Below are 44989 nucleotides of genomic sequence, written 5' to 3' on the forward strand. Positions count from 1 at the left end.
AGCGAGTACCGGCCCGAGACCACCGAAGGCCAGCGCCTGATCGCCCACGAGGCGGTGCACACCGTCCAACAACAGGGCGGGACGGCGAGGGCGCGGCGCGCCGACGGCGAGGACCAACTCACGCGTCTCGAGCAGAATGGCGAAAGCGGCTGGGCCGTGGACGTGGCGCCGGCGGAGGGCGGCGATCCGGAACTGACCCTGCCGAGCCTCGGCCTGCCGAGGATCGGCGGTGCGCTCAAGGGCGCCGCGGGCGGCGCGGCCGAGCCGGTCGCGGACACCGGACGAACCCTGCCGGTCGAAGAGCGTCCGTTCCGGCTGGGCAAGGTCGGACCGCGGCCCGAAGGCCAAGCCTACGCCACCTGGGTGGCGCATGCCCGCGAGCATCTGGCGGAGGACGTCGAAACCGCGTTGACCGCTCGGATCAACGAGCAGGGTAACGCGGCATCGGTGGTGCGCAGCGGTGCCCCCGTCTACGTCCTAAGGCGCACCGGCGCGACGGCCGCCAGCTCCAGCAATCTGCTCGTCGGCACCGTGCCGGAATTGGCGAACCACGATGGCGTGCTCCGGCCGATGCTCGGCCCCCAGGGCGGCGATGCCCGCCTGGACGCCGACCATATTCTGGAGCTTCAGCTCGGCGGCAAGGATGCCGGCGACAACATGTGGCTGCTCGACAGCGGGCTGAACCGCGCGTCCGGCTCCGGGATCAACAACAACATCAACACCTCCATACGGCAAGCGTTGCAGGGTGCGCGTACCGCAGGCACGGCGGCGGGCGCGCGAGCGACGACGCTGCTCGAACGACTGCCGTCCGATCCCTTGCTCGTCCGGCGCAACTGGACACTACGGTTCCGCACTGTGGAGGCCGGCTCGTTCGGCACCACCAACACGTTCTGGACCGCGGACCAGATCGCCGAAGGCGCGCACCTCCGCCACTTCACCGCCCTGACCGAGCCCGAACTCGTGCAGCAGGGGTTCCGCTTCGCCGAAGGGGAGACGCCGACCCACATCAATGTCTTTCCGGGCTCCGACGGCGGCCGGGCGATCCGCTTCGCCGTCAGCCGCAACGGCGAAACACTCGAAATTCCGCGCTTTTTCTTCCGTGGCATCGACGTCACGAGCGTCGCCGAGTTCGCCCCGCCGACGACCGAGGGGCAAGGAGGAGTGATCGCCCGCCTGATGGCGCGCAAAACGCGCCGCCGCCGGGGGACCGACATCTTCGAAGTGTCGGAACAGGACCAGGAACTCGCCGTACGTCACGACCCGCGGCTGGGTTTCGGGGGCTACGTCACGCGGGACAGTCTGTCGGCCGCGTTCCGCAACGCCACGTTTCGGCCACTGAGTTCGGTAACCTTTCCCGACGTGCGCATCACCGACGACGGGGAGCTCGCGGCCGAGGGTTCGATCGTCACCCTCAAGGCACTCTTTCCTCAACTCTCCATCCCGATCCTGCTCCGCGGCGACGAAGTCGTCATCCAATTCCCGATCCCCACCGAACGGCTGCGTCTCGGACCGGCTCGGGTCACGGAAGCCGCGCTGGAGATGGGAGTCGGCGAGGCCGGCTTCTTCATCCAGGGCGTGGCCGCCTTCGTCGTCGATCACGTCGGTGACGGCAGCCTCACGGCACGCGCCGATGGGACCGATACCATCCTGGAGGGTGTCTTCCGCCCGGAGATGGATTTCCTGGACCCGGCCGAAGTCCGCGTCCGCTATTCGCTGGGCAGCGATACGCTCTCCGGCTCCGCCACCTTGGGGGTGCCCTCCGGCCGGCTGCCGGGGGTCGAGTCCGGCACCGTCACCATCGGAATCTCCCGTGAGGCGTTGACGGTCGACGGCAGCCTGAATCTCGGCGGCGTGCTCGCCGGCTGCACCATCACCGTCGCCTACGACCGCACCCGCGGATTGCGACTCGCCGCCGAAGACATCTCTCTCCCGGTGGCTCGGCTGCCAGGTGTCCAGAATGCGACCCTGACTGTGCGCGCGGTGCGCAACCCGGACGACGGCACCTGGGCCATCTCCGGCGAGGGCTCGGCGACGCTCGCCGCCGCCGGCGCCACCGGCACCCTCACCATCGCCTACGACGGCGGGGCCGTCACCGCCACCGGCCGCGCCGAGGTGGCGCGCGGGCCGGCGTCGGGCTGGCTCCAGGTCACGGCCACCAACCGGCAGCTCGACGACGAGGGCAACCCGGTCGAGGACGGGACCATCGGCGAGCTCACGATCTTCGGCCGGGGCGAGGCGACCATCGCCTTCGGCCGCTTCCTCAAGGGCACCGCCGGCCTCGAATATACCCCCGACGGCCGGACCATCATCACCGGCACCATTCGCGTGCAGCCGCAGCCCCTGTTCCCCGAACGGGTCTACCAGCGCGACCTGTTGCGCGTCGCCCCGCCCGAGTTCCCCATCTGGGGCGTGTCGGTCGCGGGCATCGGCATCGGCATCTTCGCCTTCGTCGACGCCGTCGTCCGTTTCGAGGCGCGGGTCGGCCCCGGCGAGCTGCGCGAGACCTTCGTCACCGCCACGATCGACCTCGACCAGCCGCAGGAGGCGACGGTCGAGGGCAACGCCCAGTTCTATGTGCCGGCCTATACCGGCCTCACCCTCGATCTCGGCGGCGGGCTGCGGGCTCGCCTCGCGGTGGCCTACGTCCAGGGCCGGGTCGGGCTCGACGGCACGCTCGGCATCGAAGCCGACGCCTCGGCCGCGGTCAACGTCCGCTGGAGCCCGACCGACGGCTTTGCGCTCCGGACCACCGTCGAGGCCAATGCCAGGCCCAAGTTCCGCGTCGGCGTCAATGCCTCGGTCAGTGCCGGGGTCGACGTCTGGATCGGCCGCATCGAGAAGACCTGGGGGCCCTGGCGCCGCACGCTCGGCGAGTTCGGCCCGGACATGGAGCTGGGCGTCACCTTCCCGGTCGCTTGGTCGGAGCGCGACGGGCTGGATCTCAGCCTCGACAACATGACCGTCCGCCGGCCGCAGCTCGATGCCGCCGGCATTATGGGCGACGCCTTCGATCGGCTGGTCTGAGGGGCGACCGAGATGGGCAAGCTGGTCGTGAGCGGGGCGAGCCTGAGCTGCAGCCAGGGGCTCTCACCGGGCAGCCTGATCACGACTGGCCAGGCCAGCTCCAAGGCCCGCGACAAGCTGGTCGCGACCATCATGGACTTCGCGCCGCTCACGAATATCACGAGCTTTGGGATGTGCAACACCCAGAGCAACCCGGCGGTCGCGGCGGCCACCACCGCCGCGAACGGTGCGCATACGCCAGCGCCCTGCATCCCGGCGGTTGCGAGCCCCTGGACCTCTGGCTCGTCCCGCGTCAGCTTGAACGGTATGCCCGCACTGACCGACGACAGCACCTGCCAGTGCAGCTACGGGGGTCAGGTATCGATTGACGATCCGGGACAGACAGGGGCCGAGGGTGACTAAAGGCCACCTTTGGGCCCTTCCAGCCAGCGGAAAGGCATCAGCCAAGTCAGTTAGCGCTGGTCATGGTCGCTTGCCGCTTATCCTCCCTTGCGCCGTTGGATTTCCCAGGCCCTATCACTACCCTAATCTTGCCCCTCCTCAAGAAGGTCGATAAGGGCGGGGCGGTCGATTTCAGGCTTGATCCGCCGCACGGGAGACGACGATGGGCCAGACGATCGGCGCCAGTGAGTTCAGCGCCGCCGACTTCGCGGAATTCTCTAGGCGCTTGGCTGCGGAGACGGCCCTTCTCCGTCGCTGGTTCGACGAGCAGCGTTTCTGCACCGGGCCGCGTACCGGCGGCTTCGAGCTCGAGGCCTGGCTCGTGGACCGGCAGATGGCGCCGGCCCCGCTCATCGACGAGCTGCTCGTGCGCGTCGATGACCCGCTGGTCGTGCCGGAACTGGCCCGCTTCAACCTGGAGCTGAACGGTACACCACAGCCGCTTACCGGCCGGGCCTTGTCGCACCTGCACGCGGAACTGGTGCGCACGCTGGCCCATTGCGAGGCGGCCGCGGTGCCGTTGGGGGCGCGGATTCTGCGCATCGGCATCCTGCCGACGATCCGCCCCGAACACCTGGTCCTGGCCCAGATGACGCCACGCGATCGCTACCGGGCGCTGAATGAGCAGATCTTGCGGCTGCGCGGCGGGACACCGATCCAGCTCGAGATCCGGGGTCAGCAGTCGATCGCGATCGAACAGCCGGATGTGATGCTGGAGGCGGCCGCCACGTCGTTTCAGATCCACATCCGGATGCAGTCGGGGGAGTCGGCGTTGATGTTCAACCTGGGCAAGATCCTGGCCGCGCCGATGGTGGCCCTTGGCGCGAATGCGGCCTACCTGTTCGGGCGCGAGCTCTGGGCCGAGACCCGCGTGCCGCTGTTCGAGCAGGCGGTGGCGGTCGGCGGACCGCGGCTGCGTCAACGGGTCGGCTTCGGGATCCGCTACGCGAAGCGGTCGGTGCTGGAGGTCTTCGAGTCTAACCTATCGCGTTACGAGGTCTTGTTGCCGCATCTGCACGACACGCCACCGGAGGCCCTTGCGCATCTGCGCCTGCATAATGGCACCATCTGGCGGTGGAACCGGCCGCTGATCGGCTTCGACGGCCCGGATTGGGAGCGGCCGCACTTGCGCCTGGAGCACCGGGTCGTCGCATCCGGGCCGTCGGCGGCGGACGATGTGGCCAACGCGGCCTTCCTGTTCGGGTGCCTGCACGCGCTCGCAGCCGAACACTCGCCGCTGCCGGCGCTGATCCCGTTCGTGCAGGCGCGGGCGAACTTCTATCGGGCCGCGCGCTTTGGACTGAGCGCAGCGGTGCGCTGGACCGACGGGACGCGCATCCCGCTGTGGCGGCTGATCCTCGAGGACCTGCTACCGCGCGCCGACGCCGGCCTCGCGGCCCTGGGCATCGACGCCGACGAGCGCGACCGCTGGCTCGGCATCGTGCGCGAGCGCGCGCGTACCCAGCGCACCGGCAGTGCCTGGGCGCGCGCCTGGGTTGCCCGCCACGGCAACCAGATGGAGGCGCTGACCGCGGCCTACCTGGCCCAGCAGACGACCGGGCGGCCGGTGCACGAGTGGCCGCTCGATTGACCGCCGCGGGCGGCTGGGCCCCGAGCCGTTTCACCGGTGCTGCGCCGGTTTCGGTTATCGTACCGGCACCGCTCCTTGTTATCGTCGGGACCTCGCCTCCGCGGCGCCGGCGCAGACCGAACACGCACACGCACACGCATACGCATACGCATACGCATGTCCGATACACCTGTTGAACTCACGATACTCGAGGCCCTGCCCGAGGGGCTGCTGGATTGCCCGCCGACGGATCTGCACCGCGTGCTGCCGGGGCCGACGCTGATCCACCTGCCGGGGGAGCGCGAGCCGCCGCTGTTCGTGTCGGTGCTTATGCACGGCAACGAGCCGGTCGGCTGGGACGCGGTGCGCCTGTCGCTGCGTGATGGTCTCGAACGTCACGGGCGATTCGGGTTGCCGCGGGCGCTGAGCCTGTTCATCGGCAACGTGGCCGCGGCAGCCCATGGCCAGCGCCGGCTGCCGGGGCAGCCGGACTACAACCGAGTCTGGCCCGGCAGTGAGCTGCCAGCGACGCCCGAGCATGCGCTGATGGCCTCGGTGGTCGAGGCGATGCGTGCGCGCGGTCTGTTCGCGAGCATCGACTTGCACAACAACACCGGTGCCAACCCCCATTACGCCTGCGTCAATGTCATCGACAATCGGTTCCTGCATCTGGCGACGCTCTTCTCGCGCACCGTCGTCTATTTCCTCAGGCCGCGAGGCGTGCAATCCCAGGCGATGGCCGCGCTCGGCCCGGCGGTGACGCTCGAATGCGGCAAGGCCGGCGAGGCCTATGGTGTCGCCCAGGCCCGGGAATTCATCAACGCCTGCCTGCACCTTTCGGAACTCCCGGAGTATCCGGTACCGGCGCAGGACATCGACCTGTTCCACACGGTCGCGCAGATGCGCGTGCCCGCCGATATCCGGTTCGGCTTCCCACCGGCGCAGCCGACGCTGATCCTGTCGCCGGAACTCGAACGGCTCAACTTCCGCGAACTCCCCGCTGGGACCGCCTTCGCACGCGTCCGTGCCGAGGCCGGCGCGGCGGTGCCAGCCCTGCTCGACGTGCGCGATGAACGCGGACGCGACGTGGCCAACCGATTCTTCGTGCTCGAAGATGGCGAACTGCGCCTCAAGGTGTCGGCGATGCCCTCGATGCTGACCGCGGACCTCACCGTGATCCGGCAGGACTGTTTGGGCTATCTGATGGAACGCTACGACCAATGCCTGCCGCGGCGCGGCGACTGAGGCGAGGGCGCCTGCCCATCCATCCGGGCAGGCGGTAGATGCCTGTCAGCTGTGTCTTGCGCTGCCCACCGACCAAGGACAACCCGGTTGATGCCGCCTGATCGCGAACGTCGAGGGAAGAGGTTGCCGGCGGCGCGCTGACGGGCGGACAAGACGAAGTACTAATCCGGAAGCCAGGACTCGGCTAACACCTCGGCCTCGGTCCACGGGCATTGTTCGGGGAATTCGGCCAATCCTGTCTCCTGAGCCGCCTGTGCGATGGCGTCATCCCAGACCGCCGCCCACCAGGTCGGCTCTCGGAGATGGCCGCGCAGACTCGGCGTCTCCTCGAGCCGACGCAGGATGCCGCGCCGTTGATTGCGGATGGTGACCTGCCAACTTGCCCCGCGACGCTCGGGTTGATACCGCCACTTGAGCAGATGGGCCAACAAAGGGGGCCATTCTGTTGGCCCACTCGCGCTGCTCGCTCTTGCCCACGTCTTCGATCTCCTCGGCGATGTGCTCGATATCGAGTTCCTCGAACCGACGGGCGCGCAGCAGACGGGCCTGCTCGTTCGCCCAGGCGACGATATCGGTTTCATAAGCGTGCATCTTGGCCCTCCATTTCGTCCGGCGCTGCCCCGGACGGATCCGCCGCGGGGCTGTGGTCCTGTGCCGAGATTCGATACCCAGCGGTAAAGAGCCCTGTAGGTGCAGCTTCAGCTGCAACTCGGCGTAGGTGCGGCTTCAGCCGCAACGCAATCCGGTCGCGGCGGCCATTGGCCGTCGCCTTGATGTGGCTGAAGCCGCAAACTGGCGGATCGGCCGGACGTTGCTCCTTCGCGACAATCCAATCCAGGATTCGTCCAGCGGGTCTTGATCCGGATCAAGTACTTGTGCGGATAAAAGGTGTAACCCTCGTGAGAACAGACAAGTGGCTGCGTTTCGGCCACCCGCGAGAGGAGGACCGCCATGACCGATCGATCCGACGAGTTCTCGACGTCCCGTCGACGCTTTCTAAGGATGGCGGGGGTGGCTGGATTCGGGGCGCTGGCGGCCCCGGACCAGCTGCTCGCCCAGTTCCGCTACCTGGCGCCCGTGAGGGTCGACAACCCTTTGGCCGCTTATCCGAACCGGGGCTGGGAGCAGATCTACCGGGATATCTACCGTAGCGACGGTTCCTTCGTCTTCACCTGTGCGCCGAACGACACCCATAACTGCCTGCTGCGTGCGTTCCACAAAAACAAGATCCTCACGCGGATCGAGCCCACCTACGGGTATAGCAAGGCGACGGACCTCGCCGGCAACCGTGCTTCGTCCCGCTGGGACCCGCGTTGCTGCCAGAAGGGTTTGGTACTGACGCGTCGTCTGTACAGCGACCGCCGCGTCAAGGGTGCCTTGGTTCGCCGGGGGTTCAAGGACTGGGTCGACAGCGGGTTCCCGAGGGATGCGCATACCGGGATGCCGCCGCGTGAGTTTTTCCATCGAGGTCGCGATAGCTGGGTGAAGATCCCCCACGCCGAGGCGGCGAAATACCATGCCCGAGCATTGCGGAATATCGCCGAGACCTACTCGGGCGAGGAGGGCCGCCGCCGACTCGAGGCGCAGGGCTATCACCCATTCATGATCGAGGCGATGGAGGGAGCTGGCACGCGGACGTTCAAGATGCGCGGTGGCATGGCCAAGCTGGGAGCCACCCGCATCCTGGGTGCATTCCGCGTCGGCAATGGCATGGCATTGCTCGACCATCACGTGCGTGGCGTGGCACCGGAGCAGGCCAAGGGCTCGGGAGCGTGGGATTCCTACTCGTTCCATACCGACCTGCCGCCGGGGCACACGATGGTGTGCGGCGACCAGACCAACGACTTCGAGCTCCACGACGCCGAGCATGCCGAGCTGATCATCGTCTGGGGCATGAACTGGATCTGCACAAAGATGCCGGATAGCCACTGGCTGACCGAGGCACGACTCAAGGGCGCGAAGACGGTGGCGGTCACCGTCGAGTATTCGGCGACGGCCAACAAATGCGACGAGGTGCTGGTGATCCGACCCGGTACGGACCCGGCGTTGGCCCTCGGCATGGCCGGAGTCATCATGCGCGAAGGCGTCTACGATGCCGATTTCGTGCGCCGCTACACGGATCTGCCCGCACTGGTGCGTATGGACACACTCGATCGTCTGTCGGCACGAGATCTGTTCGCAGGCCATCTCGATCGGAAGCCGGACAACGCGACCCACCTGCTGGGCGCGGACGAGGTTGCGCCGCCTGTGCATCAGCAGCAGGGACGTTACATCCCCCACGACCTGAAGGATGCGTTCGCGGATTTCGTGGTCTGGGACAAGAAATCCGGTGGCCCCGTGGCGGTGGGTACCGACCAATTGGGCGATCACTTCGACGCGCTCGGCATCGATGTGGCCCTCGAGGGTTCCTTCCAGGTCAGCACGGTGGACGGCAAGACCCTCGAGGTGCGCCCGGTCTTCGATCTGACCCGGCGTTATATCGACGACAATCTGATGCCCGCGCAGGTGGAGGCTGTCACCTGGGCGCCCCGGGAGGCGGTCGAGAACCTGGCCCGCGACGTGGCGAGCCATGCGGGCAAGACGCTGATCCCGTGCGGCATGGGGCCGAATCAGTTCTGGAACAACGACAACAAGGATCGCGCCATCTTCCTGCTGCTCGCACTGACCGGCAGCATCGGCCGGCACGGTGGCAACATCGGAAGCTATGCAGGCAACTACCGCGTGACCCTGTTCTCCGGCGCGGGTCAGTGGACCTCCGAGGACCCCTTCGCTGTCCAGCTGGATCCCGACGGCGAGGTCTCGACGCGCAGCACCATCCGTTACGAGTCCATGCATTACTGGGCCAACGGTGAGCGCATCATGGAAGCGGGGGACAAGACCATCACCAGTGGCGGCCACGTCCCGACGCCCACGAAGGCGATCTGGCAGATCAACTCCAATTCGAGTCTGGGAAACCAGAAGGGCCACTACGACCTGGTCAACAACACGCTTCCTCGCTGCGACCTGGTGGTCTACAACGACTGGTGGTGGACGGGTTCGTGCGAGTACAGCGACATCGTCTATGGCGTGGACTCCTGGATGGAGTTCAAGTACCCGGACATGACCGCGTCCAATACGAATCCCTTCTTGCAGGTCTTCCCGGCCACGCCGCTCCGGCGCACCCACGACACCGTGCACGACATGGAGACCTACATGCTGGTGGGGCGGGCGCTGGCCGAGGAGACCGGTGATCGGCGCTTCCGCGACCTGTGGCACTTCGTGGAACGCAACCGGGTGGATGTCTATCTGCAGCGAATCCTCGATCACTCGGCCAATCTGCGGGGTTACCGCTTCCACAACCTGAACGGACTGGCCCGGGAAGGCATCCCCGCGTTGGTGAACAACCGCACCTATCCGCGCGTCTTCAGCTATGAACAGGTGCATGAGTCGAAACCCTGGTACACGCGGACCGGACGCCTGGAATTCTACCGGCCGGAGCCCGAGTTCATCGAGGCGGGCGAGAATCTGGTCGTTTACCGTGAACCGTCCGACTCCACCTTCTACGAGCCCTGCGCGATCCTGGCGCGGGCCCATCCGGCGATCCGGCCGAGACGTCCTGCCGACTGGGGGATCGCCGTGGATGACCGCGGTCACCAGACGCGTCAGATGCGCAATATCCTGCTGGACGGCGAGACCCTTCTGCAGACTAGGCATCCACTGCTCGATCAGGGTTTCCGGTACGTCTTCCATACCCCCAAGTATCGCCACGGCGCTCACACCACGCCCATCGATACCGATTACATGATGATGTTGTTCGGGCCGTTCGGCGACATCTACCGGCGTGACAAGCGCACACCGGGGGCCAGCGAGCTCTATCTGGATATCAATCCCACGGACGCCAAGGAGTTGGGCGTCGCCGATGGCGACTACGTGTGGATCGATGGCGATCCGCAGGAACTGCCGTTCCGCGGCTGGCAGCAGGCAGGGCGCGAGGGCGATTACAAGGTGGCGCGACTGATGGCTCGCGCGCGGTACTACCCCGGCACCCCGCGGGGCATCACGCGCATGTGGTTCAACGGCTACATGGCGACGCCCGGCTCCGTGATGGGCCACGAGACGCGCGAGGATGGCCTCGCCAAGAACCCGGAGACCAACTACCAGTCGATGTTCCGCTACGGCGGACACCAGAGCCTGACGCGCACCTGGCTCAAGCCGACGCACCAGACCAACACGCTGGTTTGGCGACGCCTCTTCTCGCACGTCCAGGGCCAGGGATTCGCGGCCGATGTGCATTGTGTCACCGGCGCACCCCGGGAAGCGATGGCGAAGATCACGTTGGCCGAGCCCGGCGGCATCGGCGGCGAGGGCGTCTGGCGACCGGTCACCCTCGGGCTGCGTCCCTCCGCGGAGAGCGATGCGCTGAAACGTTACCTGCGCGGAGACTATCTGACGACAGCCGACAAGACACCGTCTTGAGGAGTTCAGACATGCCCAATGTTTACAACTGGCAGATCGGTCGGGAGATGCCCTATCCCTTCGAGGGCGCGCGTCCGACGAAGCAGTTCGCGATGATCTTCGATACCAACAAGTGCATTGCCTGCCAGACGTGCACCGTGGCCTGCAAGACGACCTGGACCTCGGGGCGCGGCCAGGAGTACATGCTCTGGAACAATGTCGAAACCAAGCCCTATGGCTATTACCCGCTGGGCTGGGATGTGACCATCCTGGATCAGCTCGGTGTGCAGCGGATGAACGGGCCTGTCTACAGCGGCAAGACGCTGTTCGAGGCGGCCCCCGCCGGTGAGATTGTCCTCGGCTACCAGCCGACCGACGAGGATTATGCCAACCCGAACATCGGCGAGGATGACTCTACCAGCGAGATGGCTCAGGGCGTCTGGATGCGCATGCCGCACATGCAATGGATGTATTACCTGCCGCGCATCTGCAATCACTGCACCTATCCAGCCTGTCTCTCGGCGTGCCCGCGCCAGGTGATCTACAAGCGTCCCGAGGATGGCATCGTGCTGCTGGATCAGCATCGCTGCCGCGGCTACCGGGAGTGCGTAAAGGGCTGCCCGTACAAGAAGGTATTCTTCAATCCGATGACGCGGGTCTCGGAGAAATGCATCGGCTGTTATCCGGCCATCGAGAACAACCGACAGACCCAGTGCACCATCACCTGCATCGGCAAGATCCGTTTGCAGGGATTCCTCGCCACGCCGGAGGCGGCGCGCGAAGACAACCCCATGGACTACATCATCCATGGTGCGAAGATCGCCAAGCCGCTATATCCCCAGTTTGGGTTGGAACCCAATACCTATTACATCCCTCCGGTGCATGTGCCGCCGCCCTACCTGCGCCAGATGTTCGGCCACGGGGTCGAGGAGGCGATCGCCATCTACCGGCGCGCCAGCGACGACCGGAAGCTGCTGGCGGCCATGCTGCTATTCGGCGCAACGAACGAGATCATTCATCACTTCAGCATCGAGGGGAACAGGGTGATCGGTTACGACGAAAAGCGTGCGGAGCTGGTACGGGTGCCGATGACGGAGCCCACTTACATCCGCGAGGCCTACGACGCGAGATTCGACGCGTACCGGACCAACGTTACCTGAGCCGGAGGAACGACGATGTTGCGGATACCGACCCGATGGTTTCCTCTGGCGCTGATGGCGGCTGTGTTTCTCGCTGGGGCCTCCGCCAACGACAGTATCGACGTCATTGCCGTGGAGGCAGCGGGGCCGCTCAAGGATCCCGACGCCGACTTCTGGGTCGACGCGCCCGTGACCCGTGTCGGGATGCAGCCCCAGGTGGTGACCCTGCCGCATCATGCGGACATTGCTGTCACGGAGGTGCGGGTTCGCGCGGCCCACAACGGACGCTGGATCGGGGTGTTGCTGGAGTGGCGCGACGCAAATCCGCGGGACCTTCTGGTTCCGGATACCTTTGGCGATCAGGCGGCCATTCAATTCCCGGTTCAGTCGCCGGCCAGCCCGATGATGGGCAATTCGGGCGGGCTCGTGAACATCATGCAGTGGCGGGCCGCCTTTCAGCGGGACCTCGAGAAGGGCAGCCCCGGCATCCGCGATCTCTATCCCTTCGCGCTGGTGGACCTGTACCCGGACGAGGTACTGAATCTGACCGACGCGCGCGCCTTCACCGGGGCCCTGGGTGTGGACAATCCGGTCTCGCGGCCCTTCGATAGCCCGGTACTCGACCAGGTGGCCGAAGGTTGGGGAACCGTGACAGTGAAACCCGTGCAGAAGGCCGATGGTTGGGGTGTCTGGCGGGATGGAACTTGGCGTGTGGCCTTCACGCGCCCGATGATCCCGCTGACAGCGGACGATCCGGAGTTGCTGCCCGGTAGCGAGAGCATGGTTGCGTTGGCCGTGTGGGACGGCCACAACCAAGAAGTCGGTGCGCGCAAGTCGTGGTCCGTCTGGATTCCGCTGCGCATCGAGGAGTGAGTCGTGAACGGGCCGATCACGGATCAGGAGGAGGCGAGGGCGCAGGATCTGCTGAACCGAGCTCGGCGCCTTCAGGTGCTTGCGGCGGCACTCACCTACCCGGAACCCGGAAGCGGACACGTCAAAGCCATCGGGCAGGATCTGGCGTGGCTCGTCGCCGCGACCGACGATGCGCCGGTCGCCCTGACCGGGCTTCTCGCGGCCTGGATGGCCTGTGACGAGGAGCGGCTGCGGGCCGAACATGGGCGGCTTTTTCTCGGGCAAACGCTCTGTCCGCTGCATGCGGCCGCCTATGGCAGCGCCCGGAACCTGGCTGGCCCGGCCGCCGACCTCGCCGACATCAGCGGCTTCTACCAGGCCTTCGGCATGGATCTGCGCATCGATATGCCGGAGCGTCCGGACCTGCTCATCGTGCAGCTCGAATTCTACGCCTCCCTGCTCATTCGGGAGGCCTACGCGCGGGTCCAGGGTTGGCAAGACGCGCTCGAGATCGCCACCGATGCGGCTCGGGCCTTTCTACAGGACCACCTCGGCCGCTGGCGCGGCGTGCTGGGCGAAGGCCTAACGCGCTGCGAAGCTCGAGCGCCGCTGCCCGAATTGGCCGCCTGGCTCGATCTGTTGCTGGAGGCCGAGTGCGAGGATCGCGCGGTCGCGCCCGAGCCCTTCGGTGGGCCGGCGCGCGAGGCCGTGTCGGCCGATGCCTTCACCTGTCCCCACGCGGGCGGCGCCTGATATCGAGGGTTGCAAAAGTCATCGCAGACGGCTCGCTGCGACACGCTGCAAGGACGTCCGTGTCAGCTCGACGGCGGGATCCCTCCCGCCGACGGTCGCCGCGAGCCGCCTCCGATTACTTTCGGGACGATTGATAGACAGGGCGTCGCCTTCGAGGTCCCCGGTCGCGGGACCTTGGGACACATTGAACCAGCCCTCCGAGCGCGGCGGGACAATCTGTCGCGTTGACCGGTTCGATGCGGCGGCGTTGGCTCCCGCGCCGACACCCTCGTCACGGTCATTCAGCCCTATTCGAACCCTCATCTGGCACGCCATCTGGCAATAGCGTCCGAGTCTGGTTGCCTGGTCATCCCTGGTCGCTTCTGCGTGGCATGGTCATTGCTCAATGGAATGCGCAGACGTCGCATGACGGCGAGCGTTCGAATCGCTCGGATGTCTCGTCGCATCGGCGGCTTCTGGATCATCCATGCATAGGGCTGGGGGTCACAGCGACATGACGAACGCGGATTCAGATCAGGTACGTGAGTTATTGCGCCAGGTCGCCTATCCCGGCTTCTCGCGCGATATCGTCGCCGCCGGTTTCGTCGGCGAGATCCTCGCCGTCGGACCCATGGTCGAGGTCGAATTCAAGCCGAATACACGCGACGAGTCGAAGGTCGCGGCGATGGAACGGGAGATACGCGAGACGCTGCAAGGAGCCGCCTTTGCCGACATCCAGATTCGCCGGGTAGCGCCGTTCATCGCCGAGGTCCCATTGCGCAGTTCGGCAGAGCTGGCCAAGGATCGGGTCCTGGCGAGCGACATCGGTCTGGCGAAGGACCTCGGCGGTCATCTGGATGGCGGGAGCGCGATGCTTGGCGGCGGGCGTCCGATGACGCCGTTGCAGGCCGAGTTGCTCGAGGACGGCGAGCTGCCGGAGGCCGATCTGCTGGCCGTTGCGCTTGGTCGTGTCGATGTCGCCGCAAAGGCCGGCTACGGCCCGGGCGGGCCAAGCCCCTTATCTGGCCCGCGCGAGGCGCTGGCCTACGACACCGGGGTCGATGTCCTGCAATGGGAGATCGATCCCCAGGATCCCGACGCGCAGACCTTTCAGACCGAAATCCGGCTCGCGGATTGGGACTATCGGATCTGGTGGCAGGTGCACCCGAATGGCGACCTGCTTTACGTCTCGCTGCAAGCGATGCGCGAGGACTGGGTCGATCATGACAACAATGCGGTTCCGCATCCGATCGGGCGGTCCGAGGCCGTCAATCTGGTCTTCGATGAGACGCGCCATGCGGTGGTGGCGATCTACGGCACCGTGCGTGATTTTCGTCCCTTCGTGAAGGCATTCTCGATCGCGTATTCGGAGCAGTCCGATTCAACAGACGGACCGACAACCAAAGAGGCACACGAGCAATGAAAGACGGCAATGGCAAGCAGGCATCGCGCTGGTTCCGTGAATTGGACGAATCGCGCAGTTGGGAGGACTTCTACCGGCGCCGTTGGCAGTATGACAAATCGGTTCGTACGAGCCACAGTGTCAATTGCTCCGGTTCCTGTTCTTGGGAGGTCTTCGTCAAGAATGGCATGATCACCTGGGAGTTGCAGAAGACCGATTGGCCGCAGATCAACGACCATACTCCGAATTACGAGCCGCGCGGCTGTCAACGCGGGATCTCGTCGTCCTGGTATCCCTATAGTCCGGTGCGGCCGAAGTATCCCTATGTGCGAGGCGTGCTGCTCGACTATTGGCGCGCCGAGCGCTCGGCCGGCAAGGATCCGGTGGCTGCCTGGGCGGCGATCGTCGAGAACCCGGACCGTGCCAAGGCCTACCGGTCCGCGCGCGGCAAGGCCGGCTGGCGGCGCACCTCGTGGGACGAAGCGACCGAGATCATCGCCGCGGCCAAGGTCTATACGATCAAGGAGTTCGGTCCCGACCATCTGGCGTCCTTCTCGCCGATCCCGGCGATGAGCATGGTCAGTTTCCTATCCGGCCACCGGCTGTCGAATCTGCTCGGCGGGGCGATGCTGAGCTTCTACGAGTGGTACCACGATCTGCCGCACATCATGCCGATGATCTGGGGCGATCAGACCGACGTCGCCGAGTCGGCGGATTGGTACCAGGCATCCTATTGGATCGTCATGGGCTCGAACCTGCCGATGACCCGGACGGCCGACGCCCACTTCGCGTCGGAACACAAGTACAACGGCGGCAAGCTGGTCAATCTGTCGCCGGACTACTCGGATGTCACCAAATTCGCGGATCTGTGGATCCCGGCCCGCCCCGGGACCGACGCAGCCTTCATCCTGGCGTGCATCCACGTGATCCTGCAAGAGTTTCACGTCAACCGGCGCTCCGAGTATTTCCACGATTATGTCGCGCAGTACACGAATCTGCCGTTCCTGGTGATCCTCGACGAGGAGGGCGACCACTATATCAGCGGCCGTTTCCTGCGTGCTGCCGATGTCGCCGAGTATGCGAACGAGGAGCTGGCCGACTGGAAGCTGCCGCTGTTCGATCGCAATGGTGAGCTGCGTCTGCCCGGTGGCTCGGTCGGCTTCCGCTGGGAGGAGCAGACCACCGGACGCTGGAATCTCAAGAAAGAGGACGCGATCACGCGCCAGAACTTCGAACCGATGCTCACGCTGGTCGATGGGCCTTACGAGGAGGCGATCGTCGAGTACGCCGATTTCACGGACACCTTCAACGTCGAGTTCGGGACCACGGCGATCCGCGGCGAGAAGGCGCGCAAGACGCTGCGTGGCGTGCCGAGCCGGGTCCTGACCAAGGCCGACGGCACCAAGGTGCGGGTTGCCACCGCCTACGACCTGCTGCTCGCCCATTTCGGCGTCAATCGCGGCTTCTCCGGCGACGGCTATCCGAAGGACTACGACGACGCCTCGCAGGCCTACACGCCGGCCTGGCAGGAGCAGGAGACCGGGGTCGATCGCAACCTGGTGATCCGCGTCGCGCGCGAGTGGGCCGATACCGCGGAGAAGACTCAGGGCGGGTGCCTGTTCATCACCGGCTCCGGCATCCTGCACTGGTACCACGGTGGCTCGCTGACCTACCGTTCCGAGGCCGTGATGGGCATCCTGACCGGGTGTCAGGGCAAGCAGGGCGGCGGCTTCGCGCACTACGTCGGGACCGAGAAGATCCGCAATGTCGCGGCTATCGGGACGCTCGGCAACGCCGTGGATTGGGGCAACGTCGGCCGCCAGCAGAACTCGACCTCCTACTTCTATTTCCACACGGACCAGTGGCGCTACGACGGCATGACGCTGGATCCCCTGTGGGCGCCAAGCGCGAAGAGGATGCCGGAAAAGGCCAACCATGCGGCGGACATGAACGCGATTGCGGTGCGCAACGGCTGGCTGCCCTTCTTCCCGCAGTTCGATCAGACGAACCCCTTGCAGGTCGTCAAGGACGCGCGTGCGGCCGGCTGCGAGACCATCGACCAGGTCCGCCAATGGATCGCCAATCAGTTTAAGGAACGCAAGCTCAAGTTCGCGCTGCCGAACGTCGATGCGCCGAAGAACCATCCGAAGGTTCTGTGGATCTACCGCGGCAACCTGATCGGCACCAGCATGCGTGGGCACGAACTGAATCTCAAGCACATGCTCGGCACCCACAACAATGTGCTGGGTGGCGAGGGTCGCGCGAAGGATTTCGTCCATGAGATCGACTGGGGGGAGGACGAGGCGCCGCTCGGCAAGCTGGACCTGATCTACAACGTCAATCTGCGCATGGATTCGTCGGCCAATTACTCGGACATCGTCCTGCCCACCGCGCATTGGTACGAGAAGCACGACGTGACCTGCACGGACCTGCACTCGTTCCTGCACCCGTTCACGCCGGCCCATGACCCGGCTTGGGAGACCAAGCACGATTGGGACGCCTTCAAGCTGGTCGCGCAGAAGATCAGTGAGCTGGCGCGGACCCATCTGCCCGATCCCGTCGAAGACTTGGTAATGACGGCCCTCAACACCGACACGCCGGACGAGTTGGCACAGCCGCTCGGCGAACTGCGCGACTGGTGGACCGGCGAGAGCGAGCCGGTGCCGGGCAAGACCTTCCCGAACGTCTCCATCGTCAAGCGGGATTACACCAAGATCCATGATATGTACACGACGCTCGGGCCGGCCGTGACCAAGCCGAACGGCTATGGCGCGAAAGGCATCAAGGGCGATCTGGCCGAGGCCTACGAGCAGATGAAGGAGAGCTATCTGATCGGCGAGAAGGATGGCCGTCCGTCGCTGGAAAGGGCCGCGCAGGTCTGCGAGGTGATCCTGCGGATGTCGCCGGAGAGCGATGGCGAACTCTCGTATCAGATGTTCAAGAAGCTCGAGGAGCGCACCGGCGTGCCGCTGTCGCACTTGGTCGAGCACGAACGCGAGGTCGCCTATCACTTCCCGGATCTGATCTCGCAGCCCAGGCGCAGCCTGACGTCACCGCACTGGTCGGCGATCGAGACCCACGGGCGGACCTATTGTCCCTGGACCCTGAACATCGAGACGCTGAAGCCCTTCCACACCCTGACCGGGCGACAGGAGATCTATTACGACCATCGGATGTTCCGCGATCTCGGCGAGAACTTCCCGGTCTACAAGCCGCCTGTCGACATGGTCGCGATCGGCGATGTCGCGCCGGCCGACCTGAAGATGAAGGGGGCCAAACTGTTCCGCTTCATCACGCCGCACCAGAAATGGGGCATCCACAGCATGTTCGGCGACTCGTGGCAGATGCTGAACATGTTCCGCGGTGGCCCGACGGTCTGGATCAATGACGATGATGCGCGCGATATCGGGGTCGCAGACAACGACTGGGTCGAGATCTTCAACGAGAACGGCATTCAGGTCGCGCGCGCGGTCGTCAGCCATACGGTCCCGCGCGACATGTCGATCGTCTATCACCAGTGCGAACGCCATGTGAACGTGCCCTTCTCGTCGTTGGCGAGGGAGCGCGGCGTCAGCGATCTGCGCGGCGGCAACAACAACGCGACCACGCGGATCATGATGAACCCGGCGACCATGGTCGGTGGCTATGCCAACTGGACCTACTGGCTCAATTACCAGGGTACCAGCCCCTCGGAGCGTGATTGCGTGGTGCTGATTCGCAAGAAACCGCTCGAGAAGCGCGGCCGCAAGGTCATCTACCAAGAGTCTCAACTCAGCATCGGGGCCTAGCCATGCGTATCAAGCAACAGATGGGAATCGTGTTCAACCTGGACAAGTGTCTGGGTTGCCAGACCTGCACCATCGCGTGCAAGAACGTCTGGACCAACCGCGAAGGCGCGGAATACATGTTCTGGAACAACGTGGAGACCAAGCCGGGTGCCGGCTATCCACGGGAATGGGAAAACCAGGCCAAGTACCGCGGCGGTTGGAAAGAGAATCCGGAGGCCGATCACCCCAAGCTGAACCAGGCGTCGCGGTTCTGGGAGATGATCAGTCTCTTCTACAACCCGGTCCTGCCACAGATGGACGACTACTATGGCAAGGGGCCCTTCACCTTCACCTACGAGGATCTGCACTCGGAGCAACCGACCAAGTTCTCGCAGCCGGTGGCCCGGCCCAAATCGCAGATCACCGGCGAAGAGGACATCGATCTGACCTACGGCGTCAACTGGGAGGACAACGGCGCCGGGACCCATGAAGAGGGTACCGGGAAGCTCGATTACAACTTCAGCGACATGACGCCGGCGGCGCGGCAGGCGCTGCTGAAGTTCCAAGACTCCTTCATGATGTACCTGCCGCGCATCTGCAATCATTGCCTGAACCCGGCCTGCGTCGGTTCCTGCCCGTCGGGCGCGAACTACAAGCGCGAGGAGGACGGCGTGGTCCTGATCGACCAGGACCGCTGCCGCGGCTGGCGCTATTGCGTGTCGGGCTGCCCGTACAAGAAAACCTACTACAACTGGCGGACCGGCAAATCCGAGAAGTGCATCCTGTGCTTCCCGCGTCTCGAGACCGGGCAGCCGCCGATGTGCTTCCAGGCCTGCGTTGGGCGGATCCGCTACCTCGGGCCGCTGCTCTACGACCTCGATCGGGTCGCCGAGGCGGCGAACGCGCCGGATATGGAGTTGGTCGACCGGCACCGCGGCATCATCCTGAACCCGTTCGATCCGGAGATCATCGCCGAGGCCAAGCGCCAGGGGATCTCGGACAACTGGCTGGATGCATGCCGCCGCTCGCCGGTCTACAAGATGGTCAAGGAATGGGAGATCGCGCTGCCGCTGCATCCGGAGTTCCGCACGCTGCCGAGCCTCTTCTACATCCCGCCGGAGAGCCCGGTGGCGACGGCCACGGCCAATGGGCGCGGCACGCTCGACATGGTCGATGGCGGCACCGTGCTGCCGGATCTCAAAGAGTTCCGGATCCCGATCGTCTATCTGGCGCGCCTGCTGGCCGCGGGCAACACCAAGCAGGTCGAGAAGGCCTTGCTGCGCCAGCTCGCGCTGCGCGAGTTCCGCCGGCTCGAGCGGGTCGAGGGGCGCGTCGACGAGAGCGTGCTTCAACGGGTAGGCCTGACCGTGCAACAGGCCCGGCACATGCATCGCCTGCTCGCGCTCGCGCATTTCCACGAGCGTTTCGTGATCGCGACGGCCCGCACCGAGGACACGCTGAACGCGCCGTACCTGGAACGTGGCTTCACCGGTTACGACCTCTTGAGCCCAGATGCCAGCCCGCGGCGGCGGACCGAGTTCCACGGCAACAAGATGGGCGTGGGGAGCTGACCATGGCAGCACAACGACCGATATCCGGAGCAGCCGGCGCGGCCGGCTGGGATCTCACGGCCATCTACGGGGCCATCGCCGAGTTGCTGCTCAACCCGGCGGTTCGCGACACCGGGCGGGTGGAACGGAGTCTCGGGGCCGTGCCCCCGAGCTCGGTGCGCGAGTGCATCGAGCGCTTCCTGGCGCAGCCGGCCGCGCACGACGTGGACGAGTACACCCAGACCCTCGAGCTGACACCGCCCTGTCCGCTGTACCTTGGCGCGCACATGTACGAAGAGCCCAATTCGTGCCGGGGTGCCGGCGCGTGCGGGCGAAATCAGTACATGATCGAGCTCACGGCCATCTACGAGCACTTCGGGTTCAGTCTCGGCGGACGCGAGCTGCCCGATTTCGTGCCGGCGATGGTCGAGTTTCTCGCGGTGAGCTTAGGACACCCCGAGCGGGATGGGATTGGCCTGCGGCGGCGGTTCGTGGAGGTCTATCTGCAGCCCGGTCTGGCGGCGTTGCGCAAGGGTCTGCAGAAGTACGAGAGTGTCTACGATTCGTTGATCGAGGCGCTCGAGGTCGCGGTGGCGGAGGACCTCGAGCGTCTGCTCGACGACCCGGTCTGGCTCGCGCCCGAGGTGAAGAGGACGATACCCGTGCGAATCGGGACCACCGTGTCTCACGACATGTCACTGACTGGGATGGAACGCCGATGAACACACTCCTGACGACCAATTATCTGATCTGGGGGGTCTTCCCCTACGTCGCGCTGACGCTCTTCTTCGTCGTGCCTTTCCTGCGGATGATCTACCGGCCGTTCGGCCTGACGACGCGTCCGAGCGGCATCTTCGAGGGGCGTGGGATCCTGGGTATGGCGTCCCACATGCTGCACTGGGGGATCTTCCTGGTCTTCTTCGGCCATCTCGTGGGCCTGATCGGCGGTATCCTCGGATGGGGTAGTTGGGTCGCGGCCTTCTTCTGGATGGGCACCATCGGCGGGGTGGTCGCGATGCTCGGTTCGGCCATCGCGCTGGTGCGGCGATCGCTGGTCCCCGAGGTCCGCGCGATGAGTCAGCCGGACGACTACATCGTGCACCTGTTCCTGCTCCTGATCCTGGGTGTCGCCGTCTATCAAGCCGTTGTCCAGCAGATCTGGGGCGCCTCCTACACGGCCGCGCCCTGGTTTGCGAGCTTGTGGCGGCTCCAGCCGCAGCCCGAGCTGATGGCCTCGGCGCCGCTCCTGACGCAGATCCATGTGCTGGCGGCCTTCGCCTTCGCCGCCTACTTCCCGTTCACCAAGCTGATCCACGCTTGGACCCTACCGGTCAATTATTTCGTTCGGCCCTATCAGGTGATGCGCACGGCCGCGCGGAAGTTTCAGAATCGCTGGGAGTACCGGCTGGTCAGCGACAAGTCCTACATGACCTATCTGACGGTCGCCGTCATTGGCTTGATGGTCGTGATCGGTGTGGGTCTGTCCGGGCCAACCGGCCAGGGCGTGGTGCAGGAGGCGCGCGCCGCGTTGGGCCAGGATGACCCATCCGGGGATGGGGCCGATGCCACCAATGGGCGGATCTTCGCGCAAACCGGCTACGCGCTCTATGTGAGCCAGTGCGCGCGCTGTCACGGACTCGAAGGCGATGGCGAGGGACCCGGGGCCAGGTCGCCGACCTTCGCGACCCATCCCCGTGACCTGACGGCCGGGGCCTATCGGTTCGTGTCGACCGAGGAAGGTGTGGCGAGCGATCGAGATTTGCGGCGGACGATCGTCGAGGGCTTGCACGGATCCGGCATGATCGGATTCCCGGCCTTGTCCAACGAGCAGGTCGATTCGTTGGTCCGGGTCCTCGACCAGCTGTGGGTCGATCGCCCGCATCAGGCCACGCCGATCCAGGTTCCCGCGCGGCCGGCGTCGAGCCGGGAGAGCATTGCCGAGGGCCGGACGCTGTTCGCGGCGAATTGCTCGACCTGCCACGGTACGAGCGGCGCGGGCGACGGCCCGTTGGCCCCGCATGTCCGGGACGATGCGGGCCGTCACATCCCGCCGACGAACCTGGCGGCGGGCCGGCTGAAGGCCGGCGAGGGTCCAGCCCAGCTCTACCAACGCATTGCGGTTGGCATCCCCGGCGGGTCTGGGCAGTGGTTGATGCCGCAGTTCAGCCATTTGGATCCGGAGCAGATCTGGGCGATCGTCGCCTATCTCGAGCAGGAGGTCCTGCCGCAACGGCGGCTCGCGGATCGCGGGGCTACCCGGTGACGCAAAGGCGCGTCGCGCCGCGGTGGAGGGGCGGCGCCAGGGTTCCTGGTGCAGCAGTGCAGATGTTCTGAGACTGTCTCCGATCGTTGTCGTCATCGTCGGCTTGCGAGTCTTGACGGCAACGAACGGCCTTGGGATTTCTAAGATGCTGCACTGGCGGCCCTGGGCCGCCCCGAGCCTCGCGCACCTCGGACCGACCCTCGACCGATCGCCGCGGCCCGGTGGCGCCGAACCCCGTCCGATCACCCACCACGATGGATTCGAGCGATGCGGTCACCAACAAGGTCCGAGAACCTCAGGCATCTCGTCCGGGGATGGGTCGAGCGCCTTCCGCCGTCCTATTTTTCGCTGGTCATGGCGACCGGTATCGTATCGATCGCCAGCGGCCTGCTCGGCCTGCATTGGATCGCCTGGCCGCTGCTCCTCGTCAACAGCCTCGCGTTCGCGGTCCTGTGGATCATGACCGGCCTGCGCCTGTGGCTGGCCCCGCACCGGTTCGTGGAAGACCTGCGAAGCCATATTCTGGGTCCGGGCTATTTCACGATGGTGGCCGGGTCCGGCGTGCTGGGCGCGCAGGTCGCGACCCTGACCGGTCAGATCGGGCTCGCGACCGGCTTGTGGATCCTGTCCGGAGTGCTCTGGATCCTGATCACCTATGGCTTCTTTACGGCGATCATCACGCACCCAGGCAAGCCGGCCTTGATCGAAGGCTTAAGCGGCGTCTGGTTGATTGCCTCGGTCGCGACCCAATCGATCGCCGTGCTCGGCACCCTGATCGCGCACCAGATCCCGAACTACGAACAGATCATCCTGTTCGTCGCGCTCGCCTTCTACTCGATGGGCTGCATGCTCTATCTGAACATCATCGCGCTGGTCTTCTACCGGTTGACCTTCCTGGCGTTGGAGCCGGCCGGGTTCACGCCCCCGTACTGGATCGCGATGGGCGCCACCGCGATCGCCACGCAGGCTGGGGCCCTGCTGATCCTGCATAGCGATCAATCGCCGCTGTTGCTCGAACTGGTCCCCTATCTGAAAGGCCTGACCCTGTTCTTCTGGGCCGCCGGTAGCTGGTGGATACCCTTGCTGATCACGCTGAGTCTGTGGGTTCATTGGCGGCGATCGATCCCCATCGCCTACACGCCGCTCTTCTGGGGGGGCGTCTTCCCGCTCGGAATGTACACCGCCAGCACCTATCTGTTGGCCAGGGCGCTCGAGTTCGAGTCGCTGCTGGTGATACCCGAGATCACCCTCTACGTGGCGCTTCTGGCCTGGGCGCTGACCTTCGTCGGGCTGTTGCGCCATCTTGCCGGCGAGATGCGGGCCGCCGTCCGGATCGTTCGGTCGGCCTAGCCCTGGCCCGATCCGCCGGACCTCGCGCGTGTTTCGCGAACGATTCGAGAACAAGCGGTACAACTCGGTCTTCGATGTCGGATCAGGCTACGCTAACCCGACCTCGTATGTTATCTCACGGGAGCTACCCGACAGATTGCCTGTAGGTGCGGCTTCAGCCGCACGAAGGCCCAGGCCATTTGGCCGAATCGTGTTGCGGCTGAAGCCGCTAAAGGAGGCTGCGTCATGAATCCGCTCCATTCGATCAAGGGTGTCTGGATTGCCGGCATCCTCTTGTCGGTCCTCCTCGCGGTGGTCGTGAACCTGATGACCGGGTTCGGCGTCTTCAATCTGCAGGAGTTGCCCCTGTTACGCTGGATGCACATCGTCGCCGGCATCATCTGGGTCGGCCTTTTGTACTACTTCAATTTCGTGCAGATGCCGGCGATGGCCGCCGCGACCGCCGATGCCGAGGGGCCCGGACCCGCGGCGATCGCTCGGTACATCGCCCCGCGCGCCCTGCTGTGGTTTCGCTGGGCCGCGGTCGTCACCTGGCTCTCCGGGGCCCTGTACCTGTTCCGGACCGATCAGTTCATCAATGCCTTCAGCCTCGGTCTGATCGGCTCGGGACCCTCGTATTACGGGTTGACGATGGGCCTCGGCGCCTGGCTCGGGACCATCCTGTTGATCAACGTCTGGTTCGTGATCTGGCCGAACCAGAAGAAGATCCTCGGCTTGGCCAAGTCGGCGGCTCCGGTCGACGTCGCGAAGGCCAAGCGGCACGTGATGATCGCCTCCCGCGTCAACGCGATCCTGTCGCTTCCGATGCTGATGTTCATGGTCGCCGCCAAGCACGGCGTGGCCTTCTGAGCCCATGGTGTTCGGCTCGGGTGGATCCCCGTGCTCGATCGGCAACTCGATGCGATACGTCTCGATCTGGCGCGGCCGGACGCGCTTTTGTGGCCGGCGCTGCTGGGTTTGGTGACCGGCATCCTGGGTGGGGGCCTGATCGTCGTCTTCCGCTTGGTCGTCGAGGGTACCCAGGCCGCGATGCTGCCGGAGCACGGGGAGAACTTCGAGGGCCTGCCGGCGGCCCTGCGGCTGATCCTGCCGCTGATCGGGGCCGCCGCGATTGGACTGTTGTTCGTCCGTTTCGCGCAGGGGCAGTACGTGCTGGGCGTCGTTCGCGTCATGGAACGTCTCGAGTACCATCAGGGGTATCTGACCGCGCGCGGTCTGGTCCTGCAGTTCCTCGGCGCGGCGATCGCGATCATCAGCGGCCATTCGGTCGGCCGCGAAGGCCCGCACGTCCATCTCGGGGCCGCCAGCGGCAGCCTGCTCGCGCAGCGCCTGCGGTTGCCGAACAACAGCATTCGTCAGCTCGTCGCCTGCGGGACCGCGGCCGGGATCGCGGCCTCGTTCAACACGCCGCTGGCCGCAGTGATCTTCGCGCTCGAGGTCCTGGCCCTCGAGTATCGGATCGCGAGCTTCATCCCGATCATGTTGGCCGCCGTCAGCGCCAACGCCGTATCGGTCGCGGTCTTCGGCAGCATCCCGCTGTTCGGGGTCCCACCATTCTCGCTGCACGCCGCGTCCGACCTCGTGCCGGTGGTGACCCTGGGGCTGGTGGTCGGGGTCTTGTCCGCGACCTACATCGGGGCGATCCAACGGATCGCCGCCTTCGGGCGGGGACGGGATTTCCTGGTGCGGGTCGGCCTCGCCGGGATCGTCGCCGGCGTCTGCGGGGCCCTGGTGCCCGAGGTGATGGGGCTTGGCTTCGACACGTTGCGTGATCTGCTGACCGGTCCGCTCCCCTGGACCTTCCTGATCCTGCTGCTGCTGTTCAAGCTCCTGGCCACGGCGGCCAGTGCCGGGCTTGGGATCCCCGGTGGCACCATCGGTCCGGCCCTGTTCCTCGGTGCCGTCCTCGGAAACCTGACCGGGGTGCTGGCGGCCAACCTGATCGCGACCGACGCTGACCTGGCCGGCTTCTATGCGCTGCTCGGCATGGGGGCCATGATGGGTGCGAGTTTCCAGGCACCGCTGGCCGCCTTGACGGCGATCGTCGAGCTGACCCACAGCCCAGCCGCGATCGGCCCCGGCCTGCTCGCGATCATCCTGGCCGCGCTGGTCAGCAAGGAGCTGTTCGGTCAGGACTCGCTGTTCGTGACCCTGCTGCGGGCCAATGGCCTCGATTATCGCGCCCATCCGATGATCCAGCTGCTGCGGCGCAGCGCGGTCCGCAGCCTGATGAACCGCAGCCTCGTCTGCCACGAGTCGGTCGTGACGCGGGCTCAGGCCGAAGAGCTGGTCGCCGGCGGGGTCCAATGGGTGGTCGTGCGCGAGGTCGGTCGACCGCCCTACCTGATGTCGGGACTCGCGGTCGCCAGCGCCTTGTCCTCGCAGCCAGCCGCCCGGCGGTTCGATCTGCGCGCGATCCCCGGCGAGCGGCTCGACCTAGCGCCCATCACGATGCAGGCCACGCTGCACGAGGCGCTGGAACTGATGCGATCGCGCGGCATTGCGGCGCTGTACGTCACGCCGACGCTGGCCCCGGATGCCCCGATCCTGGGTGTCCTGACCGCGGGGCAGATCGAAGCCGCCTCCCGCTGCTGAGCGACCAGTGCGTTTCATGACCGACCCCGGTATCCGTATCCCCGTGCTTCGAGTGGCTGTGCAGGCAACATATCCGCTGAACGAGGGTCGCCTCAAATCGTTTCGCCGGCGCGAATATCGATGGGCGTCAGATCCATATCCTCCGGAGGTGGCAATCGCGGCATCGGCAGGCCTTCGAAGAAGAGCTCGATCTGCCGTTCGCGGCGCGTCTTCAGACCGGCCAATTCCCGACCCCCGGCATAGACCCAACGCCGGAACTGAAAGGGCACCTTGTCGAATTCCTCGGCATTGATGACCTTGAGCAGGGTCGAGCGGCGGAAGTTGCCACTGCCGACATTGAACACGAAATCGCACAAGGCCGCGAATTGACCGTCGCTCAATTCGGGTTGGACGGCCACCATCACAGCGATCTGCGCCGTGCGCATATCGCTGACGAGCAGTTGTTCGCCCTCGGGCTCGGTCACGCCACGAAGGAACTGGGCGGGTTCGCTGCCATCGCATCGGGCGAGCTTTACCAGGTGGCCATACGCGATTGTGCAATAGCCTGCCGCATCATTGTAAAGGCGGCTGCGAAAACCCTCCGACAGCTTGGTCAGATCGATTCCTCGCTGGTAGACAGGCCTTAATTCAACGCCAGCGGGTAATACCGCACGTTCTTCGGTGTCAAGAAAGATCCCTGGGGTCAGGGCATCGGTGGTGGGAAAAGGCTCCTGCCCGGGCTGGTCACAGCTGGCCAGCAGGCCAGCGGCCAAGGCCGTGGCGATGGTCAGACGCTGCATCGTCGTCCAGCTCATCTCAGTCTCCCGGTCATGGTGGGCGTAACGGAAGCATAGCAGGCGGGCAGCGCTTTGGAAGTCTGGAGCGAGCTGGTAGGGAAATGGGGATGATTTCTTGCCTGCCGGCGGATAAGAGACTGTGTTGGGGGCGTTTCGGATGTCCCGTTCTCGATCCTTTTTGCGCGAGAAGATGGTGGCGCCCATCCGATGTGGGGCTCGATCCATTTGCTGAACCATTGCTCGATGGCAACGGTAATAGAGAACGACTGGCAATCAGGCTGCGATCGCTAGGGAAACACCGAACGATTCGGCGTTTCCGGTGTGGGGCCAGAGGCTGCTGTGTTCGGTCGCGATCAGCGACGGAACACCCTCTCTGGTGCTTTGTGCTATGTTCATTCAATGGATGTGAGATCCATAAGGCCAGTGGACGTCGATACTGCCACCAATGCCGTCTCTCCGCATGAAGGGGCCAATCATGTTACGGTCATACGTTCAGCAGACTCTCGTCATCGGTTGTGGTGTGCTCTGGCTCCTAATGGCAGGCTGCCAGGATGAAGGTGGGTCGTCGCTTTCGTCGCCGGCGATAGGGTGCGATCCGGATCGGTTCGTCGAGACCGATGGTCAGCGTCGCGTCGCGCTGCTCGTCGGCGTCGGCCAGTATCGCAACGAATTGATTCCCGATCTGAAGGGGCCGTCCAAGGATGCCCGCCTGATCTATGACCTGCTCACCGGACCGAACGGTTATGGTTTCCCAGAGGAGAATGTCTGTGTGTTGCTCGATGACGCGGCGACCACCGACGCCTTCCGCAAGGCCTTTGATCGCGTGTTGGTCGAGCCAGCCCGCGAACAGGACGTCGCGGTGCTTTTCTTCGCCGGGCATGGTTCGCAGACCCGTGACCTCGATGGTGACGAACCGGATGGGTGGGATGAGACGCTGATGTTCCACGATTCGAGGGTCGGGACCGTTCGCGACCTGAGCGACGATGAACTCAATGCGATGCTGGCCCGGCTTCACGCGAAGACGCGGAACCTGACCATGATCGTCGATTCCTGCAATTCGGGGACCGTGACGCGGGCGCCGGAGGCGGGCACCACGATCGCCCGCTTCTTCACGCCGATGGAGGACGATGCCGGTGGCTCGGTCGCGACGGTCATCGCAAGCGGTGACGCCAGTCCGTCCTGGATACCGACTTCGTTACCGGGACTGGTGGCCTTGACCGCGGCCAGCGACGGCAATCCGGCCTTGGAAAAGGACGGCCGGGGGCTCTTCACGAGCGCTTTGACCCAGGTCCTTTCGCAGGTCGGCGAACATCCGCTCACCTATGCGCAGGTCGCGCGTCAGGTGCCGCCCCTGCTGGCGGCCGAGAGTCCGCAGATCCCCTATTTTCAGGGCGACCTCCGCGGCGCCGTGTTCGGGGGGGCGATGCGCGCGCGGCCCGTCGGCTGGGAGGTTCGCGCTGTCGGCGAACGGCTGGAACTCGCTGGACCGCCGTTGCCCGGGATTGGCCTCGGTGCCGAGTTTCGGATCTATGGCGGCGAGGTCGCCGGTGCCGAGGCCCACGACCCAGGACGGGCCAAGGGCACGGCCGTCGTTGTCGAGACGCGGGGCGTCAACGCCTGGGCTCGGGTCACGGCGGTCGATGTCGCGCAGGGCCCTATGGTGCCCGGGGACCTGGCGGTGCTGGTGCGTCCGCAGGACGACTTCACCCAAATACGGGTCCGCTTGCGCCCGGCCGCCGAACCCGGTGGCCTGCCGGCCGCACGGGCAGCGGCGTTGGTGCGTTCGATCGAGGCCGATCCGGATGCGCGGTTGCTGGTCACGCTGACCGCCGGGGCAGGCGACTTCGAGCTCAGCGTCGATGCGGCTGATCAGCTCCTGTTGCGCGGTCCGGAGAACCGGGTCCGCACCCGGTACGAGCGAGACGAGGCCGTCCCGCGCAATCTTTGGCAACACGCGCGCATTCGCGCCCTGGCGCACCTGAGCGGCGAGGGTGGCGCGGACTTTGTCGACCAGGACACGCTGCAGGCACGCCTGGTGCCGGCCCCAGCCGCCCGGCAGAGCGCCTGTGCCCGTGGGGTCTGGACCCAGGCCGAGCCCAATCAGGAGCAGGTCGTGCCCCTGTGCCACGCCTGGAACCTCGAGGTCACCCTCGACGCGTCGGCTCCGGTCCCTCTGTTGATCGGGGCGTTGGTCCTGTCGAGCGATGGCGGCCTGTTCGCGCTGCCGGTGGACCGCCAGACGATCCGGCTGGGACCGGGTGAACGCCACCTGTTCGCGGCGCGCGGCGAGACCTTCCAGGGTGTCCCGCCGTTGGATGTCGTGGAACGAATCCTGGTTTTTGGGACGCAGGAGACGAACCCCGTACCCTGGCACCTGTTCGCCGAGGAGGCGTCGGTGCGGCAAGGGGTCGCGTTGACGGGCCTGTACCGGGCACTCGATCGGTATCTGACGCCGGGCACGCGCGGTGCGGTGCCCGTGGCGGACGGGCCGATCGAAGACACGACCTGGACGCTCAGCGCTCTTCCGATGCGGGTCGAGGCCAACTCCCGGTTTCTCGCCCCAGGGGGCCTGGGCACGGGCGCGATCGATCGGCGTGAGTACACGATCGCGAACTTCGATGTGCGCCCCTACTTGCCGGACAAGCGCGACAGCGCCCTTCATCAGGTCCTCGCGGTGGCGGACTGGCTCGCCGGTACGTCCGCCGAGGACGGCTTCTCCTATAAGCAGCATGCGTGGAACAAGGGCAGCGACCGCGAGAATCTCGCCCTCGGGATCGACTGCTCCCGAGCGATCTGGTTTGCGTTCACCCGAGCCGGTTGGTCCTACAATCGCGACGACCGGTACCTGACGACGGCCCAGATGGTCGGGGACGGCAGTCCGATGGCAGACCGCTTCGACAGTTGCTTGCGCGACCCGACCCTGCGCATCGGCGATGTCCTCGTCTACCGCGACCCAGGGCGGGGGGATGGTCACGTGGTCATGGTCATCGATCCCGACAAGCGTATCGCCTGGGGTTCCCACGGTTGGGATGGAACGCCGCGCGACCTTCCGGTGGAGCCGGACACCGGGGTCGAGTACCAGAAGATCAAGTACAAGCCCGATTGGGAGCGGTGGGATCGCGCGAACATGCGGCTCGCCGCCTGCTGGCGCTACCGGCCGTTCGCCGAGGAGTACCTGACCGGACGCGGGTTGCCCGGAGCCGATGCCCTGAGCTTCGCGTGCGACCCGAACCGTCGCTGCGGAAACCTCTGAGTCGCGGGCCGGATCCATGGGGCCGAAACCGACGAGTCGCTCCATGACGCGTGGCTCTTCGGGCGCCTGGATCGGGATCGTCAGGCCCGCTACCGCACCGATTCCGTTCGGAGCAGCCCTTGCCTGGCCCCGTGTCTGGCTTGCGATCGTCGCCCTGGTCTGGTTGCTGGCCGGTTGTGTCCATGGTCCCGAGCCGGTGACCGGCGACCCTTGGGCACGCCACGAGGAAGCCGGCCAGATCGCCTTCGATGCGGGCCGTTACAGGGACGCCGAGCGCTTCTGGCGGTCCGGCCTGGATCTCGCGAGTGGCGAGATGGTGCACGAGACGCGCCTGCTCGTGAGCCTCGCGCGCGTCGCCGAAAGCATGGGCCAGTATGACCAGGCGCGGCGCTATGCGGCGCAGGCCCTGGAAGAGGCGCACGCGATCGCGGATCCGGTTCTGGAGGCGGCGGCTCTCCGGGTGCTGGGCCTGGTTGCGCGCCGCCTCGGCGAACCTTCGGCGGCATTCGACTATCTGCGGCGATCGCGCGCGCTGGTGCAGCGGCTCGGCCGCCTGGCCGAGGAGGCCGAAACGGTTCGTTATCTGGCCCTGGTTCATCAGGATCTCGGTGAAGACGCCGAGGCCGAGCGGCTCTACCGTCAGGCGCTTGCCTTGTCGCGCGACGCGGGCGATCCGTCGGGCGAGGCGCGCGTCCTCAATGCCCTCGGCGGGCTCCATCGTCTGCGCGCCGAGTATGCCGACGCGCTGACGCGTTATCGGGAGTCGCTGGCACGGCGCGAGGATCTCGGCGATCGGGCCGGTCAGGCGCTGGTCCTCGGTAACCTGTGCCTTCTGTATCAGAATCTCCAGGATCACACGACGGCCATCGATCATTGCGAGCGATCCCTGGCCCTGGCGCGTGCGTCCGGCAGCCGCTCTGTCGAGGCCAATGCCCACAACAACCTCGGCATCATCTATCAGGCGCGCGGCGAGTATCGTCGCGCCTTGGCCGCCTACCGTCGCTCGCTGCGCATCAAGGAGGGTCTTCCAGACCCCCCGGGTGCGGCCCGGACCCTGAACAACATCGGCGAACTCGAGCGGCGGCTCGGGCGAACGGAACGCGCCCTCGCGGCCCATCAGCGCGCGCTGCAACTCAGAGAGGAGATCGCGGATCGCCCTGGGCAGATCAGCAGCCATCAGAATCTCGGTGTCCTGTCGTTGCAACTCGGGCAGTACGATGAGGCCCGCGATCATTTCCTGCGTGCCTTGACCCTCGCCGGCGGCGATGGCCGTGCCGAAGCGGTCTGGCGCGCGCTCGACGGTCTGGCCCAGGTCCACGCCGCGACTGGTGCGCAGCCGAGCGCGATCTTCTTCGGCAAGCTGGCCGTCAACCGCTTGCAGGGCATTCGTCGCGGCCTCAGCGCACTGGATCCCTCTCTGCGGGCTGGATTCCTAGCCGACAAGGAAGGGGTCTACCGGCGGTTGGCCGGGCTTCTGATCGACGCGGGGCGCTTCGCGGAGGCCCAGCAGGTGTTGGCGATGCTCAAGGAGGACGAGTACTTCGAGTTCCTGCGTGGCGTGCCGGACGCGGATCCACGCTCGACGCGCGCCAGCCTGACCCTCGCCGAGGCCCCGTCGTGGGAGCGTTATCAGGCCATTCAGTCGCAGGTGGTCGCACTTGGCCGCGAGTTCAGCGAGTTGATCCGCGAGGAACCGCTGACGCCAGCCGACGAGGCCCGATTGGAACGGCTCGAAGGGGAGCTAGATCTCGCGGCACGAGGCTTTCGCGTGCTCGTCGAGGATCTCAGGGCCGCGTTGGCCAGTGAAGGTCGCAGCGAGTTCAGCGACGCCGATTGGCGCTTCCTGCCTGGGTTCTCCGGGACGCTGGCCCAACTCGGACACGGGGCCGTTCTGCTCCATTACTTCGTGACCGAGGATCGACTGCGCCTGCTTCTGACCGGGCCAGATGCCAATACGCCCGTCCTGCACCGGGAGAGCCCGGTTGCCCGTGCGGAGCTGAATCGCCTGATCTGGAGTTACCGTGCCAAGCTCGTCGATCCGTGCCAGGATCCGGCGCCCGAGGCACAAGCCCTCCATCGCCACCTGATCGGACCCGTCGCCGAGGATCTGCGTGCTTACGGGGCCAAGACCCTGATGGTCTATCTCGATCAGTCGCTGCGCTATGTGCCGCTGGCGGCCCTTCAGGATGACGATGGCTTCCTCATCGATGACTATGCGGTCGTGATCTACACCGCGGCCGGAAAGGTCAACCTGCTGTCGCCACCTGTGCTGGGCTGGCGTGTCGCCGGCCTCGGCACCAGTGCCGCCGTCGGGGGCTTCTCGCCGCTACCCGCGGTGCGCGACGAACTCGATGCGATCGTCAAACTGGATCCGACGGATCCACGCGGGGTATGGCCAGGGGTGATCTTCGTCGACGAGGCCTTCACGGCGCAGCGGCTGCAAAGGGTGCTGAACAGTGACTACCAGGTCGTCCATCTGGCCAGTCACTTTCATTTCGGACCGGGTAGCGCCGCGGAGTCCTATCTGCTCACCGGGGATGGGGAACGACTCGATCTGCAGCGCATGAAGCTCGGGCGTTACCCGTTCACGGGTCTGGAGTTGCTGGCGCTGTCGGCTTGCGAGACGGGGCTGGGCGGGGCCGCCGGCGACGGCCGCGAGATCGAGAGTTTCGGGGCGATCGCGCAGGACAAGGGCGCGAAGGCGGTCATCGCGACGCTCTGGAAGGTCCCGGATCGCAGCACGGCCGACTTCATGGAACAGTTTCACGTCAATCGTCACGCCGGTCTGACCAAGGCCGAGGCCTTGCGTCGAACGCAGCTCGCGTTTCTCAGGCCCGACCAGCACGGGCCGCTGGACTCTGTGGACAGGGGGGTTGCCCGATTAGAGGACGACCGTTGTCCATCGCAAGCGAGCGGGTACGCCCACCCCTATCACTGGGCACCCTTCATCCTGATGGGCAATTGGCTGTAGCGGGGCCGCTCAACGCAAGACCGGTTCGGTGTTCGGCGTCGTCGGTATCCGTACCCGCATACCTGGGTCCAGCCTCGACGGTACTTGGGTCGCCGGGACGTCGGGATTCGTGGAGTCGGGATCCGGGCGCTCGGGTGCGGAGCCGTCTTGCGACGCGGAGCCGGTGTCCGTCTCCGTCGCGCGGCCGCCGGCCGAGGACTCGCCGCTCCGCCTCAGCAGCTCCGAAACGATCCCCTGAAGGATCGGACCGACGATCCCCTCCCACTGGCCGGTGCCCTGGCCTTGGGCGCGACATTCGCGCAAGGCCTGTTCGCGTGCCGCCGTCCTTGCTTCGAGAGACTTTGGCTCGCCCTCGGCTAGGCACCATTTCAGGTGGGTCGCATGGTCCGGTGCCCATAGGGGGCCGTCGAAGCCGCATCGGTAGCGCAGGTTCTGTCGATATTGACTGACCGCTTCGGTGGCGTATCGCTCGCACAGGCCGGGGTCGATGTCTATCCCGCTCCCGAGGCCCCTTTCGAGGGATGTCCGCCACGCGGTGCGCTCCTGCACCTGTCTGCGCGTGACGCCCGTTGGTCCGGCGACGGCACCTGGCTCGATCCTTGCTTCCTGCATGGGTCCGACACGAACCGGTCGCGACGGGTCCCCGCTGGCCCAGACCACTGCGGTGCCCTCGATCACCGTGATCACCAACGAGCGTCCCTGGGCGCCCAGATGGTAACGGGTCGGCACGCGCTCGGCCCGAACCGTCCCCGGCTCTCCGGTGACCTCGTGGGGACAGGCCTTGCTCTCGCCATACAGGTTGCCCTGACGGAAGCCTTGGACCAGGGTGCGGCAACCTGTCTCGATGGCTGGGTCGAATTCGACCCGCACCCAACTCCGCGGCCCAGTGCGGACGGAGGCATTGTTTGCCAGCCGTTGACCCCGTTCCAGGCGCCGATCGTCGACGAAGACGTTCTGCCCGACGATCCGAAGCTGACCGATGGTCCCGCGTTTGTCGGTGCGCACGAACCGCGGGTCGGTATTCTCGTCGCCGTCGGCAATTCCCCCATCGGGGCCAGGCATCGTAGGCATCGTATTGCAGTTGGCCAGCAAGGCCGCCATTGACAGAAGGGCCAGCGACCAGCCGGCTCGGGTGTGTGGCGATCGCATGCGAACCTCCAAGCGTCATTGGGGCCATCTGGCTCGGGCCAGCTGTTCGCGATCCATGCCCTCCGTGTGGAGAATGAGACGATCGGGCGTCGGCTCTCTCAGTATAGTCGATGACCGCGGTGGGTCTTGCCGATGTCGAATCCGCAGGCGGTGCTACACTTGTCGGCAGCGGCCCAACCGCGTCCACATGAGTGCGTTGCCGATGGACGAGTATCTCCGGGCGAAACCGATGGTGACACCCGCCATTGCTGGCATGGCCACGATGACCATGACCAGCACGCTGGTCGTGCAGTTCGGTCTGCCCCCGGCCCTGACGGCCCTGGCCTTCGCCTTCCTGTTCGGGACCCTGGCCTTTGGTGATCGCAGTCTTTCGCGCCTTCAGCGCGGCGTGCTCTACCTGATCAACTCGGTCACCATCTTCTCGGTCGCGGTCGGAATCAACGAGACGGCCGTGGGCATGATGAAGCCCCCGGAGGTCGCAGCCTATGAGCAGCGTCTGGCCCCGGATGACGAAAGATCCCCGGCGTTGCTGCGGAGCTGGTTCTAGATGCGCCTTCAGGCCCCTGCTTCGGTTCGGAGGCCGGGTTGATGGAGCGACTGCGCACACCCCTTATGATCCTCGCGTTGGTGTTGGCCGCGCTGATCCTGATGATCCAACTCGGCGCGGCGGCGCTCCCGGCGCTCCTGGCGGTCGCGACGCCGGGACTCGGGATCCCGTACCTGGCGCTCTATGATGCGATCCTGCTCTACTCGCTGGCCCTGATGGCCTCGGCCCTGGTCGCGCCGGCGCGGCTGCAGGGTCGCCTCCAGGGCATCCTGAGCCTCCTCTTCTTCCTCGTGTTGCTGGTGGCTGGCGTACTCCTGGTGCTGGTCGCGTTGGCCAAGCTGATACTGATGATCTCCTTGTTCGTCGCAGTGCCCTTCGGGACCATCGCCTATCTGGCGGTCTACGCGGATTTCCCGGTCGGCGTGGCACGGGCGACGCTGGGTATCCTGATGACGCTAAAGCTCGCCATGGTCGTGAGCCTGCTACTGGCCCATCAACGTTTCCTGGAGAATAAGGGTCTGGTCATCCTGATTGCGATCTCGCTGGTGCTGAACCTGCTCGTGGCCTTTCTGCACGCCCTGGTGCCCGGCTTGCTCGTCTCGATCCTCGACGCCGCCGCGGCGATCCTGGTCGGGCTGGTCGCCGCGATCTGGGCCTTGCTGGCGTTGGTCGGCAGCCTGATGGCGATCGTCAAGGCGCTGAAGGTACGCCTGGCCTAGCCACCGCTGCGGCCTGCGTTATTTCATCCGCATGAGCGCCGTATTCGGCTGACCCTCGCGGCATGGACAAGCGACATTGGGCGGGCAGGGCTGGCATCGCAGCGTCAGTGTGAGGCTCGCATGGTCGATTTTTCTCTCGCTGCGCTGCACCGTGATCGCGAGGGTCTCGCCGGGCTCGATCTGGCGCAGACAGGGTGGCCAAGCGTCATTGGTAGAGGCGTCCGCGGGTCGATAACTCACCTCGACCCGGAGCAGGTCCGGCGGGGCCGGGTGGCCCCCGGCCTCCGCTGCGTAGCAGGGCACTCGTCCGGACTCGGCGCGGCGCGGGTCGGTCGGAAAATGCTCCTTCGGCAGGCTCGCCAGGACATAGAGTGGCGGTTGTCCACGATCCGTGCCAAGCTCGGCGCGGCGCATGTCGCCTGTGAATCCGGTTGGGATCCGGATGTCGCAGCTCGCCGCGCCGGGACCCTGGACCGCGAGCCGAACGCCGTCGGCCACCGGTTGCTCCGCGCCCTCGCCGTCACAGACGAGTCCATCCAGGTCGAGCTTGGGGGCCAGGTGCTGCAGCCATCCCAGGCCACTCGCGAGCCAACCGGCGGTCGCCTTATCCAGGTCGACGCCGCTGCTGTTGACCCGCAGGCCGACTCCCAAGCCGACCAGATAGAGGGCGGCGATGATGGCCAACCCGAACAGGACCAGGGCCGCCCGTTTATCCATGGTCTTGGCTCGGGTCTCGAGTCGGCGCACGCGCCGGCTGACTCGTTGACCGCTTCATTGGCCGTCGTCCGGCGGAACCGCGCGCAAGGTACCGCCTATGAACTGAGTTCGCGGATTCTGGATCTGCTCGAGCAGGTGGCTGTTCGGGAGCATGATGGCCGGATCTGGGCGAACCACGGGACGCCGTCGTTCGACGTCGAGATCGATGCTCGAACCGACTGCGATCTCGGACCCCGGCGCGGGCCGCTGGGCCAGCACCGAACCGGCCGGCTTGCCTTGCGTCAAATGCGTGACGGTGCCGACCCTCAACCCGAGCTGCGTCAGGGTGGCCGTGGCATCGGTTTGCGGGGTGCCGAGGAAATTGGGTACCCGTACCATCTGGTCTTCGACGACCAGCGCGACGGCCGTGCCGGCCGAGACGCGCGCACCGGCCGCCGGGGTATGGCTCAAGACGACCCCCGGCGTGCCGCCGGTGCGCCGCTGTGTGACCGAGCCCTGTCGCAGGCCTTGGGCGACCAGGCTCTGGCCGGCCTCGGTCACCGTCTGGCCGACCAGGCTGTTGACCGTGACCAGTTCCTTGGCGACCACGACGGCGATCGAGGTGCCGGGCAAGACCCGCTCGTTGGCCGCCGGGGTGTGCCGCAGCACGGCACCACCTTGGGCGCTGGTGCTTTCTTCCTCGCTGACCGCGCCGAGCGCTAGGCCTTCGGCAATCAGTCGCTGCTCGGCTTGTGGGATCGACAGGTCTACGAGGCTCGGGGTCGCGACCGAGATGATCTCGACATGCAGGGTCGCGAAGTCCCCCGACTCCATCGGGGTGCCCGGCGCGGGTTCCTGGCGGATGACCTGGCCACTGTCGACCGTGCCGGTAAACTCCTCGTAGATTTGAAAACCGATCTTGTCTTTGTTCAACAGCGCGACCGCCTCCTTGACCGACTTGCCTGCCAGCTCCGGCATCGTCGGCTTGCCGTCGATGATCAGCAGCGCGGCGATGATTCCGCCGATCACGAGGATCGTGCCGATGCCGCCGGCGACTGCCCACCAGGGGACCTTGCCCCCTTTGCTCGGTGTGGGCTGTGGGGTGTTCGCCGCGGGGACCTGAAGGACGAGTTCCGGACTCTCGATCGTTCGTTCGCGGTCATCCGTCAGGTAGCCGCGCAGTCGAAAGGCGTATCGCCCCGGCGGCGTTGCCGGCGGAAGCGTGACCTTGACGGTCAGGTTCTCGGTCTGGCCCGTCTCGAGATCCCGTTCCACGGCCCCCTGGATCTCGAACCAGCCGGTCTCGGCCGGGGCCTGGGGACGCACCTCGATGCTCAGCCTAAGGGCACCGCCGCTGGTGTTGGTCAGGAGAAAACCATAGTCGAGAGTCCGCCCGGGCGTGCCTGTCAGCGTTTCGGTCCCGGCGACATGGGTGATGGTCGCAATGGCCATGGTCGTGTCCTCTGGTTGTGGGTAGACCGCGTTCGATCGGCACCGCCTCTGGGGTCCAAGCCGATAGCCCGTCGTCTCGTCTAAGGCCCGCCCGTCCCTTCGACGTCCGGGCGCTTCGGTGCCGGTTCATCGTCGCGCGCAGCCGGCGAGGGTCCTGCCGGTGATGCAGGATCCTCGGTGAAAACCAGCTCGTGGGTCAGATACGCCGGCTTCTCCTGAACGAGGATGCGCTCGATCAGGCGCTGTTGGGCACGTGCCGAAGCCGGCGCCTTGACGAGCAGATGGAACGGGCGTGGCGTCCCGTCGCCGCCGGCTCCGGACTCGTCTAACAAGAAGCCCGAGGTGCCCGTCGCGATTTCGAGAAATCGTTTGAGACCGTGCCCGGTGCCGCGCCATTGCGAGAGCTCGGCGGCGGCCAGGATCAGCTCGCGCAAACGACCAGGGTCGAGTGGCCAGTCGCGCCCCGGGTCCCGCGTCCCGGTGCCACCGACGAGGCGAGCCAGATCCACCCAGGCGGCGAGCATCGGCAGGAATGACTCGGGTGCGATCCGCGGATTGAAATAGGTCTCGATCCGTTCGATGGCCGTCTCGGCCGGCGTTTGGAACCGAGCCATGACCTCGAGCAGCTCGGCCAGTGGTTCCCCGGGTACCGCGGCGCGCCGAAAAACCTCGGGAAGCAGTTGTTCAATCTCGATCCGGTTCATCATCGTGCTCGACGTCGATCTCGTGCTGACCGGAGCAGAACAGCCAGGTCATCGGGATCTTGACGCGGTCGAGATACCGATCGCGGGAGGATGGCTCGAAGCTCAGCTCGGCATCGCCTGGACCGAGGCGGCTCCGGTAGACCCCTCTGGGACCGGCGGCCATCAGCGTGAGTGACCTGGTGTCCGGTTTGGCGCGCTCGACCGCGACCGCCTCGAGTCGCTCCATGTGGGGGCCGTTCGCACGCAGTGGCAGGCCGCAGCCGAGCGTCGGTTCCCGCCAGCGGGGCTGAGCGGCCTCCGGGTCGATGGCCAAGACGCCGCGCCGTGTCGAGGCGGCCAGCACCCGGGTGTCGACGAAAGCCAGGTCCTCGCAGCCGCCCGCGACCCAGCCGTCCCGCAGCCTCAACCAATCGCCCGGCCCGCCTGCGGCACCGGACAGGTCGAGCCGCGAACAACCCTCGCCGGGATCGTCTCCGACCGCGGTATGACAGGCCCAGAGGTAGCGTCGCGGACCCATGTGCTGGACAAGCAGGCGGCGGATCTTTTCGTCCTTGAGGCCGGCGAATCGGTAGGTCCCCGGAAGGCCGTCTTCATCGGAGAGGTAGATGCCACCGCGACCGCGCGCCGCGACGGCAACGCTGGTCCGCTGCCCGAGTGCGTCGATCGAGGCGGCGACACCATAGAAGCCGAGTTGCTGGTCGGCCGGATCCACCAGGATTTGGGTCGGCGTCTCGCCTTCCTTCAGCCGCAGGTCGAGCAGGCCGATCTCCGTGGCGAGGATCAGGCGCAGGTGTCCGTCGCGCTCGAGCCAGGCCACGTCCTCGATCCGGAACTGGGTCCCGTGTGCTGGCGACCAGTGTTCCCCGCAATCATCGGAGATGTGGATCCGCGACCGCTTCTGATCGCCGACCCGAGTGACGGCGGCCAGCAGACCGGGGCGGCCTGGGCCGACCGCGATCTCGCGAGGATAGGGCTTGATCGACTCGATCGTCTCGCCGGGAAAGTCGGCGATCGGTTCCCAGCCATCCCCATCGTTCAGTGAGCGGTACAGTGTAGAACCGGTGGCGGCATACCAGGTCGCCGGTTGGAAGGCGTCGATGGCGAGCGTCTGAACGTTGCGGCTCGGCGTGCCCGTGACCAGCAGGCACACCGGATCCACGTCCTTGACGCCCGGTTCGGACCCCAGCATTCGGTTCACGTGAAAGGTGCTGAGCGGTTGCCCAAAGGGCCAGCCAGCCTGATCCGCGGACTCGGCAAAGGGCGTGATGGTCGCGTAGAGCCGCTCGAGCAGCCGCGCCTTGACGGCCCCTGGATCTTCCCCGCGATGGACGGTGACCCGGGTCCGCACCTTGACCTCTTTGTAGTGGGCCCAGACGACCCGACAGCCGATCCCCAGCGGTCGACGCTGCTCGAGTTCCGCCTGGACCCGGGCGAGGGCCTCCGCGGTCTCGTGCTGGCGAATCTGGTCGGCGGTGACCGGTTGGCCCGAACGCGACCCGGACGGGAGTTCCGGTACGCAGACGACCTCGACGGTCCCAGGCCGGGCGAAGGTCCAGAACTCGGCCTGCGTGTAGGCATGAGCCCGGTTCAGGTTGCCGGGACTCGCGAGCGCCACGGCTTCGAAGTCGCGAGCGGTCACGACCCGATGTAGAGAATGGATCTGTTGGGGCCCCCGGAGCAAGGCATTGTCGAGCGTCTCGCCGGCGCGACCACCGGTCGCCGGTTCCGGATTGACGACATCCAGGTGGACACCGGCGATCGGATCCTTCAACGACGTGAGCACTCCCCGGTTCACATTACCCGACGGGCCGCCGCCACTGCGGTACCAGATCCGGATGTCACGCTCCCTTGGTGGGACCGCGGCCAGCGCGGTCGGAGTCCCGCTGCCGGATGGGTCGGCCTCCGGGCGCAGGGCTGGCGCGAAGAAGATCAGCCCGGCGGCCCGGTCGGCGGTGTATACGAACGAGTCCGGGCCGGTATGGGCGAAACTCTCGACCTCGCGCCACAGCCGATAGGTTCGACCTTGATGCCGGCGCATCGGCGCGCTGTCATCGATCGACGCCGGCTCCGTTTCGACGCCGACCACCAGATCGAGCTCGTCGCCGGTGGCGACGATCGGGTATCGGCGGGTTCGTAGCACGAGACCAGGTCGTCCGGGGCGCCCGGCGACGATATCGGGACTCTCGCCATCGGCCCAGTCGCAGTGGTAGGCCCTGACCTCGCCGCTCGTCTGCCCGGGGGGGATACGCAGCCTGTGGGCCGTCGCGAAGATCGGCGCGCTGTCGGCCGGCGCGCCCGGTGCGCCGCTGACGCGGGTGCCGCGCGGGATCTCCACCGCCTCCGTTCGGGGTGCCTTCAACGAAAAGCGCAGGGTCACAACGGCCGCTGCCGGTGGTCCCAGCTTGACGCCGAGGAGTCGCAGCAATTCGATATAGACCTTGTCTGGCAATCGATTCAATCGATAGAGCAGCGTTTCGGTCAGAAAGGCGAAGGTCTCGATCAGTACGATACCGGGGTCGCCGGGTGTTCGATCGGTCCATTCCGGGCAGGCGTGCTCGATATGGGCCAGGGCCTGGGTCATCAGGTCATCGAAGGTCCGGTCGTCGAGATCGAGCGGAGGAATGGACATTTCGGCCTAGGCCTCGTTCAGATCCACCGGAAAGACCAGTCGCTCATCCCGGCCGGTCCGCCGGACGCGATAGGTGAGGTCGATCTCCAGCCGGTCCGGCTCGTCGTGACCAGGTCCCGCATCCAGATGGAGCAGGTCGATGCGCGGTTCCCAGCGGGCCAGTGCGCGGCGCACGTAGTGGATCGCCAGACCGGCGGTCGTCGCATCGTTCGGGCTGAAGGCCAGACGATAGAGCTCGCAGCCGTAATCGGGACGCATGACCCGTTCGCCCGGGCGGGTGGTCAGCAGCAGCAGGATCGACTGCCGAATCGAATCGTTGCCCTCGATCATCGCCAGGGCCCCGGTCGGTCCGACCTGCAAGCCCGGTCGTCCCGCCCGGATCGCGAAGTCCGGGTGGGCAAAGCGCAGCGCGCGAAAGGGGCGTGGGTTGGTCATCGACTTGCTGCCACCAGGTGCTGGCCGGGTTGCCGGACACCGTAGCGATGGGTGCCAGGCGGCGTGCCATCGGTGTAGCCGGTCAAGCTGGCGAGACACACGGGGCGACCCTGGATACGGACGAGGTCGGAGTAACCGCTCGTCACAGCGAGCGTCAGGGTGCAAGGTTTGATGCCCTGGACCGGGTTGAAATGGCTGCACCCGGCGATGGGTCGGCCCTCCGGGCCGGCCCGCACCAGCAGTCGCAACCCCTTGCTGCGCACCAGGTCCTGCGAGGTCACGAGCGCGACCCGTCCGGTCAGGTGCGGACAGGTGATCAGTGCGTTCTCGGCGACCAGCGTTTGCCTGTCCATCAGGCTTGCTCGAAATCGATCGAGGCGCCACGTATGGTCACGGCGCGCCCCGGGGCAGCGATATCGAGGTCGCCCGTCGCCAGGATCTTGAGCGTATCTCGGCTCAATTCCAGAAGGCTCCCGCTGTTGTTCCCGAGTCGCGCCCGCCCCGGCGACAGTTGCATGAAATCGCCGCGCCCCGACTCCAGTCGCAGGCTCTGCTTCTCCTCATCGAGCTGGATCCGCTGCCCGCCCGGGGTCAGCAGCGTGAAACGGCGGACCTTCCCATCGGCGATCCCGGTGTCCGGTGGGCCTTTGGCGCCATAGAGGCCACCGAGGACGATTCCCTGGGCCGGGTCTGCACCTGGCAGCAACACCAGCACCAGATCGTCGCGATCCGGCAGCAGGACGAACCCCTTCGCGCTGCCGGCCCCCGGGCTCAGTACCTGAAGCCAGCCGGTTTCGATGCCGGCATAGCTCGGCAGGGTGACGCGCACGCGCCCGAGCCCATCCGGATCCTCGACGGTCGTGACCAGGCCGATCGTCGTCAGGGTGCCCGATTCCGATCGACGACAGACCGGTGGCGCCGTGTCGATCCGCGTCAGGAACCCGTGTCGCCGATCGAGACTGTGGGTCACGGCCGTTAGCACATAGTGGCCGCAGAGGTGGGCGGCGAGTCCTTGGACCTGGATCCGAACGCCCGGCCTGAGTCGTGGATCGCCGGTCGTGGTCGCGCGCAGTTCGATCTCGCTGGAGAAGCGCCGGTCCAACTCGGCCTGGGCCAGGGCCGCCGCGCCGGCGTGGCTGGGCAGAACCCGATCGGCGAGCACGCGCGGCGCGGTGGCACCGAGGGCTGCGAGATCCAAAGCGAACGGGGTCTCACGCCCGCTGCGCGGCGTATCCGCGCTGCCGTCGCGGATCTCGGCCAAGGTGGGATCCCAGGCCAGCGTCTGGACCGCGCGGCACGCGGGATCCGCGTTGATCTCGACGTCGGCCTCGATCAGTTCCTCGCCGTAGGTCAGGGTGAGCGTCTCGCCGCGTCCTTTCAGGCTGAACATATGCAGGGCCTGGTCGTCGACAATGAAATAGAGACCGGCCGCGGCCGTCGCCTCGGACAGGAGTTCCAGGTCCGATTGGCGCCATTGGATGTGCTGCGGTGTCACGGGGCCATCGTCCTCGGCCTCGACCGCGAGGTCGAGATCGGCGGTCAGCTCGCGGGCCAGGTCGACTGGCGTGGTGCTCAAATGGGTGCAGACCGGCTGACGCTTACGCAGCCGATGCAGTCGGTCATAGGCGCGCACGCTCAGCACGCGCGTTTGGGATGGCCCATAGCGGTACTGTACGGCCGTGACCTCGCCGGCGAAGAGGACCGGTTCCGGCCGCTGCTCGACGGCGAGCCGCAGCCAGGTCCCTGGGGTCAGATGATTGGCGTCGGCGAGGAGCGCCGGCGGATCCTGGAAGGTCACCTCGCACAGCGTCGGCAGCGAGAGGCGTTGCTGGATGCGCACCTCGGCCAGGGTCGCCGCGGCGCTCTGCGGGAGCGGCTGATCATCGACCAGCAGCCGCAGCCGCGGGATGCCTCGGAGCCCGCTCATGATGCCTCCTCGAAATCCTGTGCGGCCGGGATCGACAGCACCTCGCCTCCGGCTAATCGGAGTGGATCCAATAGGCCGTTCGCCCACGCGAGCAGCCGCCATAGGGACGGATCGCCATAATAGCGATAGGCGAGCTGGTCTAGGCGCTCGCCGCCCGCCGTCGTGATCTGGTCGAGGGTGACATGCGAGCCCAGGACCTCATGGATCGCCGTTGTGTCACCCAGGGCCGGCGGCGCGCCGACGAGCCAGTCGGCGGGCGGGATCGGCGGCGTGATCACCGGTTCGGGGACATCGTCGGTCAGGGGTTCGGCCACGCGGAGCAGACGCAGGCGGAGCCAGGAACGGCGCGGTGTCCCCTCGGCGGTGAAATCTTCCAGCCGCTCGGCGACCGCCGTGACGACCGCCGGCCAATTCCATGCCTTTCCCCAGACGAAGCGGACCACCGGTGGGCGTCTGTCACCAGGCTGGCCGTGGCTGTTCTCCGCCAGTTGCCACAAGGGATTGGTCAGATCGCGGACGTCCTCCGACACCAGCGTCGAGCCGGCCAGCGACACATCGAACAGCAGGTTCAAGGTCAACTCGGTGGTGCCGCCGCCGGTGAACAATGGCGGATCGTCGGCAAGGTCCTGGCCGCCGAGCAATCCTCCAGTCGTCGCGGCCGGAACCAAGCCCGCGCGCCGGCGCAGCTCGAGGCTTTCCGGATTGAGCAGACAGCCGATACGTTCCGCAGTCCGTTCGATCACGAAGGCTACGCGTTCCATCGTTCACCCCGTTGCTCCCGATCCAGGCACGCTCGGTGCCGGCCGCTCTCGGCAAGGCGTTCGGCCGATCCCCAAGGGGACCGGGCCTCCGGTCGTTCGCGAGGTTCGTCGATAGGCAGCGCCGGCCAGCGATCGGCCCATCGGTCACAGTGTTCCTCTCGCTCGTCCGGGAGTCTGGGCCAGCGGTTGACCCGCGCCGGGCCGGACCGGCTGGGTTCCGGGTCGGCCTCAGGGCGCACCCTGGCGAACTCGTTAGGCCGGGTCGAGAGGGGTTGCGCACCGAGCGGATCCGAGACTTCGGGCACGGATTCGCCGCGGATGGGTCGGTTGGGATGCGGCGACCGGTCGGCCGCCTTCGGCTCGGCAAGCGGGTGCCTGGCCCGCGCGGATCTCTCATTCGGTGCTCGATCCCGCTGCGAGGCGGGCGGCCGCGATGCGCCAAGCCTCCGATCCTGGCCGGCGGTGCCGCATGACGCGGTCACGGCCGCAGTGACCGTCGCGATGGTCCCAGACGACGGGGGCGGGGAGACCATCGCGCTCCCCTGGGACGAGGCCTTCGGGGTCTCGGCCGCGTGCGCCGCGCAGGGGGGTGTGACGCGGTCATCG

At 66.3% G+C, this 44989-nt stretch carries 31 protein-coding genes and 1 pseudogene; 20 read left to right on the top strand and 12 right to left on the bottom strand.

Annotation, left to right across the window (positions count from 1 at the left end; translation table 11 throughout):
* The 4 genes from ABC977_RS15145 to ABC977_RS15160 form a co-directional block, all read left to right on the top strand.
* Positions 1–3024: eCIS core domain-containing protein (locus tag ABC977_RS15145; protein WP_369668114.1), on the top strand; the 3024-nt coding region annotated here is incomplete at its 5' end.
* Between the two features lie 12 nt (positions 3025–3036).
* Positions 3037–3426, top strand: a complete 390-nt coding sequence (locus ABC977_RS15150; protein ID WP_369668115.1) for a DUF4280 domain-containing protein — start codon at positions 3037–3039, stop codon at positions 3424–3426.
* A 202-nt stretch (positions 3427–3628) separates the two neighbouring features.
* Positions 3629–5056 carry a glutamate-cysteine ligase family protein gene (locus ABC977_RS15155; RefSeq protein ID WP_369668116.1) on the top strand — a complete coding sequence of 476 codons (1428 nt, stop codon included), beginning with the start codon at positions 3629–3631 and terminating at the stop codon, positions 5054–5056.
* Between the two features lie 156 nt (positions 5057–5212).
* The gene (locus tag ABC977_RS15160) at positions 5213–6280 is read left to right on the top strand and encodes a M14 family metallopeptidase (RefSeq protein WP_369668117.1); all 1068 of its coding nucleotides are present in this window, start codon (positions 5213–5215) and stop codon (positions 6278–6280) included.
* 161 nt (positions 6281–6441) lie between these two features.
* Here ABC977_RS15160 and ABC977_RS18320 read toward each other — a convergent pair whose 3' ends face one another.
* Both ABC977_RS18320 and ABC977_RS18325 read right to left on the bottom strand, forming a co-directional pair.
* Positions 6442–6711, bottom strand: a complete 270-nt coding sequence (locus tag ABC977_RS18320) for a DUF29 domain-containing protein (RefSeq protein WP_439849196.1) — start codon at positions 6709–6711, stop codon at positions 6442–6444.
* Between the two features lie 64 nt (positions 6712–6775).
* A pseudogene (locus ABC977_RS18325) lies at positions 6776–6871 on the bottom strand (DUF29 family protein); the annotation flags it as partial.
* Positions 6872–7231: 360 nt separating this feature from the next.
* Here ABC977_RS18325 and ABC977_RS15170 point away from each other — a divergent pair.
* The 12 genes from ABC977_RS15170 (at position 7232) to ABC977_RS15225 (ending at position 26364) form a co-directional block, all read left to right on the top strand.
* On the top strand, positions 7232–10735 hold the full coding sequence (locus ABC977_RS15170; protein ID WP_369668118.1) for a molybdopterin-dependent oxidoreductase: 3504 nt from the start codon (positions 7232–7234) through the stop codon (positions 10733–10735).
* Between the two features lie 11 nt (positions 10736–10746).
* Positions 10747–11874: a 4Fe-4S dicluster domain-containing protein gene (locus ABC977_RS15175; RefSeq protein ID WP_369668119.1), complete on the top strand. Its 1128-nt coding sequence runs from the start codon at positions 10747–10749 to the stop codon at positions 11872–11874.
* A 15-nt stretch (positions 11875–11889) separates the two neighbouring features.
* Complete coding sequence (locus ABC977_RS15180; protein ID WP_369668120.1) at positions 11890–12726, top strand: ethylbenzene dehydrogenase-related protein; 837 nt, start codon at positions 11890–11892, stop codon at positions 12724–12726.
* A 3-nt stretch (positions 12727–12729) separates the two neighbouring features.
* On the top strand, positions 12730–13458 hold the full coding sequence (locus ABC977_RS15185; protein WP_369668121.1) for a TorD/DmsD family molecular chaperone: 729 nt from the start codon (positions 12730–12732) through the stop codon (positions 13456–13458).
* A 466-nt stretch (positions 13459–13924) separates the two neighbouring features.
* A complete protein-coding gene (locus tag ABC977_RS15190; RefSeq protein ID WP_369668122.1) occupies positions 13925–14860 on the top strand; it encodes a hypothetical protein in 936 nt (311 codons plus the stop codon).
* On the top strand, positions 14857–18627 hold the full coding sequence (locus ABC977_RS15195) for a nitrate reductase subunit alpha (RefSeq protein WP_369668123.1): 3771 nt from the start codon (positions 14857–14859) through the stop codon (positions 18625–18627). The genes ABC977_RS15190 and ABC977_RS15195 overlap by 4 nt, the downstream gene beginning before the upstream one ends.
* A 2-nt stretch (positions 18628–18629) precedes the next feature.
* A complete protein-coding gene (gene narH / locus ABC977_RS15200) occupies positions 18630–20177 on the top strand; it encodes a nitrate reductase subunit beta (RefSeq protein ID WP_369668124.1) in 1548 nt (515 codons plus the stop codon).
* 2 nt (positions 20178–20179) lie between these two features.
* A complete protein-coding gene (locus ABC977_RS15205; protein ID WP_369668125.1) occupies positions 20180–20878 on the top strand; it encodes a nitrate reductase molybdenum cofactor assembly chaperone in 699 nt (232 codons plus the stop codon).
* On the top strand, positions 20875–22419 hold the full coding sequence (gene narI / locus ABC977_RS15210) for a respiratory nitrate reductase subunit gamma (protein WP_369668126.1): 1545 nt from the start codon (positions 20875–20877) through the stop codon (positions 22417–22419). Before ABC977_RS15205 ends, narI begins: the two co-directional genes overlap by 4 nt.
* Before the next feature lie 267 nt (positions 22420–22686).
* Positions 22687–23769: a tellurite resistance/C4-dicarboxylate transporter family protein gene (locus ABC977_RS15215; protein ID WP_369668127.1), complete on the top strand. Its 1083-nt coding sequence runs from the start codon at positions 22687–22689 to the stop codon at positions 23767–23769.
* Between the two features lie 225 nt (positions 23770–23994).
* The gene (locus ABC977_RS15220; RefSeq protein ID WP_369668128.1) at positions 23995–24618 is read left to right on the top strand and encodes a urate hydroxylase PuuD; all 624 of its coding nucleotides are present in this window, start codon (positions 23995–23997) and stop codon (positions 24616–24618) included.
* A 30-nt stretch (positions 24619–24648) separates the two neighbouring features.
* Positions 24649–26364, top strand: a complete 1716-nt coding sequence (locus tag ABC977_RS15225; RefSeq protein ID WP_369668129.1) for a chloride channel protein — start codon at positions 24649–24651, stop codon at positions 26362–26364.
* A gap of 92 nt (positions 26365–26456) precedes the next feature.
* On the opposite strand, the gene ABC977_RS15230 is transcribed toward ABC977_RS15225, so the two are convergent.
* On the bottom strand, positions 26457–27158 hold the full coding sequence (locus tag ABC977_RS15230; protein WP_369668130.1) for a lysozyme: 702 nt from the start codon (positions 27156–27158) through the stop codon (positions 26457–26459).
* A gap of 457 nt (positions 27159–27615) precedes the next feature.
* Here ABC977_RS15230 and ABC977_RS15235 point away from each other — a divergent pair, with 457 nt between their 5' ends.
* Complete coding sequence (locus tag ABC977_RS15235) at positions 27616–30393, top strand: caspase family protein (RefSeq protein WP_369668131.1); 2778 nt, start codon at positions 27616–27618, stop codon at positions 30391–30393.
* A 43-nt stretch (positions 30394–30436) separates the two neighbouring features.
* Entirely contained in the window at positions 30437–33364 is a 2928-nt protein-coding gene (locus tag ABC977_RS15240) for a CHAT domain-containing protein (RefSeq protein ID WP_369668132.1), read from the top strand.
* 9 nt (positions 33365–33373) lie between these two features.
* On the opposite strand, the gene ABC977_RS15245 is transcribed toward ABC977_RS15240, so the two are convergent.
* Positions 33374–34513, bottom strand: a complete 1140-nt coding sequence (locus ABC977_RS15245) for a hypothetical protein (protein ID WP_369668133.1) — start codon at positions 34511–34513, stop codon at positions 33374–33376.
* Positions 34514–34715: 202 nt separating this feature from the next.
* Here ABC977_RS15245 and ABC977_RS15250 point away from each other — a divergent pair, with 202 nt between their 5' ends.
* Together ABC977_RS15250 and ABC977_RS15255 are read left to right on the top strand one after the other, a co-directional pair.
* The gene (locus tag ABC977_RS15250) at positions 34716–35060 is read left to right on the top strand and encodes a hypothetical protein (RefSeq protein WP_369668134.1); all 345 of its coding nucleotides are present in this window, start codon (positions 34716–34718) and stop codon (positions 35058–35060) included.
* Between the two features lie 41 nt (positions 35061–35101).
* Complete coding sequence (locus tag ABC977_RS15255; protein ID WP_369668135.1) at positions 35102–35779, top strand: hypothetical protein; 678 nt, start codon at positions 35102–35104, stop codon at positions 35777–35779.
* Positions 35780–35797: 18 nt separating this feature from the next.
* On the opposite strand, the gene ABC977_RS15260 is transcribed toward ABC977_RS15255, so the two are convergent.
* From ABC977_RS15260 to ABC977_RS15295, 8 genes are all read right to left on the bottom strand, one after another.
* Positions 35798–36496, bottom strand: coding sequence for a hypothetical protein (locus ABC977_RS15260; protein ID WP_369668136.1), 699 nt, complete (start codon positions 36494–36496; stop codon positions 35798–35800).
* 54 nt (positions 36497–36550) lie between these two features.
* Positions 36551–37927 carry a PASTA domain-containing protein gene (locus ABC977_RS15265; RefSeq protein WP_369668137.1) on the bottom strand — a complete coding sequence of 459 codons (1377 nt, stop codon included), beginning with the start codon at positions 37925–37927 and terminating at the stop codon, positions 36551–36553.
* 80 nt (positions 37928–38007) lie between these two features.
* The gene (locus ABC977_RS15270; RefSeq protein WP_369668138.1) at positions 38008–38634 is read right to left on the bottom strand and encodes a phage tail protein; all 627 of its coding nucleotides are present in this window, start codon (positions 38632–38634) and stop codon (positions 38008–38010) included.
* Positions 38612–41260, bottom strand: a complete 2649-nt coding sequence (locus ABC977_RS15275) for a putative baseplate assembly protein (protein ID WP_369668139.1) — start codon at positions 41258–41260, stop codon at positions 38612–38614. Before ABC977_RS15275 ends, ABC977_RS15270 begins: the two co-directional genes overlap by 23 nt.
* 6 nt (positions 41261–41266) lie before the next feature.
* Positions 41267–41695, bottom strand: a complete 429-nt coding sequence (locus ABC977_RS15280) for a GPW/gp25 family protein (protein WP_369668140.1) — start codon at positions 41693–41695, stop codon at positions 41267–41269.
* On the bottom strand, positions 41692–42048 hold the full coding sequence (locus tag ABC977_RS15285) for a hypothetical protein (RefSeq protein WP_369668141.1): 357 nt from the start codon (positions 42046–42048) through the stop codon (positions 41692–41694). Before ABC977_RS15285 ends, ABC977_RS15280 begins: the two co-directional genes overlap by 4 nt.
* Positions 42048–43622 carry a phage baseplate assembly protein V gene (locus tag ABC977_RS15290; protein ID WP_369668142.1) on the bottom strand — a complete coding sequence of 525 codons (1575 nt, stop codon included), beginning with the start codon at positions 43620–43622 and terminating at the stop codon, positions 42048–42050. The genes ABC977_RS15285 and ABC977_RS15290 overlap by 1 nt, the downstream gene beginning before the upstream one ends.
* Positions 43619–44383 carry a CIS tube protein gene (locus tag ABC977_RS15295; RefSeq protein ID WP_369668143.1) on the bottom strand — a complete coding sequence of 255 codons (765 nt, stop codon included), beginning with the start codon at positions 44381–44383 and terminating at the stop codon, positions 43619–43621. Before ABC977_RS15295 ends, ABC977_RS15290 begins: the two co-directional genes overlap by 4 nt.
* Between the last annotated feature and the right edge of the window lie 606 nt (positions 44384–44989).

This window comes from Thioalkalicoccus limnaeus, assembly GCF_041197575.1.
Lineage (GTDB): Bacteria > Pseudomonadota > Gammaproteobacteria > Chromatiales > Chromatiaceae > Thioalkalicoccus > Thioalkalicoccus limnaeus.

Bases quoted from the DNA above. Each gene is read 5' to 3' on its own strand.
- ABC977_RS15150 (WP_369668115.1), top strand. From the start codon at position 3,037: ATGGGCAAGCTGGTCGTGAGCGGGGCGAGCCTGAGCTGCAGCCAGGGG.
- ABC977_RS15155 (WP_369668116.1), top strand. From the start codon at position 3,629: ATGGGCCAGACGATCGGCGCCAGTGAGTTCAGCGCCGCCGACTTCGCG.
- ABC977_RS15160 (WP_369668117.1), top strand. From the start codon at position 5,213: ATGTCCGATACACCTGTTGAACTCACGATACTCGAGGCCCTGCCCGAG.
- ABC977_RS15170 (WP_369668118.1), top strand. From the start codon at position 7,232: ATGACCGATCGATCCGACGAGTTCTCGACGTCCCGTCGACGCTTTCTA.
- ABC977_RS15175 (WP_369668119.1), top strand. From the start codon at position 10,747: ATGCCCAATGTTTACAACTGGCAGATCGGTCGGGAGATGCCCTATCCC.
- ABC977_RS15180 (WP_369668120.1), top strand. From the start codon at position 11,890: ATGTTGCGGATACCGACCCGATGGTTTCCTCTGGCGCTGATGGCGGCT.
- ABC977_RS15190 (WP_369668122.1), top strand. From the start codon at position 13,925: ATGCATAGGGCTGGGGGTCACAGCGACATGACGAACGCGGATTCAGAT.
- ABC977_RS15195 (WP_369668123.1), top strand. From the start codon at position 14,857: ATGAAAGACGGCAATGGCAAGCAGGCATCGCGCTGGTTCCGTGAATTG.
- narH (WP_369668124.1), top strand. From the start codon at position 18,630: ATGCGTATCAAGCAACAGATGGGAATCGTGTTCAACCTGGACAAGTGT.
- ABC977_RS15205 (WP_369668125.1), top strand. From the start codon at position 20,180: ATGGCAGCACAACGACCGATATCCGGAGCAGCCGGCGCGGCCGGCTGG.
- narI (WP_369668126.1), top strand. From the start codon at position 20,875: ATGAACACACTCCTGACGACCAATTATCTGATCTGGGGGGTCTTCCCC.
- ABC977_RS15215 (WP_369668127.1), top strand. From the start codon at position 22,687: ATGCGGTCACCAACAAGGTCCGAGAACCTCAGGCATCTCGTCCGGGGA.
- ABC977_RS15220 (WP_369668128.1), top strand. From the start codon at position 23,995: ATGAATCCGCTCCATTCGATCAAGGGTGTCTGGATTGCCGGCATCCTC.
- ABC977_RS15230 (WP_369668130.1), bottom strand. From the start codon at position 27,158: ATGAGCTGGACGACGATGCAGCGTCTGACCATCGCCACGGCCTTGGCC.
- ABC977_RS15235 (WP_369668131.1), top strand. From the start codon at position 27,616: ATGTTACGGTCATACGTTCAGCAGACTCTCGTCATCGGTTGTGGTGTG.
- ABC977_RS15240 (WP_369668132.1), top strand. From the start codon at position 30,437: ATGACGCGTGGCTCTTCGGGCGCCTGGATCGGGATCGTCAGGCCCGCT.
- ABC977_RS15245 (WP_369668133.1), bottom strand. From the start codon at position 34,513: ATGCGATCGCCACACACCCGAGCCGGCTGGTCGCTGGCCCTTCTGTCA.
- ABC977_RS15250 (WP_369668134.1), top strand. From the start codon at position 34,716: ATGGACGAGTATCTCCGGGCGAAACCGATGGTGACACCCGCCATTGCT.
- ABC977_RS15255 (WP_369668135.1), top strand. From the start codon at position 35,102: ATGGAGCGACTGCGCACACCCCTTATGATCCTCGCGTTGGTGTTGGCC.
- ABC977_RS15260 (WP_369668136.1), bottom strand. From the start codon at position 36,496: ATGGATAAACGGGCGGCCCTGGTCCTGTTCGGGTTGGCCATCATCGCC.
- ABC977_RS15265 (WP_369668137.1), bottom strand. From the start codon at position 37,927: ATGGCCATTGCGACCATCACCCATGTCGCCGGGACCGAAACGCTGACA.
- ABC977_RS15270 (WP_369668138.1), bottom strand. From the start codon at position 38,634: ATGATGAACCGGATCGAGATTGAACAACTGCTTCCCGAGGTTTTTCGG.
- ABC977_RS15275 (WP_369668139.1), bottom strand. From the start codon at position 41,260: ATGTCCATTCCTCCGCTCGATCTCGACGACCGGACCTTCGATGACCTG.
- ABC977_RS15280 (WP_369668140.1), bottom strand. From the start codon at position 41,695: ATGACCAACCCACGCCCCTTTCGCGCGCTGCGCTTTGCCCACCCGGAC.
- ABC977_RS15285 (WP_369668141.1), bottom strand. From the start codon at position 42,048: ATGGACAGGCAAACGCTGGTCGCCGAGAACGCACTGATCACCTGTCCG.
- ABC977_RS15290 (WP_369668142.1), bottom strand. From the start codon at position 43,622: ATGAGCGGGCTCCGAGGCATCCCGCGGCTGCGGCTGCTGGTCGATGAT.
- ABC977_RS15295 (WP_369668143.1), bottom strand. From the start codon at position 44,383: ATGGAACGCGTAGCCTTCGTGATCGAACGGACTGCGGAACGTATCGGC.